Consider the following 56546-nt stretch of genomic DNA (forward strand, 5'->3'; position numbering starts at 1 on the left):
TTCTGTTGGACAAGCCAACGAAACAACTTATTGCTTGGTCACTCTTCAAGACTTGATATTTTTTCGAACCCGAAGGTTCTGGATATCGTCTTGTGGAGTGCCCACACAGATTGTCTGATAAATTGTTAAAGAGCGTTCGTTACTGAGATAACTCTCGGTAACGCGGGAGGTGCATATTACGCTTTCCCGCTGAAGAGTCAAGCTTTTTTCTTATTAAGAAACGGTGTTTTCACCGGCTTGCTTCTTCCTGGCTGGGCGACTGGTTCTCGTTAGAGGAGTCGTTGTTCCCGGTCAGTGGAGGCGCATTATAGGGAGTTCTCAGAACGCCGCAACCCCTAATTTCAATATTTTTTCCGACCGTTGAATGTTTAACCAAAACAGCCTTAAACAGGCAGTTTTTTCAACGATTTAAAGCCATATCCCTGCAGAACGGGCAATAAAGCATCAGTATCTTCATTTAACGCCATGCAATACGCCAAATTGTCTTCCTGAGTCGACACCAGATTTTCCTGCGTTGAAATCAGCCAGGCGGTACGACGGGCAATCGCCGCGCCGGAATCGATCAGCCGGGTTCCCTCAGGCAACACCTGCATTAACTCTTCTGCTAATAGAGGGAAGTGGGTGCAACCGAGTACGACAGTATCCGGCGGTTCGCGCATGCTCAGCCATGGCTGCAGGATTTTCTTCAGCGTCGCCAAGGGTACGGCGTCACCGTGCAGCTTGGCTTCTGCCAGTTCCACCAGCTCTGAAGAACCCAATAACTCGATCTTGCAATCGGTAGCGAAGCGGGCAATCAACTCATGGGTATAGGTGCGCTGTACGGTACCGCGGGTAGCCAGCAGGCCGACGACACCATTGGCGGTCAGACGGGCGGCAGGTTTGATGGCAGGCACTACGCCAACGACCGGGAAGGTAAAGCGTTCGCGCAAAGCCGGCAGGGATACGGTACTGGCAGTGTTACAAGCGATGATGACTATCGCCAGAGGATGGCGCTGTTGCACCGCGCTGACAATCTCCAGCACGCGCTCAACAATAAACTCTTCGGATTTCTCACCGTAGGGAAACGCCACATTATCGAAGGCGTATATATAGTGGAGGTCCGGCAACAGTTGCCGAACCTCTTGATACACCGATAACCCACCGACGCCGGAGTCAAATACCAGTACCGTCGGACGGGCCTTCGCGGTGGTGTTAGAAGGTATAGCTTCCAGTGAGGTAGTATTCTCTTCCTGGAGTAGCGTAGCCATAAGCCGTCTCATAATCTTTATCAAACAGGTTGGCGATTCTACCACGAACTGTCAGATGAGATGTGACCGGATACGAAACTGCGAGATCCCACAGGCTGACGCCGCCGAGTTTGACTGTACGCGTAGCGTAACCGCTGTAGTCTCCATCGTAACGTTCCCCCAGATAATGATAAGTCACGGCCCAGTCAAAATCATAGACCTGCCAGTCCAGCTCATACTTCACTTGCTGTTTGGCGCGACGCAACAGCACTTCGTTGGTTTTGGCATTGCGTGGGTCGACATAGTCATAGCCAATCTGGTGGGTCAAAGGCCCGGTATCAAAGGAGGCCGTCGCTTCAACACCTTTAATCGTTGCCTGATTGACGTTGTAATAAGCAGAACCAGAACCGCTGGATGCATAGCTAATCAGGTTGTCTATATCATTGCGATAACCCGTAACGCGCCAAGTAACCGGCCCGGTCAGTCCTTCGAAGCCACCTTCCCACTGTTTGCTTTCCTCGGGCTTTAAATCCGGGTTGCCACCGAAGCTACCGTATTGTTGCCCCAGATTAGGAGCTTTAAACGCAGTACCGTAGGAAGCAATTGCACGATAACCCTCAACAAACTCCCACGCAGCACTGGTTTGCCAAGTGCCATGCCAGCCATATTGCGAGTTGTCGTCACCCCGTACCGCCCCTTCCAGAGTAAAGGAATCGATCTGTTGCTGTGCCGTCAGATAAAGCCCGGTATTACGCTGACTCTTGCTGTCAGTAATGTAAGCCGTGCCAGGCTCAATTTTCTGATCCTGCCAATCAACACCCGTACTGATATTGCCGTTGGCAACCTGGAAGGTATTGCCCCACTGCACATTGTATTGTGTGGAATCGTCCAAAGTTGCAGAAGCAGAATAAGGGCCATACTTGGGATCGTAGTTATAGTCCTTACTGTGGCTATAGCTGGCGATCAACTGAGTGGCATAAATACCGTCCTGGTAACGCAGGCCACTATCCCAACTTTGGCTATAGAGCTGGCGGGTATCAGGCAGTGCGTCTGAATGTGCCGGGTCGGAGTAACTGTAATTGCCATCATAAGCCGTACGGTTGTCATAACCGTAGCCGCGAACAAATCCGCTGAACGCATCATTAAACTTATGATCTATGTTGCCATACAGAGATTTACTCATGAACCCGTCGCGGTCGGATTGCGCCGGGTTGCCAAAGCTGTCCGGCAGATTCGCCACCACATCATACCCTTTGGTATAGGTGTAGTTGCCGGCGAGCGTCGCCACCGTACTGTCGCCCAATTGTTGCTGAGTAGAGGCGTCATAGGCCTGATAACCGTTTGAGCCCATGCCGGCAGAAAGCGTAGTGCCGTTTTTTTCGCGGGTAGTAATAATGTTGATCACACCGCCGATGGCATCGGAACCATAGACAGCTGAACGCGGTCCACGGATAAACTCGACTTTCTGTACCAACGAGATCGGGATTTGGCTGAGATCGGAAGAACCACTGACGCCAGCCTGATTCAGACGAATGCCGTCAATCAGCACCAGGACATGACTGGAGTTGGTACCGCGGATAAACAGCGAACTGGTTTGCCCCAGCCCTCCGTTTTGTGACACATCCACCCCCGGCAGGCGGCGCATCACGTCGGTCAGGCTTTTAGCCTGCCAGCGGTCGATATCATTGCGAGTGACGACAGAGGTGGGTGCCAGCACGGAAGAAACCGGCTGTGGAAAGCGGTTGGCGGAAACCACCAGATCATCGCTGTTATTGGTTGTGGTACTGTCTTGCGCCCATCCAGAAAAAGCCGTGATGGAAGAAACCACCGCCAGCAGTGTATTTTTTGTAATTGTCATGAAAAAGCATCCAAACTTAATTGGTGGATGCCGCAGGATCATGGCCGGTATTTCGCGACGGCCACGGACATTGCGACGTAACACCGGCAGGTCTTCGGGCTTGGGAGTTGCGGGCAGCCTATGAGCTACCTGCACCGGGCGATGACTTCCCATCCTGCAATGGACAGTGTCTGCGTAAAACGCTATCGCCGTGACTTCCCCTTACCGCTGCGCGTCAGCTCCGGATTCGAACCGGATTCCCTTTTCACTCGCTGCTTGAGGCCGGACGACAATGCTACGATCAATGTAAATAGATGTCTAGACTGCTACCAATGTTACAAATAATAAACGCGACAAAACTGGACTTCACGGGCTGATTCCCTACAATCCCCGCTGATCAAATTTGCCTGACGAGAAGAAACATGACGCCCGAGAATTTGCCCATTGAACGTTACGATGACCAACTGGCGGAGAAAACTGCCCGGCTGAAGACGCTGATGTCACCGTTCACGGCACCCGAGCCGGAAGTGTTCCGCTCGCCTGTCAGCCACTACCGCATGCGCGCCGAATTCCGCATCTGGCATGATGAAGACGAGATGTACCACATCATGTTTGATCAGCAGACCAAGCAGCGCATCCGTGTCGATCAGTTCCCCGCCGCCAGCGAATTGATTAACCGCCTGATGAGCGCACTGATCGCCGCCATCAAACCAGAACCTATTCTGCGCCGCAAACTGTTCCAGATTGACTACCTGTCGACCCGCAGTGGCAAAATCATCGCCTCACTGCTGTATCACCGCAAGCTGGACGACGCCTGGCAACAGCAGGCAGAAAAGCTGCGTGATGATCTGCGCGCACAGGGCTTTGACCTGCAGCTGATTGGCCGTGCGTCGAAAATGAAAATCATGTTGGATCAGGATTATGTAGACGAGGTGCTGCCGGTCGCCGGTCGCGACATGATCTACCGTCAGGTGGAAAACAGCTTCACCCAGCCGAATGCGGCGCTGAACATACAGATGTTGGAATGGGCGCTGGACGCGACCGTCGGTTCTAAAGGCGATCTGTTGGAGCTGTATTGCGGCAACGGTAACTTCTCGTTGGCACTGGCACGTAACTTCGAGCGGGTACTGGCGACCGAAATCGCCAAGCCTTCGGTCGCGGCAGCGCAATACAACATTGCCGCCAACCATATCGATAACGTGCAGATTATCCGCATGGCAGCGGAAGACTTTACTCAGGCGATGAACGGAGTCCGCGAGTTTAATCGGTTGAAAGGTATCGACTTGAGCAGTTATAACTGCGAAACCATCTTTGTCGATCCGCCACGCAGTGGGCTGGATGATGAAACGGTGAAAATGGTGCAGGCCTACCCGCGTATTTTGTATATCTCATGCAACCCGGAAACGCTGTGCGCCAATCTGGAGACCTTGCAGGAAACGCATAGAATCAGCCGCCTGGCGCTGTTTGACCAGTTCCCGTACACCCATCATATGGAATGCGGCGTGCTGTTGGAAAAACGCGTTTAATCTGACAGGGGCGCCATTTATTGCTGCGCCCCTGCTTTACGCCCATCAGGCCGGCGTATTCTCATCCAGCGCCTTGCGCGCCTTCAGCTTGATACCAATCCAGAACACCAACACCACGGAAATGATTGCCGGCAGGAAGTTAGAGCCAATCTGCGGGTATTCGGCCCGGACGATCGCACTGTACAACAACACCCCCAACAGGAAGGTCGCTGCGGCCAGCTTAGGCATGCCGTCCGGCATCGCACGGTGCAGATAACGCTGGTGCAGACAGTAAACCGCCAACACCAAAGTCAGGATAGGGAAAATCGAAAACGGCACCACCGAGCTGAACAACGCGGCGAACGAACCGTTGATCGAAAGGCCGGCAATCAACGCCAGCAGTAAGGTGCCATTCTCACGGCTTGGTTTTTCCATCGCTTTCTACCTTTTATACGTGGGATACAGAAGCTTTTTCTTGTTGGCGGCGATACCAATAATAAGCACCCTTGGAAATCATCCGCAGTTGCAGCACTAAACGTTCCTCGAGCCGACGCCGTTGCTCGATATCGATATCCAGCGCTTCAGCACCGGCACTAAACACGATGGTCACCATGGCTTCCGCCTGCGCTTCGGTGAAACTGCGCGGCATATGGTTTTCCAGCTCGAGGTAGTCTGCCAGTTCGGCAATAAAATGTTGGATCTCACGCGCCACCGCCGCACGAAAAGCCGATGAGGTGCCGGAGCGCTCACGCAGCAAAAGACGGAAGGCGTTGGGATTGTTACCGATAAACTCCATAAAGGTGGAGACCGAGGTACGGATCACGCTGCCGCCCTTGGCAATACGCTGGCGCGCCTGGCGCATCAGTTGACGCAGCATCAGGCCGCTTTCATCAACCATGGTTAATCCCAGCTCATCCACGTCACGGAAGTGACGGTAGAATGACGTCGGTGCGATGCCCGCTTCACGCGAGACTTCGCGCAGGCTCAGGCTGGCAAAGCTGCGTTCGGCGCTTAGCTGGCTGAAGGCCGCCTCAATGAGGGAACGACGAGTCCGTTCTTTTTGTTGTGCTCTGACGCCCATATGCATATCCAGATAAGATCCATTTTGTCAGTCTAACGCCGTAGACCCGGCAATATAGCAAATTTTATTGCAACAGCATTTATACTAACGCGCCCTGTCACAGTTTCCGCCTGCACCATTTGTGCTTTGCCTCAAAAAGCCTAATGGTGATTGGGCACTCAGCGCTATGATGTTAAGATACCGTTGTAATTTTGTATAAGACAGGTCTCTCCCCTATGCAACAGCACTATCAATTTGATGCCATAGTTATTGGCTCGGGCCCTGGTGGTGAAGGTGCCGCTATGGGGTTGGTGAAACAGGGCGCCCGCGTGGCCGTTATCGAACGGTACAATAACGTAGGCGGCGGATGTACCCACTGGGGTACCATACCGTCCAAAGCCCTCCGCCACGCCGTTAGCCGCATTATCGAATTCAACCAGAACCCGCTTTATAACAATTCACGCACGCTCAGCGCGACATTCCCTGATATTTTACGCCACGCCGATAACGTGATTAACCAACAAACCCGGATGCGCCAGGGATTCTATGAGCGTAACCAATGCAAGCTGTTCGCCGGCGATGCGCGCTTTATTGACGCCAACACCGTCAGCGTCAGTTATATGGACGGCACTCAGGACACCATCCGCGCCGATCATATCGTCATCGCCTGCGGCTCACGCCCTTACAACCCGTCGAGCGTCGATTTTAACCATCCGCGCATTTATAACAGCGATTCCATTCTCGAATTAAATCACGAGCCGCGCCACGTGATCATATACGGCGCCGGGGTCATCGGCTGTGAGTATGCGTCTATCTTCCGTGGTCTGAACGTGAAGGTTGATCTGATCAACACCCGCGATCGCCTGCTGGCGTTCCTCGACCAGGAAATGTCGGACTCGCTGTCTTACCACTTCTGGAACAACGGCGTGGTGATCCGTCACAACGAAGAGTTCGAGAAGATCGAAGGCACTGATGACGGCGTGATTGTTCACCTGAAGTCCGGCAAGAAAGTAAAAGCAGACTGCCTGCTTTATGCCAACGGCCGTACCGGTAACACCGACTCACTGGGGTTGGAGAACGTCGGTCTGGAGTCAGACAGCCGTGGCCTGCTGAAAGTGAACAGCATGTACCAGACTGCGCTGTCGCACATTTATGCCGTGGGTGACGTGATTGGTTATCCGAGCCTGGCATCTGCCGCTTACGATCAGGGCCGTATTGCCGCGCAGGCGATTGCCTCCGGTGAAGCCAGCGGACATCTGATTGAAGACATCCCGACCGGTATCTATACCATTCCGGAAATCAGCTCCGTCGGTAAAACCGAGCAGGAACTGACGGCGATGAAGGTGCCGTATGAAGTGGGCCGCGCTCAGTTCAAACATCTGGCTCGTGCGCAGATTGCCGGGATGAACGTCGGTAGCCTGAAGATCCTGTTCCATCGCGACACCCTGCAGATCCTCGGGATCCACTGCTTCGGTGAGCGTGCGGCGGAGATCATCCACATCGGTCAGGCGATCATGGAACAGAAAGGTGAAGGCAATACTATCGAGTATTTCGTTAATACAACCTTCAACTATCCGACCATGGCCGAAGCCTACCGGGTGGCAGCGCTAAACGGCTTAAACCGCCTGTTTTAACTTGGTACCAAGATAGTTTTGCATGTGCTCGCGGATCGCCTCGGCCAATTGCTCATAACGACTGCGCAATGGGGAGCCGGGGCGGTACACCAGCGCAATGGTGCGCTTGGGTTCAGGTTTATAACAGTCGAGATAGCAAACGCCGTCACGCTCACGCTGTGGCGGTACCGCTAATGAAGGCAACAGCGTAATACCGCTGCCTGCCGCTACCATGTTACGCAGCGTTTCCAGACTGGTCGCCCGAAAATGGGTATCCTCGTCGGCCCCCGCCTGGAAGCAAAAGCCCATCGCCTGATCGCGCAAACAGTGGCCGTCTTCCAGCATCAACAGCTTTTCTCCTGCCAAATCCGGCATTGCCACGCGGTCACGCTGCGACCATGGGTGATCGGAGTACACTGCCAGCTTCATGGGTTCATCAAACAGCGGGACTTCAATAAAGGCTTCCGTCTCCTTCACCAACGCCAGGATCGCACAGTCCAGTTTGCCGCTGTCGAGTTGCGCCAGCAGCTGTTGGGTTTGCGCTTCATGCAAATACATTTCCAGCTTGGGGAAGGTTTTGTGCAGCGTAGGAATGATCTGCGGCAGCAAATAAGGCCCGACGGTCGGGATCAGACCGATATGCAGCGGCCCGGACATGGCTTCACCCTGCTGGCTGGCCATCTCTTTCAGAACTTTGACTTCGCGCAGCACGGTACGCGCCTGTTCCACCAGCAACAGGCCCGCCTGGGTAAATAACACCTTGCGGCTAGTGCGTTCGAGCAACATCACACCCAGTTCGTCTTCCAGCTTGCGGATCTGCCCACTGAGCGTGGGTTGGCTAACATGGCATGAATCGGCGGCACGGCGGAAATGCCGGTGCTCGGCCAAGGCGACCAGGTACTCTAAATCACGAATATTCATTGTTTCCCTCCAGACCACGATAGCTCATGGCGATAGATAAGATAGCAATGAGCGATTAGATCTATCAAGCCCCGGCGGCAATAATGTGTCCCAACAAAGTGGTACAACGCTGATAGCAAAAAATTATTTTTCCTAATTAAGGGGTTAATTCATGTTTAGCAGTCAAGAAGGCAAAAAAATTCCTCAGGTAACCTTCCATACTCGTCAGGGTGACCAATGGATCGATGTCACTACCCAGGATCTGTTTAAAGATAAAACCGTTATCGTATTTTCACTGCCGGGTGCGTTCACCCCAACCTGCTCTTCCAGCCATTTGCCGCGCTACAACGAGCTGTCCAGCGTATTCAAACAGCACGGCGTTGACAGCATCCTGTGCGTCTCGGTGAACGACACCTTCGTGATGAACGCCTGGAAAGCCGATCAACACGCTGAGAACATCACCTTCGTGCCGGACGGCAACGGTGAGTTCACCAAAGGGATGAACATGCTGGTCGAGAAAGCCGATCTGGGCTTTGGCCCACGGTCATGGCGTTATTCGATGCTGGTGCGTAACGGCGTAGTGGAAAAAATGTTCGTCGAACCGAACAAGCCGGGCGACCCGTTTGAAGTGTCGGATGCCGACACCATGCTGAAATACCTGGCGCCGGAATTCAAAGTGCAGGAGTCGGTTTCGCTGTTTACCAAGCCGGGCTGCCCGTTCTGCGCCAAAGCCAAACAAATGCTGCAGGAACGTGGCATCCAGTATGAAGAAATCGTGCTGGGTCAGGACGCGACAACCGTCAGCCTGCGCGCCGTCAGCGGCCGTGCCACGGTACCGCAAGTGTTCATCGGTGGCCGTCATATTGGCGGTAGCGATGACCTGGAAACTTTCCTGTCAGCCTGATTAATAAGTAATAACAAAGCCAACGTGAACTTTTGGCGGGCTCCGGCCCGCCCTTTTTTTAGCTTTCAGGAGCGGATATGAAACAGTTGAATGTTGACGTCGCGGTTATCGGCGGCGGCACCGCCGGTCTGGGCGCCTATCGCGCCGCCAAGCTTTCGACCCCCAGCGTGGTGATGATTGAGGGCGGAGCCTACGGCACCACCTGTGCACGCGTTGGCTGCATGCCATCCAAATTACTAATCGCCGCCGCCGAAGCGGTACATCAAATCGAGCGTGCGCCAGGCTTTGGCGTGTATCCCGCAGGCAAAACCACCATTAACGGTCGTGAAGTGATGGAGCGCGTCAAACGTGAACGCGACCGCTTCGTCGGCTTTGTGCTGGAAGGCGTCGACCAGATCCCGGCCGCCGACAAAATTAGCGGTTATGCCCGCTTTATCGACGACAACACCCTGCAGGTGGATGAGCATACGCGCATCGTGGCGCAGCGTATCGTTATCGCCACGGGTTCCCGCCCAAGCTGGCCGGCAGCGTGGAATGCGCTGGGTGACCGACTGATCGTCAATGACGACGTCTTCAATTGGGATGATTTGCCGCAGTCCGTGGCGGTATTCGGGCCAGGTGTGATTGGTCTGGAACTGGGTCAGGCGCTGCATCGTCTCGGGGTCGAGACCAGGGTGTTTGGCGTTGGTGGTGGCGTCGGTCCCTTAACCGACAGCACGGTGCGCAATTACGCCGCCAAAACTCTGGGTGAAGAGTTCTATCTTGATGCCGATGTGAAAGTCGAGATGATGCAGCGCGAAGGCGACAAAGTGTTTATCCGCTATCAGGATTTACACGGCAAGCCGCAGGAGATCATGGTGGATTACGTACTGGCCGCCACCGGTCGCCGACCGAACGTCGATAATCTGGGCCTGGAGAATACCGGCCTGCGACTCGATGCCCGTGGCGTACCCCAGGCCGAACGCCTGACGATGCAAACCAGCTTGCCGCATATTTTTATCGCCGGCGATGCCAGCAACCAACTGCCGTTGCTGCACGAAGCCAGCGATCAGGCACGTATTGCCGGGACCAATGCCGGCAGCTTCCCGGAAGTCACTCCCGGCCTGCGCCGCAGCGCGATCTCGGTAGTATTTTCCGACCCGCAAATCGCCATGGTCGGTTCCACCTTCCGCGAATTGAGCGAGAAATTCAGCGCCTGCGGCTGTTTTGAAATCGGTGAAGTATCGTTCGAGAATCAGGGTCGCTCACGCGTAATGCTGCGCAATAAGGGCATCCTGCACGTCTACGGCGAACAGGGCACCGGGCGTTTTCTCGGCGCAGAGATGATGGGGCCGGACGTTGAGCATATCGCCCACCTGCTGGCCTGGGCACACCAACAGCAAATGACCATCAACCAGATGCTGGACATGCCGTTCTACCATCCGGTCATCGAAGAAGGCCTGCGCACCGCGCTGCGCGATCTGCAAGCCAGGCTCAAACTGGGCGAGGCCGAGGCGGAACGCTGCCAGCGCTGCCCAGGCGAGTAATCCTTCCCGTCCCCCAACACCACCGGGCCATCGCGCCCGGTTTTTGCGCATCGCATTCCACTTTGCCCCCTTCCTGCTTGCCGTCTTGCGCGTGTCAGGTCATTTTTATGCTCCGACATTGCAATGATATCAATAATGATACTAAAATAAGGTGCAAGCATGAAAGGAATCAGAGATGCCATTGACGATCTACAGCAACGACAAAACAGCATCAGGTTTACTGAGTTGGTGAAAATCTGCACGCACTGGTTTGGCCCGCCGCGCTTGAACGGTGGCAGTCACCGGGTTTTCAGCATGCCCTGGCCGGGCGATCCCCGGGTCAATATACAGCGCGGAAACAGCGGCATGGCAAAGGTGTATCAGGTTAAACAAGTTATTGCCGCATTGGCCAGAATGGAGGAAGAATATGGAAAAGCATGAACATTACACTTATCGCATCACCTGGTCGGCGGAAGACAACGAATATGTCGGGCTCTGTACCGAATTTCCCTCCCTGTCATGGTTAACCACAACCCGCACTGCAGCACTGGATGGCATTGAAAAACTGGTCAGCGAAGTGATCAACGACATGTTGGTGCAAGGAGAAACACCGCCACAGGCACTGGCAGAGAAAAATTTCAGCGGAAAACTGGTTCTACGTATGACACCGGAACAACATCGGCGTCTGGCGATCAACGCTATAGAGGAAGGTGTCAGCCTAAACCGCTATCTGTGCGCTCGCTTGGCGGGATAAACAATAAAGGGCAGCATTGAGCTGCCCTTGTCACCCGTTAAGCCAAGCGCTGTTTCGCTGCGGCGATCGCGCTGGCCACCTGCTGAGGAGAAACGCCGCCTTTGGCTGAGCGCTTATCCAGGCAAGATTGCAGCGCCAGAATCGGGTACACATCGTCGCCAATGATTGCACTGAACTTCTGCAAGTCAGTCAACGGCAGGGCTTCCAGCGCCTTACCCTGACGGATGGCTTCCACCACCGCTTCACCGACGATATGGTGCGCCTCACGGAACGGTACACCTTTGGCGACCAGATAGTCCGCCAGTTCGGTCGAGTTGGCGTAACCCTGCTCCGCCGCTTCTTTACAGCGCGGACGTTTCACCTGAATGCCATCCAGCACCAGGGCCGCCATTTGCAGGCAGTCCATCCAGGTATCGAGCGCGTCGAACAGCCCTTCCTTGTCTTCCTGCATGTCTTTGTTGTAAGCCAGCGGCAGGCCTTTCAACGTCATCATCATGCCGGTCAATGCGCCCTGCACGCGGCCACATTTGCCACGGATCAGCTCCAGCGCATCCGGGTTTTTCTTCTGCGGCATCAGCGAGGAGCCGGAAGTCACGCGGTCAGACAGATCGACAAAGGCCGCTTCACCGCTGTTGAAGAAGATCAGGTCTTCGGCAAAGCGCGACAGGTGCACCATGCTGATGGAGGCATTGGATAGCAACTCCAGCACGTGGTCACGGTCGGAAACGCTGTCCAAACTGTTGCGGGTGGCGGAGGCAAAACCCAGCCAACCGGCCAGTTGTTCACGATCAATCGGATAGGCGGTCCCGGCCAACGCACCGCTGCCCAACGGGCTGACGTCCAGGCGTTTCAGCGTGTCCTGCAGACGGCTTTCGTCACGAGCCAGCATTTCCACATAGGCCAAACACCAGTGGGCAAACGTCACCGGCTGCGCGCGTTGCAGGTGAGTATAACCCGGCATCACCGCGTCTTGGTTGGCTTCGGCGGTTTCCACCAGCGCCAGTTGCAGTTGCACAATCGCCTGATGCAGTTCGCCGATCTGCTGTTTGCACCACAATTTCAGATCGGTCGCGACCTGATCGTTACGGCTACGGCCAGTGTGCAGCTTTTTGCCCAGATCGCCGACTTTGTCGATCAGCTTCTGCTCCACCCAGCTGTGAATATCTTCTGCGTCGCTGCTGACAATCGCCTGCGGATCGGCCTGCACTTCTGCCAACAGCCCGTTCAACGCCTGCTCAAGCTGCTGCTGCTCGGTTGCCGTCAATACATTGACGGTGACCAGCGCTTTCGACCAGGCCACGGAACCCACAATGTCCTGTTCCGCCAGGCGATAATCGAAGCGCAGAGAATCGTTTAATTGTTTGAACCGCTGATCTGCCGCCTGACTAAACCGTCCGCCCCAAAGTGCCATACCTTTACTCCTGAAATTTTATGCGAATAGGGGCGCAGCACGCTGCGCCCCTATCAAGTCACGCCGAATGGTTAATAAGTTACTTGTTCTTTATCTCGTTCAGCGCGCGAATGCGTGAAGAGAGTGAGAACAGACGGATAAAACCGCCCGCGTGGCTGTGATCGTAAACTTCGTCTTCGCCGAAGGTCGCGAACTCTTCGGAATACAGGCTGTTGGCGGATTTCTTCTGAATCGCCGTCACCTGGCCTTTATACAGCTGCAGCACCACTTCGCCGTTAACTTCTTCGGCCAGCGCTTCGGCAGAGGCCTGCAGTGAACGACGCAGTGGAGCAAACCAACGGCCATCGTACACCACGTAAGACATTTCCAGACCCAGCTGCTCGCGCCATTTGAAGCTGTCGCGATCCAGTACCAATTGTTCCACGCTACGCAGTGCCGCCACCATGATGGTACCGCCCGGGGTTTCGTAGCAACCACGGGATTTGATGCCCACCAGACGGTTTTCTACGATGTCGATACGGCCCACGCCATGCTTGGCACCCAGCACGTTCAGGGTTTCCAGACATTTGTACGGGCTCAGTGCTTCACCGTTAACCGCCACTACGCAGCCTTTTGCTACGGTGATGGTTACTTGCTCAGGCTGATCCGGCGCTTCCTGTGGGTCAACAGTCCAGACCCAGCAGTCTTTGTTCGGTGCATTCCACGGGCTTTCCAGCACGCCGCCTTCGGTAGAGATATGCCAGGCATTCTCGTCACGGCTGTAGATTTTTTCCAGCGATGCGGTGGTCGGGATGTTGCGTTCTTTCAGGTAGTCCAACAGCGCTTCACGGGAACGCAGATCCCACTCACGCCAAGGGGCAACCACTTTCAGGTGTGGGGCCAGCGCGGTATAGGTGGTTTCGAAACGCACCTGGTCGTTGCCTTTACCGGTTGCGCCATGGCACACCGCGTCAGCGCCGACTTTCAGTGCCAGTTCAACCTGCGCTTTGGCGATAATCGGGCGCGCCATTGAGGTGCCCAGCAGGTAGCTGCCTTCATACAAGGCGCCGGTCTGCAGCACTGGGTAAACATAGTCACGGATGAATTCTTCACGCAGATCAACCACGTGACACTCGGAGGCACCGGATTGCAGGGCTTTTTGCTCCACACCTTCCAGATCGCTGCGCTCCTGGCCGATATCCGCCACGAACGCCACCACTTCGCAGCCGCCGTAGTTTTCTTTCAGCCAGGGAATGATGGCCGAAGTATCCAGACCGCCAGAGTACGCCAGAACGATTTTTTTGATGCCTTGGTTTTGCATGGTCTTTTCCTTTTTAATTCTAAATTTAAGCGAGGATCCGGGTGCCAATCGACACGCCGTTAAACAGAGCAGGAAGCTGATCGGCATGGCGCCAACTGGCGATATCTACCGGGCGACCGAGGGTACGGGCTGCATCGAGCGCCGCATTCACCTTCACCACCATACCATCAGTGATGATGCCCTGAGCAATCAGTTGTTCTGCTTTTTGCGCCGTCATTTCTGCGATGCGTTGCCCTTTCCCGTCGAGGATGCCACTGACATCCGACAGCAGGATCAAATCTGCACCCAACGTAGCGGCCAGGGCCGTCGCCGCCTGATCGGCGTTCACATTCATTAACTGCCCATCGGCGGTAATACCGATGGAGCTGATCACCGGCAGGTAACCGGCAGCCAACAGGGTATTAAGCAGCAGCGGTGAACCCGGTTGCGCATTGCCCACGTGGCCCAGCGCCGGATCCAACGGAGTGACGGTGACGCTGCCACCGTCTGCCAGGCTCAGGCCAACCGCATTAATCTGATGCTTGATGGCCCACGCCAGCAAGGTTTTGTTGGCGGTGCCGGCCAGCGCGCCGGTGATAATGTCGATCTGATCGGCTGGCGTCACGCGCAGGCCATTCTTCTTCACCACTGGCAGGGAAAGCTTTTTCATCAGCTCATCCACCACGCAACCGCCGCCGTGAACGATCACCAACGGGCGCTGATGCTGCTGACGGTAGCTGTCCAGTGCGGTAAACAGACGCTCCAGCGCCTCTTCACTGTCTAATAACACGCCACCTAATTTGATAATTAACGGGTTCATCGCTGTTTACATCCCATGCGGGTGATTTATTAAAGTAATGACTGGGTTTCCGGGAACCCAAAACGGATATTCAGGCATTGCACCGCCTGAGCGGCTGCGCCTTTCAACAGGTTGTCTTCCGCCGCCACCGCGATCAGGTGTTCGCCCTGTACGGCAAAGCCGATATCGCAGAACGGCAGCCCGACGACTGATTTCAATGCCGGTACGCCCTGGTCATACAGCCGCACCAGCGGTTTGTCGTCATAGGCGGCGTGGTAAACGGCGGCCACGTCCTGTGCGGTCACACCGGCTTTCAGGCGACAGGTAATGGTTTCGAGAATACCACGTGGGAAGTTACCCAAATGTGGCGTAAAGATGACCGGAACGCCCAGATGCGCGACGATTTCCGGATGGTGACGGTGGTTGAAAATACCGTACGGCTGCAGGCTCACCTCACAGAAACTAGTGGTCACGCTGGCCTTACGGCCCGCACCGCTGACGCCGCTGGTCGCGTTGATCACCGGCCACTGATCCAGGTTCAGCAAGTCTTGGTCGATCAGCGGTTTTAGCGCCAACTGCGCCGCCGTCGGATAACAGCCCGGTACGGCGATCAACTGGGTCTGTTTGATTTTGTCGCTCTGCCACTCCGCCAGGCCATACACCGCCCGCTCCAGCAGGTCAGCATGCTGATGTTCAAAACCGTAGTATTGGCTATAGAAAGCGGCATCTTTTACGCGGAACGCGCCAGAGAGATCGAACACCACGCAACCTGCGGCCAGAAACGCCGGCGCGATGTCGTGGCTGACCTCATGCGCCGTGGCCAGAAACACCACGTCGATGCCCACGGCGGCTTTGGCAACGTCAACCAACGGTTGTAACGGCAGATCGACGATACCTTTTAACTGGGGGTGCAAATCGGAAAGCAATTTTCCTGCATCTGCACTTTGCGCTGAAACCGCTAAAGCGGTTATGTTCATGTGTGGGTGACGATTAAGGTACGCCGTGAGCTCTGCTCCGGCATAACCGCTGGCACCGACAATCAGCGTATTCAACATGGGGCCTTTCACCTTCTTGACTTGCATTGGGTCGTATTCGACTCAGGTTTCCAGGCTCACCAGCGTTGTTTTGCCGTTCACCCACGAGGTCGAGCGTTGATGTTTTTATAATCATCCGGGAATCGGGTTCCCTTACGCTCCAGCTTACTGTATTTTTATTCACAATAACTGCATGAATATTGATACCAACCTAACCAAAGGCTGTCAACAGTGAAGATGAAATTACCTCCATTTATTGAGCTGTACCGGGCGTTGATCGCCACTCCGTCGATCAGCGCCACCGATGGCGCCCTCGATCAGAGTAATGAAGCATTAATCAACTTGCTGGCCGGCTGGTTTGCCGATTTGGGCTTTAGCGTCGACGTGCAACCGGTGCCGGACAGCCGTAACAAGTTTAACCTGCTGGCCAGTATTGGCGAAGGCAGCGGTGGCCTGCTGTTGGCAGGTCACACCGATACCGTACCTTATGATGAGGGCCGCTGGACACGCGACCCCTTCACCCTGACCGAACACGACAATAAGCTGTACGGTCTGGGCACTGCCGACATGAAAGGCTTCTTTGCCTTTATTCTGGATGCCGTGCGCGACATCGACGCCAACAAGCTGACCAAGCCGTTGTACATTCTGGCAACCGCAGATGAAGAAACGACGATGGCCGGCGCACGTTATTTCGCCGCCTCGACCAGCATCCGTCCGGACTTTGCCATTATCGGTGAGCCGACCTCGCTGCAGCCGGTACGCGCGCACAAGGGCCACATGGCCAACGCCATCCGCATCGTCGGCCAATCCGGTCACTCGAGCGACCCGGCGCGTGGCGTAAACGCTATCGACCTGATGCATGAAACCATCGGCCGCCTGATGGAGCTGCGTAAAACGCTGCAAGAACGCTTTAACAACCCGGCCTTTGCCGTACCCTACCCGACCATGAACTTCGGTCATATCAGCGGTGGCGACGCGGCCAACCGTATCTGCGCCTGCTGCGAACTGCATCTGGATATCCGTCCGTTGCCAGGCATGACGCTCGACAACATCAACGAACTGATGCACCAAACGCTGGAGCCGGTCAGCCAGCGCTGGCCGGGCCGCCTGAGCATTGAGGAACTGCATGCTTCGGTGCCGGGTTACGAGTGTCCGACCGATCACCAGATGGTGGCCGTGATCGAGAAACTGTTGGGCACCCGCACACAGGTAGTCAACTACTGCACCGAGGCCCCGTTCGTCCAGCAGGTCTGCCCGACGCTGGTGTTGGGCCCCGGCTCTATCGACCAGGCACATCAGCCGGATGAATACATCGATACCGGCTTTATCGAACCGACACGCAAGCTGCTGAGTCAATTGGTCAGCCACTTCTGTCGCCAATAAACCTGATACAAGGTAGGGGTAATGATTTATCATCCCCTACCTCTTAAGACGTATCAAACCAATGAAATAAGCCAGACTGATAACCGGCGCGCCGTAATTAAATTTCAGAAAATGCGCCGATTTTGATGTTTTTTTGCTAAAAATAGTGTCAATTGACCATTGGACAGGAACGTGGCGAGATGAAACAGGCGCTGTTGGCCTGACACGTGAAATTTACTTACAAGATAAAAATCATACAGAATTGGGTCAGGGGTTATATGAACGAACAATATTCGGCAATGCGAAGTAATGTCAGTATGCTCGGCAAATTGCTCGGCGATACCATCAAAGAAGCGCTGGGCGAGCATATTCTCGATCGCGTTGAAACTATCCGTAAGCTTTCCAAATCTTCACGTGCAGGTAACGAAGCGCATCGTCAGGAGCTGCTTTCCACCTTGCAAAACCTGTCCAACGACGAGTTGTTGCCGGTCGCACGCGCCTTCAGCCAGTTTCTCAATCTGACCAACGTCGCTGAGCAGTACCACAGCATTTCACCCAATGGTGAAGCCGCCAGCAACCCGGAAGCGCTGGCGCAGTTGTTCACCCGGCTAAAAGACAAAAAGCTCAGCACCAAAGAGCTGCAAAATGCCGTGTCACAGCTTTCCATCGAGCTGGTGCTGACCGCGCACCCGACGGAAATCACCCGCCGCACCCTGATCCACAAGTTGGTTGAGGTCAATACCTGCCTCAGCCAACTCGACCATAACGATCTCGCCGACTACGAGCGCAACAAGATCATGCGCCGCCTGCGTCAATTAGTGGCACAGTCCTGGCATACCGACGAGATCCGCAAAAACCGTCCGTCACCGATCGACGAAGCCAAGTGGGGCTTTGCGGTGGTGGAAAACAGCCTGTGGGAAGGGGTCCCGGCCTTCCTGCGCGAATTCAACGAACAGCTGGAAAACTCCATCGATTACAGCCTGCCGGCGGAAGCGGTGCCGGTACGTTTCACCTCCTGGATGGGCGGTGACCGCGACGGCAACCCAAACGTGACGGCTGAAATCACCCGCCACGTGCTGTTGCTGAGCCGCTGGAAGGCCTGCGATCTGTTCACCCGCGATATTCAGGTGTTGGTGTCCGAACTGTCGATGACCGAATGTACCCCGGAACTGCGCGCACGGGCCGGTGGCGACGAGGTGCAAGAGCCGTACCGCGAGATCATGAAGCAACTGCGTAGCCAGTTGATGAGCTCTCAGGCTTATCTGGAAGGCCGCCTGAAAGGCGAGCGCGTCCTGAAGCCACACGACCTGCTGGTGAAAAACGATCAGCTGTGGGAACCGCTGTTCGCCTGTTATCAGTCGCTGCAGGCCTGCGGCATGAGCATCATCGCCAATGGTCAGCTGTTGGATACCCTGCGTCGCGTGCGCTGCTTTGGCGTGCCACTGGTACGTATCGACGTGCGTCAGGAAAGTACCCGTCACACCGAAGCCATCGCCGAACTGACCCGTTATCTGGGCTTGGGTGACTACGAAAGCTGGTCGGAAGCCGACAAACAGGCATTCCTGATCCGCGAACTGAATTCCAAACGCCCGCTGGTGCCACTGAAATGGGAACCGAGTGCCGATACCCAGGAAGTGCTGGAAACCTGCCGGGTGATCGCCGAAGCGCCGGAAGGCTCAATTGCCGCCTATGTGATATCTATGGCGCGCACCCCCTCTGACGTCCTGGCGGTCCATCTGCTGCTGAAAGAAGCCGGTTGTCCGTTCGCGCTGCCGGTGGCCCCACTGTTCGAAACCCTCGACGACCTGAATAACGCCGATGACGTGATGACCCAGTTGCTGAATATTGACTGGTACCGCGGCTTTATCCAGGGCAAACAGATGGTGATGATTGGCTATTCTGACTCGGCAAAAGACGCCGGAGTGATGGCAGCCTCCTGGGCGCAGTACCGCGCGCAAGACGCACTGATCAAAACCTGTGAAAAAGCCGGTGTGGCGCTGACGCTGTTCCATGGCCGCGGCGGCTCGATTGGTCGTGGCGGTGCTCCGGCACATGCGGCACTGCTGTCGCAACCGCCGGGCAGCCTGAAAGGGGGCCTGCGTGTCACCGAACAGGGCGAAATGATCCGCTTCAAGTTTGGCCTGCCGGAAGTCACCATCAGCAGCCTGGCGCTGTACACCGGTGCGATACTGGAAGCCAACCTGTTGCCGCCGCCAGAGCCGAAAAAAGAGTGGCGCGCGCTGATGGATGACCTGTCAGACACCTCGTGCAAAATGTACCGTGGCTACGTGCGTGAAAATCCGGACTTCGTGCCGTACTTCCGCGCCGCAACGCCGGAACTGGAGCTGGGCAAATTGCCGCTGGGTTCACGCCCCGCCAAACGTAAGCCAAACGGCGGTGTAGAAAGCCTGCGAGCCATTCCGTGGATCTTCGCCTGGACACAAAACCGCCTGATGTTACCGGCCTGGCTGGGCGCCGGTGCCGGTTTGCAAGAAGCGGTGAAAGCCGGCAAACAGGACCAACTGGAAGCCATGTGCCGCGACTGGCCGTTCTTCTCCACCCGTATCGCGATGCTGGAAATGGTGTTCGCCAAGGCCGACCTGTGGCTGGCGGAATACTACGATCAGCGCCTGGTCGACAAATCACTGTGGCCACTGGGCCAGCAGTTGCGCGACCAGTTGGCGAGCGACATCAAAGTGGTACTGACCATTGCCAATGACGCGCACCTGATGGAAGACCTGCCGTGGATCGCCGAATCCATCGCGCTGCGTAACGTGTATACCGATCCACTGAACGTGCTGCAGGCCGAACTGCTGCACCGTTCGCGTCAGCAGGAACACCCGGATGCCCGCGTTGAGCAGGCGCTGATGGTGACCATTGCCGGCGTTGCCGCCGGGATGCGTAACACCGGCTAGGTTGAGAGTTGTAAAACACGGCTCCTGTTCGCAGGGGCCGTTTTTTTATCCGTCGCTGATGGGTTATAAGGCACTCAGCCGCAGCGGCCGGTTGCCGTCAACGTCGGGGTAATTCTCGAACGTATGGCGAATCAACTGCCGCAACCATTGATTTGCCGCGTCCTCATGGAAATGCGGATGCCAATACTGACGCAGAGTAAAGGATGGCAGCAAGATCGGCGGTGGCAGCAACTGGATGTGGCGGCTCTGGGCAAAAATCAGCCCCAGCTCTAACGGCACCGTCGCAATCAGATCCGGATTTTGTTCCAGTAAAAACGGAATGGTCAGAAAATGCGGGGTCGTCAGGCAGACATTGCGCCGTATCTCCAACTGTTCCAGCACCGCGTCATAGCAAGCCCCCAACCGACCGGGGTATTTCACCGCCACATGGGGCAAGGACTCAAATAACTCGCGCGTGATCCCTTTCTGGAGTTGGCTATTGTGGCTGCTGCCCAACACCACAAAAGTGTGGTCGTAAAGCCGCTGTTGAAACAGCACTTCCGCCGGCGAAGGAAATGCCCCCACCGCCAAATCCAGCTCTCCACCGGCCAATGCCTGTTCCATATGTTCCGGCGCTATCTGCATGCTGCGCAGCGTACAATGCGGCGCCAATTGGCGAAACTGCCTCAGCAACGTCGGCAACATCACTACTTCCCCCAGATCGGTCAGGGCTAAAGTAAACTGGCGCTGCGCCAAGGTCGGATCGAAAGGGGCTTGTGATTGGATATGCTGGCGCACTTCCAACAGTATTCGGCCAATCGGCGCGCGCAGTTGCAGCGCCCTGGGAGTCGGCTCCATACCGACCGCCCCTTTAATAAACAGAGGGTCGGCAAAGAAAGTCCGTAAGCGAGCCAGCGCATGGCTGACCGCACTTTGAGAAAGACCGACCTTTTGCGCCGCGCATGTAACATTTTTTTCACATAAAAGCGCATCAAAAACAATGAGGAGATTTAAATCAAGTCCTTTCATATGCATACCATGCATCCCCTGATGAATCCCTTTGCGTTGAATTTAACAATATAATTACATAGTTTGCAGGGAATGCAACGAGCTGCCCTGAGGCAGCCATACAACCCCTACACAGGAGTGTGCTATGTTTATTCGCAATACGTGGTATGTCGCTGCCTGGTCACATGAAATTCTCGACGACGCGCTGTTTGCCCGCACCATCATTGGTATTCCCATCGTGTTTTATCGGACCGAATCCGGGGCAGTGAAAGCACTGGAGGATCGCTGTTGCCACCGTGGTGCGCCTTTGTCTTTGGGGATCCGCGAAGGGGACGACATCCGCTGCATGTATCACGGGCTGAGGTTTACCTCAGAAGGCACCTGCGTTGAGGCCCCTCTGCAAAGCCGTTTACCACCGCAGGCTCGGGTGCGCAGTTTTCCGGTCGCAGAACGCAATAACTGGGTTTGGCTCTGACCCGGCGACCATCCCCGACACGCCCTGGCTGGACTCGCCACAGTGGCGCTATATCCCCGGCTATCTGCATTACGACGTCAATTACCTGTTGATCTGCGACAACCTGCTCGACTTCTCCCACCTGCCCTACGTGCACAGCACCACCCTCGGCGGCGGTGAAGAATACGCCAGCGTGCAACCCAAAGTGGAGAAAATGGAAGACGGTGTGCGTATCACCCGCTGGTTGATGAATATGCCTCCGCCGCCGTTTGTCCGCGATATTGAAGGCTGTCCTGAGCGGGTCGACCGCTGGAATATTTATCATTTCACCCTACCGGGCATTCTGCGGATGGATTCCGGTGTCGCCCCCGCCGGGCAGGGTGCGCCTGAAGGCAATCGTAGTGGCGCACTGGAGTTTTACAGTTGTCAGGCGCTCACGCCGGAGACTGAAAACAGCACTCATTACTTTTTCTGCCAGCCGCATAACTTTGCGCTGGATAAACCCGAGGTCACCGCGCAGATCCACAGCGCTATCCTGCAGGCCTTTGATGAAGACCGGGTGATTATCACCGCCCAGCAACAGAGCCTGGCACTGGCGCCGGACTTTAAGATGCTTCCTTTTGCCATTGATGCCGCATTGGCGCAGTTCCGCTGGCATGTCGCACAACGTTTGGCGCAGGAAAACCCTGCTCAGGAAACGCCATGAGGACGGTTAAGGTCACCCGTCTTTATCGCCTGGCAGAGAATGTCATGGGGATAGAGCTAACAGCGATCGACGAGCGTCCCCTGCCACCCTTTGCCGCCGGCGACCATCTGGATCTGCATCTGCCCAACGGCCTGATCAGACCCTATTCGTTATGCAATGACCCTCACGAAACGCATCGCTATTGTCTGGGGATTGCACTGGCCAATACTTCGCGTGGCGGCTCAGCCTACCTGCATCAGCAGTTGCAGGTAGGCGAACAGCTGACGGTGGGTGAACCACGTTCGCTGTTTCCTTTGGTTCCCGACGCGCCGCGCTACCGCTTTATTGCCGGCGGTATTGGCATCACGCCGATTCGCAGCATGATCCTGTGGTGTCGGCGGCACGGATATTTATGGCATTTGGATTGGTTTATCCGCTCTCACTACCCTCAGTCCTGGCTGGAACCGCTGGCGCAGGAAGACAACAGAGTGCGGATCCATACCGCCAGACCCACCCGCAGCGAGGACCTGGCAACGGCGATGAGGGCAATAACCCCTGGGGAGCACATTTACTGTTGTGGGCCGGAGTCGTTAATGGAAGAAGTACAAAGTCTTGCCCAGGCACAGCAGATCCCTGCCGACAGGATTCATTTCGAACGTTTTACCGCCGGTGAGGCTATCAGCGAGGAGGGGCAAGCTTTTGATGTTGAACTGCAGCGCAGTGGCGGGCGTTATCGGGTATTACCCGGCATCTCGATTCTGGAAACCCTGGAACAAAACGGCGTTAACCTGCCTTTCAGTTGCCGCGAGGGGCTGTGCCGCAGTTGTGAGGTCACCTTATTGGCGGGTGAAGCAGACCATCGGGATTATGTTTTAAGTGATGAAGAACGTGCCGCCAACCGCTCGATTCTGATCTGCGTTTCCCGCGCCCGCTCATCAACACTGGTGCTGGATGTGTAACCCGTCATCGGCAAACAACCCTGCCAGTCAGTTTACACTGACCGGCATTTTTTTCAGGCCACGGCCACCGGACGCACACCCAGCGTGTGGCAAATCGCGTAACTCATCTCGGCGCGGTTCAGCGTATAGAAGTGGAAATCTTTCACCCCTTCGCGGCTGAGGATCTTCACCATGTCCATCGCGATATTGGCGCCGACCATTTTGCGGGTTTCGGCATCGTTATCCAGCCCTTCAAACATGCTGGTCATCCAGCTCGGTACGCGCACGTTGGTCATGGTGGCGAAACGCTGCAACTGCTTGAAGTTGGACACCGGCAGAATGCCAGGTACGATCTCCACGTCGATACCCGTCGCCACGCAGCGGTCACGAAAACGCAGGTAACTTTCTACATCAAAGAAGAACTGGGTAATCGCGCGGTTGGCACCGGCATCGATTTTACGCTTCAGGTTGATCAGGTCCGCCTGTGGACTTTTGGCTTCCGGATGCACTTCAGGGTAGGCCGCCACCGAGATGTCGAAGTCACCGACGTCTTTCAGCAGCGTCACCAGATCGGTGGCATACATCTCAGGTTTGCCACCGCCCGGCGGCAGATCACCACGCAGCGCCACGATATGACGGATACCACTGTTCCAGTAATCGGTGGCAATCTCACGCAGCTGAGCCGGGCTGGCATCGATACAGGTCAGGTGCGGTGCCGCTTCCAGGCCGGTACGCTCCTTAATCCCTTTGATGATGCTGTGGGTGCGATCGCGCTCACCGGAGTTGGCGCCATAGGTCACAGAGACAAATTTTGGTTTCAGGCTGCTCAAACGATCAATGGACTGCCACAGGGTGTCTTCCATCTCGCTGGTGCGCGGCGGGAAGAACTCGAATGATACATTAATCTGGCCGTTTAACTCCGCCAGACTCTGATTCAGCGCTTCCCGCTGGTTTGCGTGAAAAAAACTCATACCCTGTCCGCCTCTTATCGATCGCTGTTTTGCTTTGTTTTGATAAGCGTCTATACGTTTAGACGTCTAGATAGAAAATGCCGTATGTTGGCTAAAGAGTCAACAGGAAACTGAGGGTAATAGGATGATTAATCCTCACCCGTTAAGAGAAAGAATTTCATGTTCAGAATAAGGAGAATTATGGCAGGAAAAACGAGGGGCGCGGCAGATCCGCGCCCACAAGAAAATTAAAGCAGCTGCGCCAAACGGTTAAGGTCTGACTGGATAGCCCCCGCGGTGACGTCACGACCGGCACCCGGTCCGCGGATCACCAGTGGGTTATCGCGGTACCAGCGGCTTTCGATGGCAAACACGTTATCGCACGGCAACAACGACGCCAGCGGATGTTCAGGCCGAACCGCTTCCACGCCGACACGCGCTTTACCATTAGCATCGAAGCGCGCTACGTGGCGCAGCACCAGCCCCATTTCACTGGCGGCCTCGAAACGCTGCAGCATCTGCTGGTTCAGCGCATCGCCGTTTTCGAAGAACTGATCGACAGAACCCTGCTCGGCACCCGCAGGCACCAGTGATTCGACTCGCACCTGATTCGGTTCAATATCGTAGCCCGCCTCGCGCGCCAGGATCACCAGCTTGCGCATCACGTCCTGGCCGGAGAGATCGACCCGCGGATCGGGTTCGGTCAGCCCCTGCTGCCAGGCCTGATCCACCAGTTCGGTAAACGGCACCGTGCCGTCGAACTGCAGGAACAACCAGGAAAGCGTGCCGGAGAAGATACCGCTGATCGCCAGAATGCTGTCACCGCTGTCGCGCAGATCGCGCACCGTATGGTTGACCGGCAGACCGGCGCCGACGGTTGCGTTATACAGCCAGTGGCGACCGGTTTTGGCGAAAGCATCGCGGATTTGGCGATAATTATCGCTGCACGATGCACCCGCCAATTTATTGGCGCTGATCACATGGAAGCCGTAGCTGGCGAAATCCAGATACTGCTCGGCCAGTTCTTCACTGGCGGTCACGTCAAGCACCACCAAATCGTCGAACGGATGAGCCCGCATCCACAGGAACAAGGACTCTTCATCCAGCTCCTGCGCTTCGTCCTCAAAGAATGCCAGGGCGCGGCTGGCATCCAGCCCGTCGTAATTCAGCAGGCTACGGCGGCTGTCTACCACGCCCGCCAGGCTGAACTCAAAGCCGCTGCGGGCAGAAATATTTTTCTGCTCGCGGGCAAACAGCTCCAGCCAGCGTGCGCCGATGTTGCCTTTGCCGAACAGCACCAGGCCAATACGTTTTTCCGCGCGGAACAGCGTCTGATGCAAACCCTGGATCAGCAACGCGGTCGGCCCCTGACGCAGTACCGCCACCAGGCTGATGCCGTCTTCGGCCTGCCAGATAAACTCGACCGGCTGGTCTTTCAACTGTTGATAGAAGCGGTGACTGTGCAGCGGATTCTTGCAAACGCCCGCGCCCACCAGCGCCACCAGCGCCAGTCCTTCACGCAGCCGCAGCTCACCTGGCAGCCCCGCGTCCTGCAGAGTACGCAGCACGCTGTTCACCACTTCCGAGGTGTAACACAGCTGGACCAGATTACGGTCCGGATGAATGCCGATCGCCAGCGGTTTGATCTGCGCGCGCTTAAGCACCAAATCCAGCTCTTTCTGAGCCAGTTTGAAATCATGCTGACTGGCAACGTTCAGCTCAATCAAACACACGTCGTCATGGCTGGTGACAATCTTCGCGCCGGTGCCGGAGGCCAGCACGCGCTCGATGCGCGTTGAGCCTTGTTCCGGCTGATAACTGCAACGCAGTTGCAGATCGATATCACTGCCGGACACCGGCTGCAGGGTGCGTGTATGCAGCACCGGTGCCGCCAGGCGTGCCAGTTCACTGGCCTCATCTAACCGCAACAGCGGCAGCAGGCAGGCATCTTTCACCTTGCGTGGATCGGCGCTGTAAACCCCGGCCACGTCGCTCCAAATGGTCACGCGTTCCGCACCGGCCAGCGCGCCGACCTGGGTAGCGGAATAGTCACTGCCGTTACGCCCCAACAGCACGGTTTCACCGGCGTCGTTGCGTGAAATAAAGCCGGTCACCACCAGGCGTTTACCCGGGTGCTGAGCCAGCAACTGTTGCAGCAACGGGTAAGAGCGGCCTTCATCAACCTGTGGCTGAGCGGCGCGTTCCGCACGCAGGAAATCGCGCGCATCCAGCCAGGCCGCCTGCATATCCAGTTTGTTCAGCACCGCCGCCATCAGCCGCGCTGACCAGATCTCACCGTGCCCCACCACTTCGGCATACACGGCATCGTCGAGCTTTTCGTCCAGCAACACCGCCAGACGCTCCAGATCCTGAATAAATTCGGCGATCAGCGGCTCGGCGGTTTCCGGCGGTAACAGACCGCCGATCAATTCGCTGTGATAGCGACGCAGCGTCTGCTGAACCTGATGCGCAGAAAGACGATCGCTCTGGCTCAGCTTCAGCCAGCTAATCAGTTGGTTGGTGGTGCTGCCGGCAGCCGACACCACCATCATGTCACCCGGCTGGCTGTATTCGGCCATGATCCCGGCCACCCGCAGATAACACTTCACGTCCGCCAGGCTGCTGCCGCCAAACTTGTGCAGTTGACGCCCGCTCACCGGCCCTGCTACCGCAATTGCATTCATGCTTACCTCGTTGCCGCCGCCTGGAAGGCTCGTTCCAGATCGGCAATCAAATCTTCACTGTCTTCAATACCCACGGAGATACGCAGCAGGCTTTCGGAAATACCGGCTGCCGCACGGGCTTCTGCCGCCATACCTGCGTGGGTCATGGTCGCTGCATGCGAGATCAGGCTTTCTACGCCGCCCAAGGATTCTGCCAGAGTAAAGAGCTCAAGGGCAGACAGAAAACGGCGCAGTAGCGCTTCATCACCGTCCAGTTCAAAGCTGAGCATCGCACCAAAGCCGCGTTGCTGACGACGTGCAATCTCATGCCCAGGGTTCTGTGGCAGAGAAGGATGATACAGCTTTTTCACCAAGGGTTGCTGCTGTAAATAACTGACAATCGCATCGGCGTTTTGTTGCGCCGCCTTGATACGTGGCGACAGAGTACGCATGCCGCGCAGCAGCAAATAACTGTCGAACGCGCCGCCGGTTACGCCGATATTATTGGCCCACCACGCCAATTCCACCGCCAGATCTTTATCTTTGGCAATCACCGCGCCGGCCACCACGTCGGAATGGCCATTGAGGTATTTGGTACAGGAATGCACCACCAGATCGGCACCCAACCCAATCGGCTGCTGTAGCGCCGGGCTGAGGAAGGTGTTGTCCACCACCGTCAACGCCCCCACAGCATGGGCCGCATCGCAAATCGCCGCGATATCTACCACGCGCAGCAGTGGGTTGCTTGGGCTTTCAATCAGCACCAGCTTGGGTTTTTGCGCCAGCGCCTGCTGCAACGCCTCTTCATTCCCCTGATCGACAAAGAGTACGCGGTAAGCACCACGCTTGCTCAGGCTGTCGAACAGACGGTAGCTGCCACCGTAACAATCATGCGGAGCCACCAGCAGATCGCCGGGTTGCAGGAACACCGTGGTCACCAGGTGGATCGCCGACATCCCGCTGCTGGTCATCACCGCACCGGCGCCGCCTTCCAGTTCTGCCAGCGCCCGCTGGACCACATCACGCGTCGGGTTGCCGCGACGTGAGTAGTCATGAGCACGAGGCTGATTGAAGTCGGTGAAATTATAGGTACTGGAAAGGTGGATCGGCGGGACAACGCAGCCGTACTGTTCGTCATCGTTCAGGCCGCTACGTACGGCAATCGTGGCAGGTTTACGCGTCATAGGGTCTCTCGGCTCTCGGGATTCGGATGAATGAGGCCTAAAGATTAATCGCAGCGAGGATAGACGTCAATACATCTGGACATCTAAACTTCTTTGCGTATAGATTGAGCAAAGCCTTAATACCCGCTAAAATTATGCCAGTTTGAGATGACGATACGATGTTAACCCGGAATGCATAGGCGACGCCTATTGATCGTCCGCATTCAGTGACCCTGGTCGCGTAAAATTGACATTTATTTAGTGAGAACAGTGAAGATCGGGCATAATTGGCCGGTTTTTAGAATTTTGTAATTTTTCTGACAAATTTAAGGTGTCCCATGGCTGAGTGGAACGGCGAGTATGTCAGCCCTTACGCTGAACACGGTAAAAAGAGCGAGCAAGTAAAAAAAATCACGGTATCTATTCCGCTGAAGGTCCTGAAAATCCTCACCGATGAACGGACGCGTCGCCAGGTGAATAACCTGCGCCATGCCACCAACAGCGAATTGCTGTGCGAAGCATTTCTGCACGCCTTTACCGGCCAGCCGCTGCCGAACGACGAAGACCTGCGCAAAGAACGCAGCGATGAAATCCCGGAAGCCGCGAAACTGCTGATGCGTGAATTGGGTGTGGATCCCGATACCTGGGAATACTAAGCGCCGGTCTGCAACTGCAGACGGTAGAAACGAAAAAAGGCGCCGAAGGCGCCTTTTTCATCTGACGATAAGAAATCTTATTTCTTAGCGCCTGGCACGCTGAAACGCTTGTTGAAGCGGTCAACACGGCCACCGCTAGCAACATCACGCTGCTTGCCAGTATAGAACGGGTGACATTCGCCACAAACGTCCAGGTTCAGATCGTGACCCACTGTAGAGCGGATTTTGATCACGTTACCGCAAGAGCAGTTAGCAGTAACTTCTTCGTATTTTGGGTGGATACCTTGTTTCATGGGAAACCTCAGTTAAGGCCGTGTCGCTATCCAGCCCTGTTTCGCCAGACACCACACGTGGTTGATAAAAAATTTGGTATCGAATTATACCAAAGGCGGCAAATTATACAGAATTAAAAGTACCGCGCAATCGGAACCGTACATTTGCCGGTGCGCCGTGTAAACTGATGGACTGTTTTTTTTACTCTGGATGACCCCATGCCTGTTGTTCACGTTGCTTTGCCGGTACCCCTCGCCCGCACCTTCGACTATCTGCTGCCGCAAGGCCTGCAGCCGGCTGTCGGCGCTCGCGTAGCCGTGCCCTGGGGCAAGCAACGGGCGATCGGTATCGTCACCGGCTGCAGCGAAACCAGCGAATTGCCGCTCGATAAGCTCAAACCCATCGATAGCGTGCTCGACAACGCCTCCCTGTTCTCCCCCAGCCTGTGGCGCATTCTGCGCTGGGCCAGCGACTATTATCATTATCCGATCGGTGAAGTGCTGTTCCACGCGCTGCCCATCCTGCTGCGCCAGGGGAAACCGGCTGAAACGGCTCCGCTGTGGCAATGGTTCGCTACCGAACAGGGCCGCGCCACGCTGCCGGAAAGCCTGAAGCGTGCGCCCAAGCAGCAGCAGGCGCTGGCCGCGTTACTGCAGCGCCCGGTCTATCGTCACCAGGTCAGTGAACTGGCGTTAACCGAGAGTGCCTTGCAGGCATTGCGCGCCAAGGGGCTGATCGATCTACGGGCACAAACGGTGGCGACGCAGGACTGGCGGCCCGGCTTTGAAGTGCTGGGTGAACGGCTGCGGCTGAATACCGAACAGGCCACCGCCGTGGGTGCCATCCGCAGCGAAGACGACCAGTTTGCCACCTGGCTGCTGGCCGGGGTCACCGGCTCCGGCAAGACTGAAGTCTATCTCAGCGTACTGGAAAACATTCTGGCAGCAGGCAAGCAGGCGCTGGTGCTGGTGCCGGAAATCGGCCTGACACCGCAAACCATTGCCCGCTTTCGCGAACGCTTCAACGCACCGGTGGAGGTGCTGCACTCCGGCCTCAACGACAGCGAACGTCTGGCAGTCTGGCTGCGCGCCCGCAGCGGCGAGGCGGCGATTGTCATCGGCACCCGCTCGGCGCTGTTTACTCCATTCTCACGCCTGGGTGTGATCATCATCGACGAAGAGCACGACAGCTCTTATAAACAGCAGGAAGGCTGGCGCTATCACGCCCGCGATTTGGCGGTATTCCGTGCCCGCGAGGAAAATATCCCTATGGTGATGGGGACTGCCACACCGGCGCTGGAAACCCTGCACAATGTTCAATTGGGTAAATATCGCCAGCTCAAACTCACCCAACGTGCGGGTAACGCCAAACCGGCGGCGCAGCACCTGATCGATCTAAAAGGCCTGCCGCTGAAGGTGGGTCTTTCACAACCGCTGCTGAAAAGCATGCAACACCATTTGAAGGCCGGTAATCAGGTGATGCTGTTCCTGAACCGGCGCGGTTATGCCCCGGCGCTGCTATGCCATGAGTGCGGCTGGATCGCCGAGTGCCAGCGTTGCGATCATTACTACACCTTCCACCAGAATCATCGTCAACTGCGCTGCCACCACTGTGACAGCCAGCGTCCGGTCCCCCACCAGTGCCCTCAATGCGGCTCTACCCATCTGGTGTCGGTCGGCGTCGGTACCGAACAGTTGGAAAACGAACTGGCGCCGCTGTTCCCGGAAACCCCGATCACCCGTATCGATCGCGACACCACCAGCCGCAAGGGCTCGCTGGAACAGCATCTGGCAGATATTCACCGCGGCGGTTCACGCATTTTGATCGGCACCCAGATGCTGGCGAAGGGCCACCACTTCCCGGATGTCACGCTGGTAGCCCTGCTGGACGTCGATGGCGCGCTGTTCTCGGCCGACTTCCGTTCCGCAGAACGCTTTGCCCAGCTGTATACCCAGGTCTCCGGTCGGGCAGGCCGCGCCGGTAAGCCCGGAGAGGTGCTGTTGCAAACCCACCACCCGGAACACCCATTGCTGCAAATTCTGCTGCAACAGGGCTATGACGCCTTTGCCAAACAGACGCTGGCAGAGCGCAATAGCGTGTTCCTGCCGCCTTACACCAGTCATATTATTGTGCGTTCCGAAGATCACGATAACCAACAGGCCCCCCAATTCCTGCAGCAGCTGCGCAACCTGTTGGAGGCCAGCCCGCTGAAAGACGATTCGCTGTGGGTGATGGGGCCGGTCCCGGCACTGCAGTCGAAACGCGGTGGCCGCTTCCGCTGGCAGTTGCTGCTGCAACACCCTTCTCGGCGGGTGCTGCAACAGTTAATGAAAAGCTCACTGCCGCTGGTCAGCACCCTGCCGCAGGCGCGCAAGGTGAAGTGGACGCTGGACATTGATCCTATCGACAGTTGAACCCAGAAAAGTCCGATTCAGTTCCTGCCAGGCAAACGTTTACCCTTGAAATTGCGAGCGAACGCTAAAAAACCTTCCCAGGTCACACTTTTTATGCAAATTAGGTAACAAAGGCAGGACATATTCTGTTTAGAATGTCTGTGAAGGCAATTTTGTCACCTCTTACAGCAGCGTGACGGAATGTTTGAACGCGGATGGCGCTAAATGATAACAACACCACCGCACGGTAAGAATTTGTGAGCAACTGAAGTAGTCGCGTTGACATGGGGCTAACGCAAGGAGAAAGGCGTTGGAACACAAGAAAGAGTTACCCATGGCAACCATGAAAGACGTTGCCGAAATGGCAGGCGTTTCAACGGCAACCGTGTCGCGTGCGCTGATGAACCCGGAAAAGGTGTCAACGCCGACGCGCCAGAAAGTGGAACAGGCCGTGCTGGCCGTGGGCTATTCTCCTCATGCCCTCTCCCGCAATATCAAACGTAACGAATCCCGAACCATCCTGGTGATCGTCCCCGACATTTGCGATCCGTTTTTCGCCGATGTGATCCAGGGGATCGAGCAAACCGCCGCACAACAGGGCTACCTGGTGCTGATTGGCGATTGCGCTCAGCAAAATCAGCAGGAACGCACCTTCGTCAATCTGATCATCACCAAACAAATCGATGGCATGCTGCTGCTCGGTTCCAATTTGCCGTTCGATGCCAGCAAGGAAGAGCAGCGTAATCTACCGCCGATGGTGATGGCCAACGAGTTTGCCCCGGAGCTGGAACTGCCGACGGTACACATCGATAACCTGACCGCCGCCTTCGAAGCCGTGCATTATTTACACCAGCTCGGCCACAAGCAAATTGCCTGTGTCGCCGGGCCGGAGCAGATGCCGCTCAGCCATTATCGACTGCAAGGTTACATTCAGGCGCTACGTCGTAATGGCATTAGCGTCGAAAGCAGCTATATTACCCGGGGTGATTTCACCTACGAAGCTGGCGCTCAGGCGCTGGCGGCGTTGATGGCACAGCCAAAACCGCCGACGGCCGTCTTCTGCCACAGTGACGTCATGGCGATCGGCGTACTGTCACAGGCGAAAAAGATGGGGTTGCGAGTCCCGCAGGACCTGTCTATCGTCGGCTTTGACGACATCAAACTGGCGCAGTATTGCGACCCGCCGTTAACCACGGTGGCTCAACCGCGTTACCAGATTGGCCAGCAGGCAATGTTATTGCTGTTGGAGCAGCTACACGGACAGACAGTGGCAAGTGGCTCCCGGCTATTGGACAGTGAATTGATTATCAGAGGCAGCACAGCTGCCCCTAAACGCTAGTCAAATATTTTAGGGTTCAGTAACATGACGGACTTATCCCCTCATCAGGACACAGCGGAATAATAGTGGCACAAAAAGACTATGTAAGCCGAGGGCGCGCAGCAGGAGCTAAGCGTAAAGCCCCCAGCCGTAAAAAACGCAGTTCTCCGAAGGTCTCCAAAACCGTGCTGGCGCTGGCCGTCGCACTTCTGGTGATCTTTATCGGTGGCCTCTATTTCATTACGCACAACAAGCCGGATGACGTTCCGCTGCTGCCTGTGCACAGCAATCGTCCGGGCAACGGCTTGCCGCCGAAGCCGGAAGAGCGTTGGCGTTACATCAAAGAGCTGGAGAATCGTCAAATTGGCGTGCAAACCCCGACTGAACCTACGGCCGGCGGCACCACCAATACCAAGACTCAGCTGACTGCGGAACAACGCCAACTGCTGGATCAGATGCAGGCGGATATGCAACAACGCCCAACACAGCTGAATGAAGTGCCGTATAACGACCCTTCACAGGCCGCCGCCCGTAGCCGTCTGCAGCAGCAGGTGCAACAGCAGCAGATTCAGCCGCAACAGGTACAACAACCGCAGGTGACCCAGCCGCGTAATCCGTTTAACAACGGCGCGACGACAGCACCGGTGCAACAGCCTGCTCAGCCCAAGCCACAACCCAAACCGCAGACGGTGACACCACCGCCGGTGCAGGTTAAGCATCCAGAGCCAAAACCGCAGCCGAAACCTGAGGTCAAACCGGAAACCAAGCCGGAAGTGAAACAGGAAACGCCCAAGCAGGAAACCAAGCCCGAGTCGAAGCAGAAGTGGATGGTGCAGTGTGGCTCATTCCGTGCGACCGATCAGGCAGAGTCTGTACGTGCACGCCTGGCGTTTGAAGGTATTGAAAGCCGTATCACCGCCGGCGGTGGCTGGAATCGTGTGGTACTCGGCCCTTACAGCAGCCGGGCTGCTGCGGACAAAACCCTGTCGCGCCTGAAGGGCGTAGGCATGTCAAGTTGCATTCCCCTCTCCGTTGGGGGTTGAAAAGCGTCAATCCCCCCCCATCTATACTCTCAATATGCCTCGTAGTGTCTGTGCAAACAGAGACTGCGAGGGCTTCTTTCCGTCTTCAACGAGGGTCTGCTCGTGACAACAATTGTAAGCGTACGCCGCAACGGCCAGGTAGTGATCGGTGGCGATGGCCAGGCTACCTTGGGCAATACGGTAATGAAGGGCAACGTCAAGAAAGTGCGTCGCCTGTATAACGACAAAGTGATTGCCGGTTTTGCCGGTGGCACTGCGGATGCCTTCACGCTGTTTGAGCTGTTCGAGCGCAAGCTGGAAATGCACCAGGGTCACCTGGTGAAAGCGGCCGTTGAATTAGCGAAAGACTGGCGTACCGACCGCATGCTGCGCAAGCTTGAAGCGCTGCTGGCAGTAGCGGATGAAAATTCCTCGCTGATCATCACCGGCAACGGTGACGTGATCCAGCCTGAAAATGATTTGATTGCGATTGGCTCCGGCGGTCCGTACGCCCAGGCAGCCGCCCGCGCGATGTTGGAAAATACCGAGCTGAGCGCCCGCGAAATTGTTGATAAGTCCCTCAACATCGCCGGCGACATCTGTATTTACACCAACCATTTCCACACCATTGAAGAATTGCCTTCCAAAGCGTAAGGATCGAATACTATGTCTGAAATGACCCCGCGCGAGATCGTCAGCGAACTGGACAGCTACATCATTGGCCAGAACAAAGCCAAACGTGCCGTTGCCATTGCCCTGCGTAACCGCTGGCGCCGGATGCAGCTCAACGAGATGCTGCGTCATGAAGTCACGCCAAAGAACATTCTGATGATCGGCCCGACCGGTGTCGGTAAAACCGAAATCGCCCGTCGTCTGGCAAAACTGGCCAATGCGCCGTTCATCAAGGTTGAAGCCACCAAATTCACTGAAGTGGGCTACGTCGGGAAAGAAGTGGATTCCATCATCCGCGATCTGACCGATGCCGCGATCAAAATGGTGCGTCTGCAGTCCATCGACAAGAACCGTACCCGCGCCGAAGAGCTGGCAGAAGAGCGCATCCTTGACGCACTGCTGCCTCCGGCCAAGAACAACTGGGGCCAGGCGGAAGAGCATCAGGAGCCGTCCGCGGCACGCCAGGCATTCCGCAAGAAACTGCGTGAAGGTCAGTTGGACGACAAAGAAATCGAGATCGATCTGGCTGCTGCGCCGATGGGCGTAGAAATCATGGCGCCTCCAGGCATGGAAGAGATGACCAACCAGCTGCAGTCGATGTTCCAGAACCTCGGCGGCCAGAAGCAGAAACCACGTAAGCTGAAGATCAAAGAAGCCTTCAAACTGCTGGTGGAAGAAGAAGCGGCCAAGCTGGTGAACCCGGAAGAGCTGAAAGAACAGGCGATCGAAGCGGTTGAGCAGCACGGTATCGTGTTTATCGACGAGATCGACAAAATCTGTAAGCGCGGCGGCCAAAGCTCCGGCCCGGACGTGTCTCGCGAAGGCGTGCAGCGCGACCTGCTGCCGCTGGTGGAAGGCTGTACCGTTTCCACCAAGCACGGCATGGTGAAAACCGATCACATTCTGTTTATCGCTTCCGGCGCATTCCAGACCGCCAGCCCGTCAGACTTGATCCCTGAGCTGCAGGGCCGCTTGCCGATCCGCGTTGAGTTGCAGGCACTGACCACCGAAGATTTCGAGCGTATTCTGACCGAGCCAAGCGCTTCGCTGACCGAGCAGTACAAAGCGCTGATGGGCACCGAAGGCGTCAATATCGAGTTCACCGCCGAAGGTATCCGCCGTATCGCTGAAGCCGCATGGCAGGTTAACGAAAGCACCGAAAACATCGGCGCGCGTCGTTTGCACACCGTGCTTGAGCGTCTGATGGAAGATATTTCCTATGATGCGAGTGAAATTAACGGTCAATCCATTACAATTGATGCGGATTACGTACGTAATCATCTGGATGAACTGGTAGCGGATGAAGATTTGAGTCGTTTTATCCTATAATCGCTCAATCATGTCCAGTCAGTCATCTGTGGGAGGCATTATGCCTCCCACAATTATTTCTAACGGACGCAGCCACTAACTCTGAAGCGAAAAATGAGCTCATCAACTACCACCTCCCCGGCCAGAGCCTGGCTTGAAAGTTTACGACCGCGCACCCTGCCGCTGGCCTTTGCCTCGATCGTCGTCGGTTCTGCCATTGCCGCCTGGCAGGGCAGCCTTAAACCCGGCGTGGCACTGCTGGCACTACTGACGGCCGGTCTGTTGCAAATCCTCTCCAACCTGGCGAACGACTATGGCGATGCGGTAAAAGGCAGCGACACAGAAGAGCGTATCGGGCCGTTACGTGGCATGCAAAAAGGCATGATCACCCAGGCGCAGATGAAACGTGCGCTGATAGTGACGGTGGTGTTGATCGCCCTGGCCGGCTGTTCACTGATCGCCGTGGCCTGTGAACAACCCAGCGACGTGGTGGGCTTCCTGGTGCTGGGTGGGCTTTCTATCGTCGCCGCCATTACCTATACCGTTGGCAACAAACCTTATGGCTACCTGGGCCTGGGCGATATCTCGGTACTGGTCTTCTTCGGCTGGCTGAGCGTGGCGGGCACCTTCTACCTGCAAACCCACACCTTTGACAGCATCGTGATGCTGCCGGCCACCGCCTGCGGCCTGCTGGCTGCGGCCGTGCTCAATATCAATAATCTGCGCGATATCGAAAGCGACCGCGCCAACGGCAAGAATACCCTGGCAGTCCGGCTTGGGCCGCAGAAGGCACGTTATTACCACGTGTTACTGCTGATCGGTGCGGTAGTGTGCTTTACGCTGTTCACGCTGCTTAACCTGCATAGCCTGTGGGGCTGGCTGTTTGTCTTGGCCATCCCGTTGCTGGTACGCCATGGCTTGCGCGTGTTGCGCGATCCGACCCCCACCGGCATGCGACCTATGCTGGAACATATGGTTAAGGCGGCATTGCTGGCCAATGTGTTGTTCGCTATTGGCGTGGTGCTCAGTTAGCCATCGAACTGATGATTTTGCCAACAGGGCGAATAAAGGGATATACTGGTTATTCCAGCGGCAAACAGACGTAAAATCCTATGAAATACGATACTTCCGAACTTTGCGACATCTATCACGAAGAGGTGAACGTAGTTGAGCCTCTATTCTCCAATTTTGGCGGGCGTACTTCATTTGGCGGGCAAATCACTACGGTGAAATGCTTTGAGGATAACGGCCTGTTATTCGAGTTGCTTGAAGAAAACGGCCGCGGTCGCGTCCTGGTGATTGACGGTGGCGGCTCGGTACGTCGTGCCCTGATCAACGCAGAACTGGCGCGTCTGGCAACCCAGAACGAATGGGAAGGCATCGTGGTTTACGGTGCGGTTCGTCAGGTAGACGATCTGGAAGAACTGGACATCGGCATTCAGGCGATGGCAGCCATTCCGGTGGGTGCCGCCAGTGAGAGCATCGGCGAAAGCGACATTCGCGTTAATTTCGGCGGTGTGACGTTCTTCTCCGGCGACCATCTGTATGCTGACAATACCGGTATTATCCTGTCCGAAGATCCACTCGATATCGAGTAACCTTCAGATATGAAAAAGGGCGCCTCAGGCGCCCTTTTCGATCGTGCAAAATGGAATCAGACTTCTTCCATTTTGCCCAACAGTGCACGCAGACGGTCTTGCCATACGTGCTGCTCTTCTTTCAGTTGCTGGTTCTCACGGACCAACGATTCGTGGTTGCCGGAGGCCGCCTGAACTTCCTGTGAAAGCGTGTTGTTTTTGTCTTTCAGCTCTTCAATTTCCATCTGCAGCAGGGTGATGGTATCGATCGCCTGCTGAACTTTTGATTCCAATTTCTCAAATACTTCAAATGACATTCTTCAGTCCCCTCATGATAGCAAGGCGTACATCTATAGGTAACGGCCGCAACTCAGGTTGCAACTGCTGCGAATATGCATCGCGCCAAGTGACACACGCTTTTATTGAAAATAACGCGCCTGTCTCGATAAAACGCTTCTTTCGATAAAAACGATTGTAAGTAGCCTGTCCCCGACTGTCTAGCAACATCCGGCTCAACGCGCAGTCTGTTGCAATTTTCCTGCCGCCACCATCAGCAAAAACTGAAAATACCCAGGGTGCGTAAATTGATTTGTTAACGAACGGTGGCTGGAACACTGGTCAGATCACAGTTTTATGGTGCAGAAAGAACACAAAACGACGCGAATTCGCTCAATTTTATGACGAAGCACACACATTTTGATTTCGCTATTTCTCGTTTATGTTCGTTAACGATAAATTTACATCACGTCCTCAATTAATAATTGGACGAGATGAAAAAAACTGTACCCATAGGCCGGGTTGATACACACCCTGAGCCTATAAACCCATAACCGCCGTTTTGCAGGACAACAACATTATGAGCCAAACCACCAGTCCGACCCTAAAAGGCCAATGTATCGCTGAGTTCCTCGGCACCGGCCTGTTGATATTTTTTGGCGTAGGCTGCGTTGCCGCGCTGAAACTGGCTGGCGCCAGCTTCGGCCAGTGGGAAATCAGTATCATTTGGGGCCTGGGCGTTGCCATGGCCATCTATCTGACCGCTGCCATCTCCGGTGCGCATCTCAACCCGGCGGTGACTATCGCGCTGTGGCTGTTCGCCTGCTTTGACGGACGCAAAGTATTGCCTTACATCGTCGCGCAGATCGCCGGAGCCTTCTGCGCAGCAGCCCTGGTCTACGGGTTATATTACAACCTGTTCTTCGACTTTGAAGCGGCCAACCATATGGTTCGCGGCAGCGACGAAAGCCTGGCCCTGGCCGGTATCTTCTCCACCTACCCTAATGCACACATCTCCGTGGGCCAGGCTTTCCTGGTTGAAACGGTGATTACCGCGATCCTGATGTGCCTGATCCTGGCGCTGACCGATGACGGCAACGGCATTCCACGCGGCCCGTTGGCACCGCTGTTAATCGGTATTCTGATTGCCGTGATCGGCGCCTCTATGGGACCATTGACCGGCTTTGCGCTGAACCCGGCCCGTGACTTCGGCCCGAAAATGTTCGCTTATCTGGCTGGCTGGGGCAAAGTGGCCTTCACCGGTGCACGCGATATTCCGTACTTCCTGGTGCCTATCTTTGGCCCAATCATCGGTGCCTGCCTGGGTGCCTTTGGCTACCGCATGCTCATTGGCCGCAATCTGCCGTGTGATGTCTGTGTAGACGAAGAACAACCCGCCGCCAAGGCTCAACAGCGTAAAGCGTGATTGGCACAGTTTTAAAACGGTTAACAACAGCAGGACTAAAATCATGACTGTAGAAAAAAAATACATTGTCGCTCTCGACCAGGGAACTACCAGTTCACGTGCCGTAGTGCTAGACCACGATGCCAATATTGTTGCGGTGTCGCAGCGTGAGTTCACGCAGATTTACCCGAAAGCCGGCTGGGTTGAGCATGATCCGATGGAGATCTGGTCATCACAAAGCTCCACGCTGGTGGAAGTGCTGGCGAAAGCCGACATCAATTCCGATCAGATCGCCGGTATCGGCATCACCAACCAGCGCGAAACCACCATCGTCTGGGAAAAAGAGACCGGTAAACCGATCTATAACGCCATCGTCTGGCAATGCCGCCGTACCGCCGATATCTGTGAAAAACTCAAACGCGATGGCATGGAAGAGTACATCCGTCACAACACCGGCCTGGTGGTTGACCCGTACTTCTCCGGCACCAAGGTAAAATGGATCCTCGATCACGTTGAAGGTGCCCGTGAACGCGCCAAACGCGGTGAACTGTTGTTCGGTACCGTCGACACCTGGCTGGTATGGAAAATGACCCAAGGGCGGGTGCATGTGACCGATTACACCAACGCCTCACGTACCATGATGTTCAACATCCATGAGCTGGACTGGGATGAGCGCATGCTGGAAGCGCTGGATATCCCGCGCGCCATGCTGCCAAAAGTCCGTCCGTCTTCTGAAGTGTACGGCCAGACCAACATCGGGGGTAAAGGCGGTACGCGTATCCCTATCGCCGGTATCGCCGGTGACCAGCAGGCGGCGCTGTATGGCCAACTCTGTGTTCAACCGGGCATGGCGAAAAACACCTACGGCACCGGCTGCTTCCTGCTGATGAACACCGGCAAAGAAGCGGTACGTTCTAACCACGGCCTGTTGACCACTATCGCCTGCGGCCCACGCGGCGAAGTGAACTATGCGCTGGAAGGGGCAGTCTTCATTGGCGGCGCCTCCATTCAGTGGCTGCGCGATGAGCTGAAACTGATCAGCGATGCGGCCGACTCCGAATACTTCGCCACCAAGGTCAAAGACAGCAACGGCGTGTACGTGGTACCGGCCTTCACCGGTCTGGGCGCACCTTACTGGGACCCGTATGCCCGTGGCGCCATCTTCGGCCTGACCCGCGGCGCGAACAGCAACCACATCATTCGTGCCACGCTGGAATCCATTGCCTACCAGACGCGCGACGTGCTGGATGCCATGCAAGCCGACTCCAACACCCGCCTGCAATCGCTGCGTGTGGACGGTGGCGCGGTCGCTAACAACTTCCTGATGCAGTTCCAGTCAGACATCCTCGGTACCCGTGTAGAGCGTCCTGAGGTGCGTGAGTCGACTGCTCTCGGTGCGGCCTTCCTGGCGGGCCTGGCCATCGGCTACTGGAATGACCTGGACGAAGTGAAGAGCAAGGCGGTTATTGAGCGTGAGTTCCGCCCAAGCATTGAAACCACCGAACGTAACTTCCGTTACAGCGGCTGGAAAAAAGCGGTTGCCCGCGCACAAGCGTGGGAAGATCACGACTAACGCTTGTTTGCCTGGTTAACCCCATCATGCGCTGCCTCCGGGCGGCGCATTTTTTTGCCCCGCCCCCGCCGCCGCGTGCTGTGATAAACTTTGCCGATATTTTCTTCCTTTCTCACAGACAGGTTTTGCCATGAAACGTGAATTAGCCATCGAATTTTCCCGCGTTACCGAAGCCGCCGCGCTGGCGGGCTATAAATGGCTGGGACGCGGCGACAAGAACGCCGCCGACGGCGCAGCGGTCAACGCAATGCGCATTATGCTCAATAAAGTGGATATCGATGGCCGCATCGTGATCGGCGAAGGCGAAATTGATGAAGCGCCGATGCTGTATATCGGCGAGCAGGTCGGCAGCGGCCAGGGCGATGCGGTAGATATCGCCGTCGATCCTATCGAAGGTACCCGCATGACCGCCATGGGCCAGCCCAATGCGTTGGCAGTGCTGGCGGTGGGCGATCGCGGCACCTTCCTGCACGCCCCTGATATGTATATGGAAAAACTGGTGGTGGGCCCGGCAGCGCGCGGCGCTATCGACCTTAACTTACCGCTGGCTGATAACCTGAATAAAGTCGCAATCTGCCTGGGCAAACCCCTGAGCCAACTGACGGTGACCATTCTGGCCAAGCCGCGTCACGATGGCGTTATTGCCCAGATGCAGCAGCTCGGGGTGCGAGTGTTCGCTATCCCCGACGGCGACGTGGCGGCCTCAATCCTGACCTGCATGCCAGACAGTGAAGTTGACGTGATGTACGGCATCGGTGGTGCGCCAGAAGGGGTGATTTCTGCCGCAGTGATCCGTGCTCTGGACGGTGATATGCAGGCACGCCTGCTGCCGCGCCACCAGGTTAAAGGCGACAGCGCCGACAATCGTCGCATCGGCGAAGAAGAGCTGGCGCGCTGTAAAGAAATGGGGATTGAAGCCGGCAAGGTACTGCTGCTGGATGATATGGCGCGCAACGACAACGTGATTTTCTCCGCCACCGGCATCACCAAGGGCGATTTGTTGGAAGGCATTAGCCGTCAGGGCAATATGGCCACCACGGAAACGCTGTTGATCCGTGGCAAGTCACGCACTATCCGCCGCATCCGCTCGACCCATTATCTGGATCGTAAAGACCCGGCTCTGCACGAGTTTCTGCTGTAATTAAACAGGGCGCCGAAGGCGCCCTGTTCGTTTTATACGGTATGTCCCTGATGCTGCATCCGGTGGGACAACGGCCACCAGCACAGCAGAATCAGTAGCGCCATGGCAAACATCAGCAGGCCAAGGCTAAACTGCCCGGTCTGCGGCAGCATGGCAGAAAGCCAGGTCGCCAGGCCGGAGCCCATATTCTGCATGCCCCCGACCAACGCGCCAGCCGCCCCGGCCAGATAGGGGAATGGCTCCATCGCCCCGGTGGTCGCCAGCGGAAACATCATACCGGCCCCGAAGAAGAACAACGCCGCAGGCACAATCAGCGTCCAGATGTTCATCACGCCAAACCACCCTGGGATCCACATCATCAGGCCCGCCAGCAGGCAACTGATCACCGAATGCCACACCAGGCTGTGGAAGCTTTTACCGTCACGACCGGCATACCAGGCACCAAAGAACGCCGCCGGGATTGGCAGAATAAACAGGATACTGACGGTCAGGCCGCTCAGACCCAGCACGCCCCCCATCAGCACGCCACAGCTGGCTTCAAAGACCGCGATCCCCGCCAAAGCACCGATCAGCATCACCAGATAGCAACTGAAGGTGCCGTCGGCCAGCAGCTTGCGAAAGCTCGCCAGCATCCGTCGTTTCTCGGTCTGCTGCGGGCGGGTTTCCGGCAGCCAGCGGAACATGGCAAAAGCCACACCGGCACAGAGTACCAACAGGAAGGCATAGCAGGCACGCCAGCCAAACACCATCGCCAATGCTCCGCCGATGATCGGCGCCAGCAGCGGGCTGACCAGAATCCCCATGTTGAGCAGGCTGTTGGCATAACGCAGCGAGGTACCGGCATACAGGTCACGCGGCATGGTTCGCGCCATCACCCCAGCCACACCGGTCCCCATCCCCTGGATGGCACTGGCGGCAACCAGCATCGTCAGGTTATTGGACAACAACGCGCCCAGAGCGCCAATCAGGAAGATCATCATCCCGGCCAGGATCACCGGGCGGCGACCAATGCGGTCCGATAGCGGGCCGTAAATCAGCTGCGAGAAGCCATAGGTCATCAGGTAGGCCGCCATCACGCGCTGCACCGCACCGGAACGAACCGAAAAATCTTTCGCAATATCAGCAACAACAGGGACATAAATGGTTTGTGCCATCTGACCGACGGCCACTAACAGGGTAAGCATCACCAACAGGTGAAAGTTTTCTATTTTTCTCATTATCTTCGTTAACGTATTAACTCGTCACAGCGTCCCGGTATGGCCCCAAAATCAGCCAGAACGGCGAGCAGCCCTCTATGGCGGCATAAGCTAACAAATTTGATTTTTTTAGCGAGTTTCAGACAGATATTGATCTCCGTCACAGTGGCAGCAAAGCCAACCAGCCTCGTAAATTAAACTGTACGTCTACCGCTTATGGGTTAAAAATGGCAAACTTTCAATAGTTTGGCTTTAGCATTTAATCGATAATTATTTTCATCATCTTGAAATAAAATAACACCATAGGGATTGGGTTTATGAAGACAACAGAGCTGATTTTATTGCAGTTAAAAACCCTGGGGCCACATTCAGCCAAAATGCTGGCTGAGCGTCTGGACATCACCCCCATGGGTATCCGTCAGCATCTGCAATCCCTGGAGAAACGTGAGCTGGTTGATTACGAGGAAGCGCGTACCAAAGTAGGTCGCCCCACCCGCTACTGGTCGCTGACCCATCAGGGCCACGCCCAGTTTGCCAATGGCCACGATCGGCTGGCGGCAGAAATGTTGGGATCTGCCCATCAGCTGTTTGGCGCTGAAGGGGTGGAGCAGCTACTCATTGCGCGCGAAGACAAGCTTTATCAGCGCTACGCCGAACAGCTGTCAGAGGAAACCTGCCATCAGGGCAAACTCGCCCGCTTGGTGCGTCTGCGGCAGCATGATGGCTACATGGCCGAACTGGTTGAGCATCCGCAAGGCATGCTACTGGTGGAAAACCACTGCCCGATCGGCGTGGCGGCCACCGCCTGTAGCAGCCTGTGCAACTCGGAGCTGCAACTGTTTAACCGTCTGTTTGGCCACGGCTATCGCATAGAGCGTACTGCGCACGCTATTTCCGGTTCACGACATTGCGCTTATTTGATTCGACCATTGGAGCTTTAGAGTATGGCTGACTGGGTTAATGGCAAGGTTACGCAAGTCACGCAATGGACAGACGGGCTGTTCAGCATTACCGTCCATGCCCCCATTGCTCCCTTTACCGCCGGGCAATTTGCCAAACTGGCGCTGGAAATTGACGGCGAACGCGTGCAACGCGCCTATTCCTACGTCAACGCTCCCAGCGACCCCAATCTGGAGTTTTACCTGGTTACCGTGCCGGAAGGTAAACTGAGCCCACGACTCAATCAGCTGCAGCCGGGGTCGGAAGTGATGGTGACCAAAGAGGCCGCCGGATTTTTCGTGCTGGAAGAAGTGCCTGAGTGTGACACCCTGTGGATGTTGGCGACCGGCACTGCCATTGGCCCTTACCTGTCGATGCTGCAGGAAGGCAAAGACCTGGAGCGCTTCAAAAATCTGGTGCTGGTGCATGCCACCCGCTTTGCGCGCGATCTCAGCTACCTGCCGCTGATGCAGCAATTACAGCAGCGCTACAACGGTAAACTGCGTATTCAGACTATCGTTAGTCGTGAAGAAGTCAGCGGTTCACTGACGGGGCGCGTACCGGCGCTGATCGAGGATGGCCGGCTGGAGGCCGCGGTGGGATTACCCCTCGACGCTGAAACTGACCACGTCATGCTGTGCGGTAACCCGCAAATGGTGCGGGATACCCAACAAACGCTGAAAGATCAGCGGCAGATGCGCAAGCACCTGCGCCGCAAGCCGGGCCATATCACCAGCGAGCAATATTGGTAAGCTATCAGCTCACTCCGCGCCGAACTTCACCGGTTCGGCCGGTGGGCCAAAACGGTTAGCCTCGGGCGTGCCGACGAACGCGCCCAAATCGATCATCATCATCACAATGATCAGCGTTGGGACAAAACGCCCGACGCCCCATTGCCAGAGCGGAGCCAGCATTTGCCAGTTACCCGCCGCCAACAGCCATGCCAGGATCAACAGCAACGCCCACCAGCCGGCTTTGTTGCGGTCGTGCAGCCGTTTCACCAGCACTGCCGCCGTCGGCCATAGCAACCCCACGATAAAGAATGCAATGGTCTGGATATCCACCAGCTCGCGGCTGGCGAGAGAAAAAGCCACCGCCATCAGCAGCAACCACAACACCATCCAAATCCAGAAATCACGCCGCCCAATTCGGCCCTTAAACGAAAAGCACCACTGTTGTATTGTCATTGAATCCTGCATTGTTAGCCTGCCCATATTCTGCCGTGCAGTGTAACATAGGCGCTGCCGGGCGAAGATTTCCGCCCTGCATTACGCGGAGTAACGCACAGCTTTCCTGTCAGCAAGCGATAATGGCGCGGGATCTTTGACAACCCCCCTCGGTTATCGCTTTAATCGGAGCCATCTTTGTTCTTGATGTCGTATGCCATGCTGAGAAAAACCATCGCCATCGCCTGCCTGTTGTTGGGTATCAGCAGTGCCTGGGCCGATCCGCCAGATGCCGCCGTCAGTGCGTCGCCCACCGCGCCATATCTGCTGGCCGGGGCGCCGACGTTTGATCTGACGGTGGTAAAATTCCGCGAAAAATATAACCGCGACAACCCGACGCTGCCGATTGGCGAATTTCGTGCCATCGCAACGGCAGAAGACGATACGCCGCTGCTGACGCGCGCCGCCAGCAAGTTGAACGAAAATCTCTACGCCTCCATCGCGCTGGAAAAGGGCACCGGCAAAATCAAGACGCTGCAGATCACCCACCTGCCGCTGCAGCAGAGCAATGAAGAAAAAGCCGCCCGCACCATCGCCATCAGCTATATGGCCGCGTTGATGCGCCAGTTTGAGCCGACGCTGACGGTAGAGAAAAGCCTGAGTAAAGTGGCCAACCTGCTGGAAAAAGGCAAAGGTTCGCGCTTCTACCAACAGCAGGTCGGCGCGATCCGTTATGTGGTGGCAGACAACGGCGATAAAGGGATAACTTTCGCTGTTGAACCGGTTAAGCTAGCGTTATCCGAGCCCTAACAGCGGGCTATTTAATGACGAAAAGCAAAGCCTTCGCGCTTAATCATCTCTATACTGTTGGGCAGGTAAACTGCCAGTCCGGCAGTGGTTATTTCGACTCTCGCGTTCCCTTGTTGGAGGAAAAAACATGCGTCATCCATTAGTTATGGGTAACTGGAAGCTCAACGGCAGCACTCACATGGTTAACGAACTGATCGCCGCGCTGCGCAATGAACTGAGCAGCGTTGACGGTTGTGGCGTTGCTATCGCACCACCGGTCATGTATCTGGACCAGGCCAAGCACGCACTGGCCGGCAGCCGCATTGCCCTGGGCGCCCAAAACGTAGACGTGAACCTGTCCGGCGCATTCACCGGTGAAGTTTCCGCCGACATGCTGAAAGATGTTGGTGCTCAATACATCATCATCGGCCACTCCGAGCGTCGCACTTACCACAAAGAAACCGACGCTGCGATCGCCGAAAAATTTGCCGTGCTGAAAGCTGCCGGTCTGATCCCAGTGCTGTGCATCGGTGAAACTGATGCAGAAAACGAAGCGGGTAAAACCGAAGAAGTTTGTGCACGCCAGATCGACGCCGTGCTGAAAACCCAGGGTGCTGAAGCCTTTAAAGGCGCGGTTATCGCTTATGAGCCAATTTGGGCTATCGGTACCGGTAAGTCTGCTACCCCTGCGCAAGCACAGGCAGTACACAAATTTATCCGCGATCACATTGCCAAGCAGGACGCAGCCGTGGCTGCAGAAGTGATCATCCAGTACGGCGGTTCCGTGAACGACAAGAATGCCGCCGAGCTGTTCACCCAGCCAGATATCGACGGCGCGCTGGTTGGCGGCGCCTCACTGAAAGCCGATGCTTTCGCCGTGATCGTCAAAGCCGCAGCTGCTGCTAAAAAAGCCTGATTTCACTCGGCTTATAAATGACAAAACCCCGGCAAGCCGGGGTTTTGTCATTGCTGCCATTCGGCATCAACGCTTGCTGATTTCGTCGAACACGCCGCCAGTGGCGAAGTGCACCTTCTGCGCCTGGGTCCAGCCACCGAAAGTATCATCCACGGTGAACAGCTTCAGTTTCGGGAACTGGTCGGCAAATTTGGCCGCCACTGCCGCATCCCGTGGACGGTAGTAGTTTTTCGCCGCGATGGTCTGCCCTTCCGGCGTGTACAAATACTTCAGGTAAGCGGTAGCGACATCACGGGTACCGCGCTTATCGACCACTTTATCCACCACCGACACGGTTGGCTCTGCCAGAATCGATTCACTCGGGGTGATAATTTCAAACTTGTCCTTGCCCAGCTCTTTTTCCGCCAGCAACGCTTCGTTTTCCCAGGCGATCAGCACATCGCCGATACCACGTTCAACGAAGGTATTGGTTGAGCCTCGCGCACCGGAGTCCAATACTTCGACGTTCTTATACAGGTTTTTAACGAATTCCTGCGCCTTGACCTGGTCGTTATTGTTCTGATGCAGCGCGTAACCCCAAGCAGCCAGATAATTCCAGCGTGCACCGCCGGAGGTTTTCGGGTTCGGGGTAATCACCGAGACACCGGGTTTAATCAAATCGGCCCAGTCGTGAATTTGTTTTGGGTTGCCTTTGCGCACCAGGAACACAATGGTCGAGGTATAAGGCGCGGAGTTGTCCGGCAGGCGTTTGATCCACTCTTTATCAATACGTCCACGCTCGGCGATAGCATCCACGTCATAAGCCAGCGCCAGTGTCACCACGTCGGCCTCAATGCCGTTAATGACCGAGGTCGCCTGTTTGCCGGAACCGCCATGCGACTGGCGTACCGTGACTTTATCGCCGGTCTGTTGCTGCCAGTATTTACCGAATGCGGTGTTATATTCCTGATAGAATTCACGCGTCGGGTCGTATGAAACGTTCAACAATTGGATATCTTTCGCCATGGCACCGGACGCCAGCAGCATGATTGTCAGACCTACACCCCATTTACGCATACGCATCGACTCGCTCTCCCAGGAAAAATAATCGCAACCTCAATCGGTTGATTTAGCATCAGAGCCTGCCAGAAACTCTCCTATCAATTAAAGAATAAAAAATGTTGGGCTAGACGATTCTGGAATATAACCGCGCAGAGATAAAAAAAGCCCCCGCATGCGGAGGCTTTCTATTGACTGAATTAAAACGGGATCAGTAGAGTTTTTTCGCCGTTTCCAGCCAGTCGCCCTTGAAGGGACGCTTCATGTTTTCGATCGCATCGATGATGTCGTGATGCACCATCTTCTCGTTTTGGATACCAACACAGCGACCGCCGTAGCCCTGCAACAACAGCTCAATGGCGTAAGCGCCCATGCGGGAAGCCAGAATACGGTCGTAAGCGACCGGCGAACCGCCGCGCTGAATATGGCCCAACACGGTAGCGCGGGTTTCACGCTTGGTTTCTTGCTCGATATGGCGCGCCAACTCATCGATATCGCAGATGTGTTCGGTGATCGCCACAATCGCGTGTTTTTTACCTTTGTCGATACCAGCCTTGATTTCACACACCAGATCTTCGCGGTTGAACTCAATCTCAGGCAACACGATGAACTCGCAACCGCCGGCGATAGCCGCCGCCAGCGTCAGATCGCCACAATAACGCCCCATCACTTCAACGATGGAAATACGCTGATGTGAGGATGAGGTATCGCGCAGCCGGTCAATCGCTTCCACCACGGTTTCAAGCGCAGTGAAATAACCAATGGTGTAGTCAGTACCGGCCACGTCGTTATCGATGGTGCCAGGCAAACCGATACAAGGGAAACCCTCTTCCGTCAGACGCTTGGCACCCATATAGGAGCCATCACCGCCAATAACCACCAGCGCATCGATATCGCGGTTTTTCAGGTTTTCAATCGCCTTGGCACGTACGCTGTCGTCTCTGAATTCCGGGAAACGGGCTGAACCGAGGAAGGTGCCGCCGCGATTGATCATATCGGACACGCTGTAGCGGTCCAATTTTTCCATGCGATCTTCGTACAAGCCAAGGTAGCCATCGTAAATACCAAAAACTTCCAGACCCTCTGAAAGTGCAGCACGCACAACGCCACGGATCGCAGCGTTCATACCCGGCGAATCACCGCCACTTGTCAGTACACCGATTTTCTTGATCATGACTACCTCTGAACTGTAGATGCAATTTCTTAAGAATTCTGTATTCGCCGATTGTCTTGAAACCTCTCCGGCTGCAGAAAACCAGCTTTACGGCTTATTGCTGGATATTATAACAAAAACACCCAGCTGAATTGATTCAAGTCACGCAATATTGCGGTAAAAAACCGCCATGGCACGCTGAGCTAACCTCTCGGCCCTGCATTGATTATAGCTCCCAACGTCCCTGCCGCCCCTCAGGTACCACAGAACAGGGATCCTGGTGGATGAGGACATCCGCCCCGGGGAAACGATGTAATAGTGCCTGCTCCACCTGCTCGGCCAAAAGATGTGCCTGCATCAGCGGTAGCGCATCGTCCATCTCCAGATGCAACTGGATAAAACGCGTCGGGCCGGACTGACGAGTCCGCAGATCGTGCGCGCCTTTCACCCCTGGCCAGGAAGAAACCACATCAATGATCGCCTGACGTTCATCGTCCGGTAATGCCCTGTCCAGTAGCGATTGCACCGCTTCATTGCCCATCCGTAGCGCGCTATAAAGAATGTAGACGCCAATGCCCAATGCAAACAGCGCATCCGCCCGTTGAAAACCGTACCAGCTTAGCGCAAGCGCTATAAGAATAGCACCATTCATCATGACATCTGACTGATAATGCAGCATATCTGCTCGCACCGCCTGACTGCGGGTTTTTCTTACCACCCAACGCTGGTATGTGACCAAGAGCATGGTGCTGAACAAGGCCACCACCGTCACAGCAATACCAATACCGGGATCGCGCAGCGTTTCCGGGGAGTACAAATGCTGGAAACCGGTCAGGAACAGAAACAGTGCCGAGCCGGAAATAAACATGCTTTGTGCCAGCGCGGCCAACGATTCAGCCTTTCCGTGCCCGAAGGTGTGTTCCTCGTCGGCCGGCTGCAGCGAATAACGCACCACCAGCAGATTAGTCAGCGACGCGGCAATGTCCACCAAAGAATCCACCAGCGCCGCCAGCAGGCTCACCGAACCGGTGTGGTACCAGGCGACAATTTTGATCAGTAACAGTATGGAGGCCAACGCGGTGGCAGCTAACGCAGCGGATTTCACCCGTCGCGCATATTGCGGTTCCATAACCCATCCCGGTTAAACATTAAGAGGGTCAATATAGCGGAATGATGGGCAAAAAAAACCCCGCCATCATGGCGGGGGAAGACAGGGATGGTGTCTATGGCAAGGAAAAACAGGGACTACTCAGTCATACTTAACTTCTGGGCAGAAGTTTGCTGCAAACCAGAAATTTGTTGCTCCATCTGCTGCATGCGCTGCTGATGCTTCTGGTCTAAAACACTTTTTTGCTGTGGCGTCAGCAGGTTATACATTTGGTTACGCACTCTGGCCATTTCGACCTGGCGCTTAACCTGTTGCTGAGCCATCTGTTCCGCCTGGGTATACACGGCGGCTTCATCAAATTTGTCTGCGGTCACCAGCTTATGCATGGCTTCCATTTCAGCTACATTGACACCAGGCAGATCGTGGCGCGCCTGGCGCATTAAATCGCGCATTTGCTGACGCTGCTGTTCAGTCAGGCTGACACCGTCAAACATATGGTGCTGACCGGGTGCTCTGGTCATCGCGTCGCTTCCGGGAGTCGGTACAGTTTCCGATGTAGTGTCGGCAGCGAACGCAGCGGTAGAACCTATTGCCAGCATTGATGCCATAACTAATGCGGTCACCTTACGCATTTTAACTCCTCGTGCTTTCTCACTTTGCGAATCAACGAGGAGCAGTGTACTGCTGCACCTGCAAACATGCGTCAGTGCATGTAAAACTACGTAAAGTCATGGAATGCCAACAGTTGATGACGTATTTTGCGTCAGGAGGAAAATACACAATGAATAAAATTCTGTTAGTTGACGACGACCGCGAGCTAACCTCGCTGTTAAAAGAACTGCTTGAAATGGAAGGCTTTACTATCGTCGTGGCCTACGATGGTGAACAGGCGTTGTCGCTTCTGGACAGCTCCATCGATCTGCTGTTGCTCGATATCATGATGCCGAAGAAAAACGGTATCGATACCTTGAAAGAACTGCGTCAGCACCACCAGACACCGGTTATTATGCTGACCGCTCGCGGCAGTGAACTCGACCGCGTGTTGGGCCTGGAACTGGGTGCCGATGACTACTTGCCAAAACCATTTAACGATCGTGAGCTGGTAGCACGTATTCGTGCGATTCTGCGCCGTTCCAACTGGAGCGAGCAGCAGCAAAATGTCGATACCGGCGCACCCACGCTGGACGTTGACGGTTTGCAGCTCAACCCGGGCCGCCAGGAAGCCAGTTTCGACGGCCAAACGCTGGATCTCACCGGCACCGAATTTACCCTGTTGTACCTGCTGGCGCAGCATCTTGGCCAGGTGGTGTCACGTGAACTATTGAGCCAGGAAGTGCTGGGCAAACGCCTGACGCCGTTCGACCGTGCCATCGACATGCATATCTCCAACCTGCGACGTAAACTGCCGAACCGCAAAGACGGCCATCCGTGGTTCAAAACGTTGCGTGGGCGGGGTTACTTAATGGTATCAGCAACATGATCAACAGTTTGACGGCACGCATCTTCGCCATTTTCTGGTTCACATTAGCCCTGGTGCTGATGCTGGTGTTGATGGTGCCCAAGCTCGACTCCCGCCAAATGACCTCGCTGCTGGACAGCGAGCAGCGGCAGGGGCTGATGCTGGAACAACATGTCGAGGCCGAGTTGCAAAACGATCCGGCCAACGACCTGATGTGGTGGCGGCGCTTATTCCGCGCCATCGAAAAATGGGCCCCGCCTGGGCAGCGGCTGCTCCTGGTCACCAGTGAAGGCCGGGTGATTGGCAACATGCAGCGCAACGAAATGCAGCTGGTGCGCAATTTCATTGGCCAATCTGATAATTCAGACCACCCGAAGAAGAAGAAATACGGCCGCGTCGAACTGGTCGGCCCGTTCTCGGTACGCGATGGTGAAGACAACTACCAGTTGTACCTGATCCGTCCCGCCAATAGCCCACAATCCGACTTCATCAACCTGATGTTCGACCGGCCGCTGCTGCTGCTGATCGTCACCATGTTGATCAGCGCCCCATTACTGCTGTGGCTGGCCTGGAGCCTGGCAAAACCGGCACGTAAGCTGAAAAACGCAGCCGATGACGTAGCACGCGGCAACCTGAAACAACATCCGGAGCTCGAAGCCGGGCCGCAAGAGTTTCTGGCTACCGGTGCCAGTTTCAACCAAATGGTCAGCTCGCTGGAACGCATGATGACCGCTCAGCAACGGCTGATCTCCGACATCTCGCATGAACTGCGCACCCCGCTGACCCGTCTGCAGTTGGCGACCGCGTTAATGCGCCGTCGCCACGGTGAAGGCCGTGAACTGGCGCGTATTGAAACCGAGGCGCAGCGCCTGGACTCAATGATCAACGATCTGCTGGTATTGTCACGCGGACAGCAGAAAAGCGAGTTGGTACGTGAACGGCTGCTGGCCAATGAACTGTGGGCCAATGTGCTAGATGACGCCGGCTTCGAAGCAGAACAAATGGGCAAACAACTGGAGGTTACCTCCCCTCCTGGTCCGTGGACGCTATTTGGCAACGCCGGCGCATTAGACAGCGCGCTGGAAAACATCGTACGTAACGCCCTGCGCTATTCGAACACACGTATCGCCGTGGCATTCAGTGCCGACAATCAGGGCATTACTATTGTGGTCGACGACGACGGTCCTGGCGTCAGTACGGAGGATCGTGAACAAATTTTCCGACCGTTCTATCGCACCGACGAAGCGCGCGATCGCGCCTCCGGTGGCACCGGTTTGGGTCTGGCGATCGTAGAGGCGGCGGTCAACCAGCATCGCGGCTGGGTGAAAGCGGAAGACAGTCCGCTCGGGGGTTTACGGCTGGTGTTGTGGTTACCCTTGCATCAGCGCTGATCGCCTAAGACAGGCCGATAAGATTTTGCTATTCTGCGCCCCTCGTCATGAGGGGCTTTTTACATGCTGAACATTGTTTTATTCGAACCTGAAATTCCGCCTAATACCGGCAATATCATCCGCCTGTGCGCCAATACTGGTTTTCAACTCCACCTGATAGAACCTATGGGTTTCCCGTGGGATGACAAACGCCTGCGCCGTGCCGGGCTGGACTATCATGAATTCGCCAGCATCCGACGTCACGCCGATTACGCCGCCTTTATCGCCAGCGAAAATCCGCAGCGGCTGTTTGCCCTGACCACCAAAGGCACCCCGGCACACAGTGCAGTCAGCTATCAGGCCGGCGACTACCTGCTGTTCGGTCCGGAAACCCGTGGGCTGCCAGCCGAGATCCTCGAGGCCCTGCCCGCACAGCAGAAAATTCGCATCCCAATGCAGGCACAAAGCCGTAGCATGAACCTGTCTAACGCCGTAGCCGTGGTGGTGTATGAAGCCTGGCGACAGCTGGACTACGCTGGTGCGCTGATCAAGCCTTGACCAAGAACAGCACAGGTAAAAACAAGCCGTACATCACGATCCTGATAAGTCGCTCTGAAACATGGCACGCCCGGCGCTGAAAACATTCGCTGTAGCAGAAGATAATGAGCTATGTTTTGTAAGGGTTATCGGCACTCATCATAGGAAATCGTATGAAAAAACAACGCTTGAGCGTTACCATTGCGGTATTGGCAGCGGGCCTGTTGCTGGCGGGTTGTGCATCCAAAGTAACGAAAACAGATCAGTACTCAGGCTTTCTGCCGGACTACAGCAAACTGCAGGAAACCAGCTCACCAAGCGGACATAAAACGCTGCGTTGGGTCGATCCTAACTTTAAAGAATCCAACTACCGGGGTGTATACGTTGCCCCGGTAGTCTATTACCCGGTGGCAAAGCCTACGGCCCGCGTGAGCCAGCAGACACTGGACAAAATTAGAAACTACACCGACCAAAGTATGAGAAAAGCGATAGCCGAGCGCACAACCGTACTTAAGAGCCCGACGGGTTCTCGCGTATTGCTGGCCAAGGTGGCGATCACCGCCGTATCCGCCGAAGATGAAGACATGAAATTCTATGAGGTGGTGCCGGTTGCCGCAGTGGTTGCCAGTACGATGGCCGCAACGGGCCACCGGACGCAAAACACCACCCTGTTCCTGGAAGCGCAATTGATTGATCAAGATACCGGCAAGACAGTGTTGGAGGTTGTTCGCAAGAGTTACGGTGAAACCGTCAGCAACGACAGCACACCGGTAACGGAAGCACAAGTCAAAGCGGCAATCGATCAAATGGTCGCCGATACCGTAGCGTTCCCGAAACAAGGTTAACTCTACGCCAGAAAGCATCAGGGGAGCTGAAGCTCCCCTGAATTTATTATTTAACAACCCGCCAGCTTAAATACCGTCGCCGTACTCAAAACCGTGGTTGGTACCGTTAAAGTACTGATCCATATCCATCGATGGCGTATCGCTTTCCGGTCGACCGACAATGCGCGCAGGCACCCCGGCAGCCGTGGTATGTGGCGGCACCGATTGCAGCACCACCGAGCCGGCACCAATTTTCGCGCCTTTACCCACTTCGATATTGCCGAGAATTTTAGCCCCGGCGCCAATCATTACGCCCTCGCGGATCTTCGGATGGCGATCGCCGCTGGTCTTGCCGGTACCACCAAGAGTGACCGACTGCAGAATAGATACGTTGTTTTCGACCACCGCAGTTTCACCGATCACAATGCCGGTCGCGTGGTCAAGCATGATGCCGCAACCGATGGTCGCCGCCGGATGGATATCCACACCAAAGGCGACCGAAATCTGGTTCTGCAGATAAATCGCCAGCGCCTGGCGCCCCTGCAACCACAGCCAGTGGCCGATACGGTAAGCCTGCAGCGCGTGGAAGCCTTTCAGATACAGCAGCGGCGTTGAGTATTTGTCTACTGCCGGGTCGCGCAGGCGCACCGCCAGGATGTCCTGTGCCGCTGAAGCGATCATTTGCTGATCGGCCAGGTAGGCATCTTCCACCACTTCACGCACCGCAATGGCGGGCATAATCGGGTTAGCCAACTTGTTTGCCAGAATATAGCTGAGCGCACCACCCAGGTTGTAGTGCTTGAGCAACGTCGCATGATAAAAGCTAGCCAGCATCGGTTCACACTCAGCCAGCTCTCTCGCCTCTGATTTGATGCTATTCCAGACCTGCTCTAACTCTTCTGACGACATCAGGTTCCTCTCCGCCTTGCAAAACAGGCCGCCTCACCGCATTGCAGTCAGGCAGCCCAATTCAATTGCCAGGGTCAGTATGCTGCCCCGCATATCGGTTTTATACCCGTCACCTTTCAAGCTGCAGCGTTGTTACCTGCACTCGCTCACCCCAGTTACTTACTTAAGTAAGCGCCTGGGGATGAGCGAGCTGGCCGCCTAGCTGCAGCTTGAAAGCTATAGGGTATATAGGTTATGCGCTGTGTTTTTCGTCTTTTCTGGTACGCCCTAGCAGGCTCAGCGCAGCTTCCCGGGCATTTTTATGGCAATACAGCACCTGGTAAATCTGTTCGGTAATCGGCATTTCCACGCCGTAGCGTTGCGCCAGCGCCAAGACCTCTTTGGTATTGCGATAGCCCTCGACCACCTGGCCGATGCTGTCCTGCGCTTCCTGCACACCTTTACCTTGCCCCAGCATAATACCGAAACGGCGGTTGCGCGATTGATTATCGGTGCAGGTTAATACCAGATCGCCCAATCCGGCCATGCCCATGAAGGTCGATGGGTCAGCCCCCAGCGCAGAGCCGAGGCGAGTCATTTCCGTCAGGCCACGGGTAATCAGTGCAGTACGCGCATTGGCACCAAAACCGATACCGTCTGACATCCCGGCACCGATGGCAATCACGTTCTTCACCGCCCCGCCCAGCTGCACGCCGATAAAATCGGGGTTACTGTAAACCCGGAAACTTTTGCCGCAGTGCAGCAACTGCTGCAAATCTTCGGCGAACTGCGCATCGGTAGAAGCCAGCGCAATCGCGGTCGGCAGCCCGGCAGCCAGCTCTTTGGCGAACGTCGGTCCAGAGACCACCGCCAGCGGAATCGCCTCGCCCAACGCTTCACGCGCCACGTCCTGCAACAATCGGCCGGTTTCCGCTTCCAGCCCTTTGGTTGCCCACACAATGCGAGCATCCGGGCGCAGATGCGGCCTCAACTGACGCAGCACATCGCCGAACACATGGCTTGGCACCACCACCAGCACATCGCGGCTGGCGGCCAGCGCACGCGCCAGATCGGCTTCAAGCAACAGCGTGTCGGGGAAAGCTACATCGGGAAGGAATGCCTGGTTGCAGCGATCGTGCTGCATCTTTTGGATCTGCTCGGGGTTATGGCCCCACAGCACCACGGAGTGGCCATTACGCGCCAGCGTAATGGCTAATGCGGTGCCGTACGAGCCGGCACCGATTACAGTCATTGAAGCATTGACGGTGTTCATCAGGCATCCTGATGTGGTGCGGCACCTTCGCCTTCTGACTGCTGCTGCAAATAGTTCATGAACAGCGCGTCAAAGTTAACCGGTGCCAGGTTCAACTGCGGGAATGTACCGCGAGAAACCAGGCTGGTGATGCACTCACGCGCATACGGGAACAGAATGTTCGGGCAGTATGCACCCAGGCAATGCGCCAGCTGCGTGCCGTCGATGCCCGCTACGGAGAAGATACCCGCCTGCTGCACTTCACACAGGAACGCAGTTTCTTCGCCCAGGGACGCAGTCACGGTTACGCGCAGTACAACTTCATACACTTCGTCAGCCAACTGGCTGGAAGC

General features: G+C 55.8%; 54 protein-coding genes and 1 riboswitch (1 of these 55 running past the window's edge). Of the genes, 30 read left to right on the forward strand and 24 right to left on the reverse strand.

Translation table 11 applies throughout. The features are described 5' to 3' along the window. Positions 1-383: 383 nt before the first annotated feature. Both murI and btuB read right to left on the reverse strand, forming a co-directional pair. Positions 384-1247 (reverse strand): glutamate racemase, encoded by an 864-nt coding sequence (murI, locus tag OC597_RS23310; protein ID WP_085119995.1) that lies wholly within the window; start codon positions 1245-1247, stop codon positions 384-386. Next, on the reverse strand, positions 1192-3084 hold the full coding sequence (gene btuB / locus OC597_RS23315; RefSeq protein ID WP_261260235.1) for a TonB-dependent vitamin B12 receptor BtuB: 1893 nt from the start codon (positions 3082-3084) through the stop codon (positions 1192-1194). Before btuB ends, murI begins: the two co-directional genes overlap by 56 nt. A 68-nt stretch (positions 3085-3152) precedes the next feature. Next, a riboswitch (cobalamin riboswitch) is annotated at positions 3153-3361 on the reverse strand. A 124-nt stretch (positions 3362-3485) separates the two neighbouring features. On the opposite strand from btuB, the gene trmA reads away from it, so the two are divergent. After that, complete coding sequence (gene trmA, locus OC597_RS23320) at positions 3486-4589, forward strand: tRNA (uridine(54)-C5)-methyltransferase TrmA (protein WP_262210667.1); 1104 nt, start codon at positions 3486-3488, stop codon at positions 4587-4589. A 45-nt stretch (positions 4590-4634) separates the two neighbouring features. Here the strand turns inward: trmA and OC597_RS23325 are convergent, their stop codons facing one another. Both OC597_RS23325 and fabR read right to left on the reverse strand, forming a co-directional pair. Continuing rightward, positions 4635-5003 carry a YijD family membrane protein gene (locus OC597_RS23325; protein WP_261260237.1) on the reverse strand — a complete coding sequence of 123 codons (369 nt, stop codon included), beginning with the start codon at positions 5001-5003 and terminating at the stop codon, positions 4635-4637. A gap of 13 nt (positions 5004-5016) precedes the next feature. Continuing rightward, on the reverse strand, positions 5017-5649 hold the full coding sequence (fabR, locus tag OC597_RS23330) for an HTH-type transcriptional repressor FabR (protein WP_085120094.1): 633 nt from the start codon (positions 5647-5649) through the stop codon (positions 5017-5019). 215 nt (positions 5650-5864) lie between these two features. Between fabR and sthA the strand changes: the two genes are divergently transcribed. After that, on the forward strand, positions 5865-7262 hold the full coding sequence (gene sthA / locus OC597_RS23335) for a Si-specific NAD(P)(+) transhydrogenase (RefSeq protein WP_012147448.1): 1398 nt from the start codon (positions 5865-5867) through the stop codon (positions 7260-7262). Here the strand turns inward: sthA and oxyR are convergent. Then, entirely contained in the window at positions 7245-8162 is a 918-nt protein-coding gene (oxyR, locus tag OC597_RS23340) for a DNA-binding transcriptional regulator OxyR (protein ID WP_085119999.1), read from the reverse strand. The genes sthA and oxyR overlap by 18 nt on opposite strands. Positions 8163-8313: 151 nt before the next feature. On the opposite strand from oxyR, the gene OC597_RS23345 reads away from it, so the two are divergent. The 4 genes from OC597_RS23345 (at position 8314) to OC597_RS23360 (ending at position 11304) form a co-directional block, all read left to right on the forward strand. Continuing rightward, positions 8314-9045: a glutathione peroxidase gene (locus tag OC597_RS23345; RefSeq protein WP_261286028.1), complete on the forward strand. Its 732-nt coding sequence runs from the start codon at positions 8314-8316 to the stop codon at positions 9043-9045. A 77-nt stretch (positions 9046-9122) separates the two neighbouring features. Then, complete coding sequence (locus tag OC597_RS23350) at positions 9123-10571, forward strand: dihydrolipoyl dehydrogenase (RefSeq protein WP_261463862.1); 1449 nt, start codon at positions 9123-9125, stop codon at positions 10569-10571. 159 nt (positions 10572-10730) lie between these two features. Further along, positions 10731-10991: a toxin HicA gene (locus OC597_RS23355; RefSeq protein WP_261463863.1), complete on the forward strand. Its 261-nt coding sequence runs from the start codon at positions 10731-10733 to the stop codon at positions 10989-10991. After that, positions 10978-11304 carry a type II toxin-antitoxin system HicB family antitoxin gene (locus tag OC597_RS23360; RefSeq protein WP_261463864.1) on the forward strand — a complete coding sequence of 109 codons (327 nt, stop codon included), beginning with the start codon at positions 10978-10980 and terminating at the stop codon, positions 11302-11304. Before OC597_RS23355 ends, OC597_RS23360 begins: the two co-directional genes overlap by 14 nt. 37 nt (positions 11305-11341) lie before the next feature. Here the strand turns inward: OC597_RS23360 and argH are convergent, their stop codons facing one another. From argH to argC, 4 genes are all read right to left on the reverse strand, one after another. Then, positions 11342-12715 (reverse strand): argininosuccinate lyase, encoded by a 1374-nt coding sequence (gene argH, locus OC597_RS23365; protein WP_085120002.1) that lies wholly within the window; start codon positions 12713-12715, stop codon positions 11342-11344. Between the two features lie 79 nt (positions 12716-12794). Next, complete coding sequence (locus OC597_RS23370; protein ID WP_262210671.1) at positions 12795-14015, reverse strand: argininosuccinate synthase; 1221 nt, start codon at positions 14013-14015, stop codon at positions 12795-12797. Between the two features lie 25 nt (positions 14016-14040). After that, on the reverse strand, positions 14041-14814 hold the full coding sequence (gene argB, locus OC597_RS23375; RefSeq protein WP_099063866.1) for an acetylglutamate kinase: 774 nt from the start codon (positions 14812-14814) through the stop codon (positions 14041-14043). A gap of 29 nt (positions 14815-14843) precedes the next feature. Further along, positions 14844-15848, reverse strand: coding sequence for an N-acetyl-gamma-glutamyl-phosphate reductase (argC, locus tag OC597_RS23380; protein WP_262210673.1), 1005 nt, complete (start codon positions 15846-15848; stop codon positions 14844-14846). A 216-nt stretch (positions 15849-16064) separates the two neighbouring features. Between argC and argE the strand changes: the two genes are divergently transcribed. Then, complete coding sequence (argE, locus tag OC597_RS23385; protein ID WP_261260244.1) at positions 16065-17210, forward strand: acetylornithine deacetylase; 1146 nt, start codon at positions 16065-16067, stop codon at positions 17208-17210. Between the two features lie 257 nt (positions 17211-17467). Beyond that, positions 17468-20104: a phosphoenolpyruvate carboxylase gene (ppc, locus tag OC597_RS23390; RefSeq protein ID WP_261286023.1), complete on the forward strand. Its 2637-nt coding sequence runs from the start codon at positions 17468-17470 to the stop codon at positions 20102-20104. Positions 20105-20167: 63 nt separating this feature from the next. Here ppc and OC597_RS23395 read toward each other — a convergent pair whose 3' ends face one another. Next, a complete protein-coding gene (locus OC597_RS23395; RefSeq protein WP_315904208.1) occupies positions 20168-21127 on the reverse strand; it encodes a LysR family transcriptional regulator in 960 nt (319 codons plus the stop codon). 109 nt (positions 21128-21236) lie between these two features. On the opposite strand from OC597_RS23395, the gene OC597_RS23400 reads away from it, so the two are divergent. From OC597_RS23400 to OC597_RS23410, 3 genes are all read left to right on the forward strand, one after another. Next, positions 21237-21566, forward strand: coding sequence for a Rieske 2Fe-2S domain-containing protein (locus tag OC597_RS23400; protein WP_262210676.1), 330 nt, complete (start codon positions 21237-21239; stop codon positions 21564-21566). An 88-nt stretch (positions 21567-21654) separates the two neighbouring features. After that, positions 21655-22251 (forward strand): RHO alpha subunit C-terminal catalytic domain-containing protein, encoded by a 597-nt coding sequence (locus OC597_RS23405; RefSeq protein ID WP_262210678.1) that lies wholly within the window; start codon positions 21655-21657, stop codon positions 22249-22251. Then, positions 22248-23189, forward strand: coding sequence for a PDR/VanB family oxidoreductase (locus tag OC597_RS23410; protein WP_261286020.1), 942 nt, complete (start codon positions 22248-22250; stop codon positions 23187-23189). The genes OC597_RS23405 and OC597_RS23410 overlap by 4 nt, the downstream gene beginning before the upstream one ends. Before the next feature lie 53 nt (positions 23190-23242). Here OC597_RS23410 and metF read toward each other — a convergent pair whose 3' ends face one another. The 3 genes from metF to metB all read right to left on the reverse strand — a co-directional run bounded on the left by metF (position 23243) and on the right by metB (position 27965). Further along, positions 23243-24139: a methylenetetrahydrofolate reductase gene (metF, locus tag OC597_RS23415; RefSeq protein WP_261286019.1), complete on the reverse strand. Its 897-nt coding sequence runs from the start codon at positions 24137-24139 to the stop codon at positions 23243-23245. A 227-nt stretch (positions 24140-24366) separates the two neighbouring features. Then, positions 24367-26802: a bifunctional aspartate kinase/homoserine dehydrogenase II gene (locus tag OC597_RS23420; protein WP_099063871.1), complete on the reverse strand. Its 2436-nt coding sequence runs from the start codon at positions 26800-26802 to the stop codon at positions 24367-24369. A gap of 2 nt (positions 26803-26804) precedes the next feature. After that, entirely contained in the window at positions 26805-27965 is a 1161-nt protein-coding gene (gene metB, locus OC597_RS23425) for a cystathionine gamma-synthase (RefSeq protein ID WP_012147460.1), read from the reverse strand. A gap of 317 nt (positions 27966-28282) precedes the next feature. Between metB and metJ the strand changes: the two genes are divergently transcribed. Beyond that, on the forward strand, positions 28283-28600 hold the full coding sequence (metJ, locus tag OC597_RS23430; RefSeq protein ID WP_012147461.1) for a met regulon transcriptional regulator MetJ: 318 nt from the start codon (positions 28283-28285) through the stop codon (positions 28598-28600). A 77-nt stretch (positions 28601-28677) separates the two neighbouring features. Here metJ and rpmE read toward each other — a convergent pair whose 3' ends face one another. Beyond that, positions 28678-28893: a 50S ribosomal protein L31 gene (gene rpmE, locus OC597_RS23435; RefSeq protein WP_085120013.1), complete on the reverse strand. Its 216-nt coding sequence runs from the start codon at positions 28891-28893 to the stop codon at positions 28678-28680. A gap of 198 nt (positions 28894-29091) precedes the next feature. Here rpmE and priA point away from each other — a divergent pair, with 198 nt between their 5' ends. From priA to rraA, 7 genes are all read left to right on the forward strand, one after another. Continuing rightward, positions 29092-31287, forward strand: a complete 2196-nt coding sequence (priA, locus tag OC597_RS23440; protein ID WP_261260251.1) for a primosomal protein N' — start codon at positions 29092-29094, stop codon at positions 31285-31287. Positions 31288-31576: 289 nt separating this feature from the next. Next, complete coding sequence (gene cytR / locus OC597_RS23445; protein WP_099063873.1) at positions 31577-32605, forward strand: DNA-binding transcriptional regulator CytR; 1029 nt, start codon at positions 31577-31579, stop codon at positions 32603-32605. Positions 32606-32670: 65 nt separating this feature from the next. After that, on the forward strand, positions 32671-33627 hold the full coding sequence (gene ftsN, locus OC597_RS23450) for a cell division protein FtsN (protein ID WP_262210682.1): 957 nt from the start codon (positions 32671-32673) through the stop codon (positions 33625-33627). A 102-nt stretch (positions 33628-33729) separates the two neighbouring features. Continuing rightward, positions 33730-34260: an ATP-dependent protease subunit HslV gene (hslV, locus tag OC597_RS23455; protein ID WP_012147466.1), complete on the forward strand. Its 531-nt coding sequence runs from the start codon at positions 33730-33732 to the stop codon at positions 34258-34260. A gap of 12 nt (positions 34261-34272) precedes the next feature. Beyond that, the gene (hslU, locus tag OC597_RS23460; protein ID WP_085120017.1) at positions 34273-35607 is read left to right on the forward strand and encodes an ATP-dependent protease ATPase subunit HslU; all 1335 of its coding nucleotides are present in this window, start codon (positions 34273-34275) and stop codon (positions 35605-35607) included. 93 nt (positions 35608-35700) lie between these two features. Then, positions 35701-36618 carry a 1,4-dihydroxy-2-naphthoate polyprenyltransferase gene (locus OC597_RS23465; protein WP_261426099.1) on the forward strand — a complete coding sequence of 306 codons (918 nt, stop codon included), beginning with the start codon at positions 35701-35703 and terminating at the stop codon, positions 36616-36618. A gap of 80 nt (positions 36619-36698) precedes the next feature. After that, positions 36699-37184 carry a ribonuclease E activity regulator RraA gene (rraA, locus tag OC597_RS23470; RefSeq protein ID WP_020837546.1) on the forward strand — a complete coding sequence of 162 codons (486 nt, stop codon included), beginning with the start codon at positions 36699-36701 and terminating at the stop codon, positions 37182-37184. Positions 37185-37240: 56 nt separating this feature from the next. Here rraA and zapB read toward each other — a convergent pair whose 3' ends face one another. Further along, complete coding sequence (zapB, locus tag OC597_RS23475; protein ID WP_012147470.1) at positions 37241-37480, reverse strand: septal ring assembly protein ZapB; 240 nt, start codon at positions 37478-37480, stop codon at positions 37241-37243. Positions 37481-38019: 539 nt separating this feature from the next. Here zapB and OC597_RS23480 point away from each other — a divergent pair. The 3 genes from OC597_RS23480 to glpX all read left to right on the forward strand — a co-directional run bounded on the left by OC597_RS23480 (position 38020) and on the right by glpX (position 41558). Beyond that, a complete protein-coding gene (locus OC597_RS23480; RefSeq protein ID WP_020837548.1) occupies positions 38020-38865 on the forward strand; it encodes an MIP/aquaporin family protein in 846 nt (281 codons plus the stop codon). A 43-nt stretch (positions 38866-38908) separates the two neighbouring features. Then, a complete protein-coding gene (gene glpK, locus OC597_RS23485) occupies positions 38909-40417 on the forward strand; it encodes a glycerol kinase GlpK (protein ID WP_261260254.1) in 1509 nt (502 codons plus the stop codon). Positions 40418-40547: 130 nt separating this feature from the next. Further along, entirely contained in the window at positions 40548-41558 is a 1011-nt protein-coding gene (gene glpX, locus OC597_RS23490) for a class II fructose-bisphosphatase (RefSeq protein WP_261260255.1), read from the forward strand. Between the two features lie 32 nt (positions 41559-41590). Here the strand turns inward: glpX and emrD are convergent, their stop codons facing one another. Further along, positions 41591-42775, reverse strand: coding sequence for a multidrug efflux MFS transporter EmrD (gene emrD / locus OC597_RS23495; protein WP_261260256.1), 1185 nt, complete (start codon positions 42773-42775; stop codon positions 41591-41593). A 296-nt stretch (positions 42776-43071) separates the two neighbouring features. Between emrD and OC597_RS23500 the strand changes: the two genes are divergently transcribed. Then, entirely contained in the window at positions 43072-43695 is a 624-nt protein-coding gene (locus OC597_RS23500) for a helix-turn-helix transcriptional regulator (protein ID WP_262210686.1), read from the forward strand. A gap of 3 nt (positions 43696-43698) precedes the next feature. Beyond that, entirely contained in the window at positions 43699-44445 is a 747-nt protein-coding gene (gene fpr / locus OC597_RS23505) for a ferredoxin--NADP(+) reductase (RefSeq protein WP_099063881.1), read from the forward strand. A gap of 9 nt (positions 44446-44454) precedes the next feature. Here fpr and OC597_RS23510 read toward each other — a convergent pair whose 3' ends face one another. Beyond that, positions 44455-44880 (reverse strand): DUF805 domain-containing protein, encoded by a 426-nt coding sequence (locus tag OC597_RS23510; RefSeq protein WP_262210688.1) that lies wholly within the window; start codon positions 44878-44880, stop codon positions 44455-44457. 198 nt (positions 44881-45078) lie between these two features. Here OC597_RS23510 and OC597_RS23515 point away from each other — a divergent pair, with 198 nt between their 5' ends. Both OC597_RS23515 and tpiA read left to right on the forward strand, forming a co-directional pair. After that, the gene (locus tag OC597_RS23515; protein WP_261286030.1) at positions 45079-45669 is read left to right on the forward strand and encodes a DUF1454 family protein; all 591 of its coding nucleotides are present in this window, start codon (positions 45079-45081) and stop codon (positions 45667-45669) included. A 127-nt stretch (positions 45670-45796) separates the two neighbouring features. Then, entirely contained in the window at positions 45797-46564 is a 768-nt protein-coding gene (gene tpiA, locus OC597_RS23520) for a triose-phosphate isomerase (protein ID WP_112349232.1), read from the forward strand. Between the two features lie 66 nt (positions 46565-46630). Here the strand turns inward: tpiA and OC597_RS23525 are convergent, their stop codons facing one another. From OC597_RS23525 to cpxP, 4 genes are all read right to left on the reverse strand, one after another. Then, positions 46631-47620 (reverse strand): sulfate ABC transporter substrate-binding protein, encoded by a 990-nt coding sequence (locus tag OC597_RS23525; protein WP_262210742.1) that lies wholly within the window; start codon positions 47618-47620, stop codon positions 46631-46633. 193 nt (positions 47621-47813) lie between these two features. Next, a complete protein-coding gene (gene pfkA, locus OC597_RS23530) occupies positions 47814-48776 on the reverse strand; it encodes a 6-phosphofructokinase (RefSeq protein ID WP_085120029.1) in 963 nt (320 codons plus the stop codon). 205 nt (positions 48777-48981) lie between these two features. Beyond that, complete coding sequence (gene fieF / locus OC597_RS23535; RefSeq protein ID WP_261260259.1) at positions 48982-49884, reverse strand: CDF family cation-efflux transporter FieF; 903 nt, start codon at positions 49882-49884, stop codon at positions 48982-48984. A gap of 116 nt (positions 49885-50000) precedes the next feature. Next, complete coding sequence (gene cpxP, locus OC597_RS23540; protein ID WP_261260260.1) at positions 50001-50495, reverse strand: cell-envelope stress modulator CpxP; 495 nt, start codon at positions 50493-50495, stop codon at positions 50001-50003. A gap of 149 nt (positions 50496-50644) precedes the next feature. On the opposite strand from cpxP, the gene cpxR reads away from it, so the two are divergent. From cpxR to OC597_RS23560, 4 genes are all read left to right on the forward strand, one after another. After that, positions 50645-51343, forward strand: coding sequence for an envelope stress response regulator transcription factor CpxR (gene cpxR, locus OC597_RS23545; protein WP_004953234.1), 699 nt, complete (start codon positions 50645-50647; stop codon positions 51341-51343). Next, the gene (gene cpxA / locus OC597_RS23550; protein WP_261260261.1) at positions 51340-52713 is read left to right on the forward strand and encodes an envelope stress sensor histidine kinase CpxA; all 1374 of its coding nucleotides are present in this window, start codon (positions 51340-51342) and stop codon (positions 52711-52713) included. Before cpxR ends, cpxA begins: the two co-directional genes overlap by 4 nt. Before the next feature lie 63 nt (positions 52714-52776). Continuing rightward, on the forward strand, positions 52777-53250 hold the full coding sequence (trmL, locus tag OC597_RS23555; protein WP_112349235.1) for a tRNA (uridine(34)/cytosine(34)/5-carboxymethylaminomethyluridine(34)-2'-O)-methyltransferase TrmL: 474 nt from the start codon (positions 52777-52779) through the stop codon (positions 53248-53250). 152 nt (positions 53251-53402) lie between these two features. Further along, positions 53403-54074 (forward strand): DUF3313 domain-containing protein, encoded by a 672-nt coding sequence (locus OC597_RS23560; RefSeq protein ID WP_261260263.1) that lies wholly within the window; start codon positions 53403-53405, stop codon positions 54072-54074. A gap of 66 nt (positions 54075-54140) precedes the next feature. Here OC597_RS23560 and cysE read toward each other — a convergent pair whose 3' ends face one another. From cysE to secB, 3 genes are all read right to left on the reverse strand, one after another. Continuing rightward, positions 54141-54962 (reverse strand): serine O-acetyltransferase, encoded by an 822-nt coding sequence (cysE, locus tag OC597_RS23565; RefSeq protein ID WP_262210694.1) that lies wholly within the window; start codon positions 54960-54962, stop codon positions 54141-54143. Positions 54963-55194: 232 nt separating this feature from the next. Further along, positions 55195-56214, reverse strand: a complete 1020-nt coding sequence (gene gpsA, locus OC597_RS23570; protein ID WP_262210696.1) for an NAD(P)H-dependent glycerol-3-phosphate dehydrogenase — start codon at positions 56212-56214, stop codon at positions 55195-55197. Further along, a protein-coding gene (gene secB, locus OC597_RS23575; protein ID WP_012147489.1) for a protein-export chaperone SecB crosses the window boundary here: on the reverse strand, positions 56214-56546 show its 3' portion. Its footprint extends 138 nt past the window's final position; 333 of the gene's 471 nt are visible here — the last part of the coding sequence; the start codon falls outside the window, past its right edge; its stop codon occupies positions 56214-56216. The genes gpsA and secB overlap by 1 nt, the downstream gene beginning before the upstream one ends.

Source organism: Serratia proteamaculans (assembly GCF_946227095.1).
GTDB lineage: Bacteria > Pseudomonadota > Gammaproteobacteria > Enterobacterales > Enterobacteriaceae > Serratia > Serratia proteamaculans_E.

Excerpts from the sequence above, each read along its gene's own strand:
- OC597_RS23360 (WP_261463864.1), top strand. The coding sequence starts at position 10,978 with ATGGAAAAGCATGAACATTACACTTATCGCATCACCTGGTCGGCGGAA.
- cpxA (WP_261260261.1), top strand. The coding sequence starts at position 51,340 with ATGATCAACAGTTTGACGGCACGCATCTTCGCCATTTTCTGGTTCACA.
- fpr (WP_099063881.1), top strand. The coding sequence starts at position 43,699 with ATGGCTGACTGGGTTAATGGCAAGGTTACGCAAGTCACGCAATGGACA.
- OC597_RS23510 (WP_262210688.1), bottom strand. The coding sequence starts at position 44,880 with ATGACAATACAACAGTGGTGCTTTTCGTTTAAGGGCCGAATTGGGCGG.
- trmL (WP_112349235.1), top strand. The coding sequence starts at position 52,777 with ATGCTGAACATTGTTTTATTCGAACCTGAAATTCCGCCTAATACCGGC.
- rraA (WP_020837546.1), top strand. The coding sequence starts at position 36,699 with ATGAAATACGATACTTCCGAACTTTGCGACATCTATCACGAAGAGGTG.
- cysE (WP_262210694.1), bottom strand. The coding sequence starts at position 54,962 with ATGTCGTCAGAAGAGTTAGAGCAGGTCTGGAATAGCATCAAATCAGAG.
- metB (WP_012147460.1), bottom strand. The coding sequence starts at position 27,965 with ATGACGCGTAAACCTGCCACGATTGCCGTACGTAGCGGCCTGAACGAT.
- OC597_RS23560 (WP_261260263.1), top strand. The coding sequence starts at position 53,403 with ATGAAAAAACAACGCTTGAGCGTTACCATTGCGGTATTGGCAGCGGGC.
- btuB (WP_261260235.1), bottom strand. The coding sequence starts at position 3,084 with ATGACAATTACAAAAAATACACTGCTGGCGGTGGTTTCTTCCATCACG.
- priA (WP_261260251.1), top strand. The coding sequence starts at position 29,092 with ATGCCTGTTGTTCACGTTGCTTTGCCGGTACCCCTCGCCCGCACCTTC.
- OC597_RS23410 (WP_261286020.1), top strand. The coding sequence starts at position 22,248 with ATGAGGACGGTTAAGGTCACCCGTCTTTATCGCCTGGCAGAGAATGTC.
- OC597_RS23350 (WP_261463862.1), top strand. The coding sequence starts at position 9,123 with ATGAAACAGTTGAATGTTGACGTCGCGGTTATCGGCGGCGGCACCGCC.
- sthA (WP_012147448.1), top strand. The coding sequence starts at position 5,865 with ATGCAACAGCACTATCAATTTGATGCCATAGTTATTGGCTCGGGCCCT.
- OC597_RS23480 (WP_020837548.1), top strand. The coding sequence starts at position 38,020 with ATGAGCCAAACCACCAGTCCGACCCTAAAAGGCCAATGTATCGCTGAG.
- OC597_RS23420 (WP_099063871.1), bottom strand. The coding sequence starts at position 26,802 with ATGAATGCAATTGCGGTAGCAGGGCCGGTGAGCGGGCGTCAACTGCAC.
- oxyR (WP_085119999.1), bottom strand. The coding sequence starts at position 8,162 with ATGAATATTCGTGATTTAGAGTACCTGGTCGCCTTGGCCGAGCACCGG.
- murI (WP_085119995.1), bottom strand. The coding sequence starts at position 1,247 with ATGGCTACGCTACTCCAGGAAGAGAATACTACCTCACTGGAAGCTATA.
- OC597_RS23465 (WP_261426099.1), top strand. The coding sequence starts at position 35,701 with ATGAGCTCATCAACTACCACCTCCCCGGCCAGAGCCTGGCTTGAAAGT.
- ppc (WP_261286023.1), top strand. The coding sequence starts at position 17,468 with ATGAACGAACAATATTCGGCAATGCGAAGTAATGTCAGTATGCTCGGC.
- metF (WP_261286019.1), bottom strand. The coding sequence starts at position 24,139 with ATGAGTTTTTTTCACGCAAACCAGCGGGAAGCGCTGAATCAGAGTCTG.
- fabR (WP_085120094.1), bottom strand. The coding sequence starts at position 5,649 with ATGGGCGTCAGAGCACAACAAAAAGAACGGACTCGTCGTTCCCTCATT.
- OC597_RS23395 (WP_315904208.1), bottom strand. The coding sequence starts at position 21,127 with ATGCATGGTATGCATATGAAAGGACTTGATTTAAATCTCCTCATTGTT.
- cpxR (WP_004953234.1), top strand. The coding sequence starts at position 50,645 with ATGAATAAAATTCTGTTAGTTGACGACGACCGCGAGCTAACCTCGCTG.
- OC597_RS23400 (WP_262210676.1), top strand. The coding sequence starts at position 21,237 with ATGTTTATTCGCAATACGTGGTATGTCGCTGCCTGGTCACATGAAATT.
- argH (WP_085120002.1), bottom strand. The coding sequence starts at position 12,715 with ATGGCACTTTGGGGCGGACGGTTTAGTCAGGCGGCAGATCAGCGGTTC.
- gpsA (WP_262210696.1), bottom strand. The coding sequence starts at position 56,214 with ATGAACACCGTCAATGCTTCAATGACTGTAATCGGTGCCGGCTCGTAC.
- OC597_RS23345 (WP_261286028.1), top strand. The coding sequence starts at position 8,314 with ATGTTTAGCAGTCAAGAAGGCAAAAAAATTCCTCAGGTAACCTTCCAT.
- argE (WP_261260244.1), top strand. The coding sequence starts at position 16,065 with ATGAAATTACCTCCATTTATTGAGCTGTACCGGGCGTTGATCGCCACT.
- pfkA (WP_085120029.1), bottom strand. The coding sequence starts at position 48,776 with ATGATCAAGAAAATCGGTGTACTGACAAGTGGCGGTGATTCGCCGGGT.
- glpX (WP_261260255.1), top strand. The coding sequence starts at position 40,548 with ATGAAACGTGAATTAGCCATCGAATTTTCCCGCGTTACCGAAGCCGCC.
- glpK (WP_261260254.1), top strand. The coding sequence starts at position 38,909 with ATGACTGTAGAAAAAAAATACATTGTCGCTCTCGACCAGGGAACTACC.
- OC597_RS23370 (WP_262210671.1), bottom strand. The coding sequence starts at position 14,015 with ATGCAAAACCAAGGCATCAAAAAAATCGTTCTGGCGTACTCTGGCGGT.
- OC597_RS23525 (WP_262210742.1), bottom strand. The coding sequence starts at position 47,620 with ATGCGTAAATGGGGTGTAGGTCTGACAATCATGCTGCTGGCGTCCGGT.
- OC597_RS23515 (WP_261286030.1), top strand. The coding sequence starts at position 45,079 with ATGCTGAGAAAAACCATCGCCATCGCCTGCCTGTTGTTGGGTATCAGC.
- cpxP (WP_261260260.1), bottom strand. The coding sequence starts at position 50,495 with ATGCGTAAGGTGACCGCATTAGTTATGGCATCAATGCTGGCAATAGGT.
- hslU (WP_085120017.1), top strand. The coding sequence starts at position 34,273 with ATGTCTGAAATGACCCCGCGCGAGATCGTCAGCGAACTGGACAGCTAC.
- OC597_RS23325 (WP_261260237.1), bottom strand. The coding sequence starts at position 5,003 with ATGGAAAAACCAAGCCGTGAGAATGGCACCTTACTGCTGGCGTTGATT.
- argB (WP_099063866.1), bottom strand. The coding sequence starts at position 14,814 with ATGAACCCGTTAATTATCAAATTAGGTGGCGTGTTATTAGACAGTGAA.
- rpmE (WP_085120013.1), bottom strand. The coding sequence starts at position 28,893 with ATGAAACAAGGTATCCACCCAAAATACGAAGAAGTTACTGCTAACTGC.
- metJ (WP_012147461.1), top strand. The coding sequence starts at position 28,283 with ATGGCTGAGTGGAACGGCGAGTATGTCAGCCCTTACGCTGAACACGGT.
- OC597_RS23500 (WP_262210686.1), top strand. The coding sequence starts at position 43,072 with ATGAAGACAACAGAGCTGATTTTATTGCAGTTAAAAACCCTGGGGCCA.
- tpiA (WP_112349232.1), top strand. The coding sequence starts at position 45,797 with ATGCGTCATCCATTAGTTATGGGTAACTGGAAGCTCAACGGCAGCACT.
- zapB (WP_012147470.1), bottom strand. The coding sequence starts at position 37,480 with ATGTCATTTGAAGTATTTGAGAAATTGGAATCAAAAGTTCAGCAGGCG.
- emrD (WP_261260256.1), bottom strand. The coding sequence starts at position 42,775 with ATGAGAAAAATAGAAAACTTTCACCTGTTGGTGATGCTTACCCTGTTA.
- fieF (WP_261260259.1), bottom strand. The coding sequence starts at position 49,884 with ATGGAACCGCAATATGCGCGACGGGTGAAATCCGCTGCGTTAGCTGCC.
- trmA (WP_262210667.1), top strand. The coding sequence starts at position 3,486 with ATGACGCCCGAGAATTTGCCCATTGAACGTTACGATGACCAACTGGCG.
- OC597_RS23355 (WP_261463863.1), top strand. The coding sequence starts at position 10,731 with ATGAAAGGAATCAGAGATGCCATTGACGATCTACAGCAACGACAAAAC.
- argC (WP_262210673.1), bottom strand. The coding sequence starts at position 15,848 with ATGTTGAATACGCTGATTGTCGGTGCCAGCGGTTATGCCGGAGCAGAG.